Raw genomic sequence first — 57,671 nt, forward strand, 5'->3', positions numbered from 1 at the left:
CTCGGCGCTGTACGTGCCCGAGCAGGAACCCGCCCTCGGGCAGACCGTGCCGGTCTTCGTCCGGGTGCCCGAGGGCACCGACGTCCGGCAGGTGCACGTGCGGACCACCGGCGACGGTGAGCCGCGCTTCGTCGAGGCCACCGTCGACCGTCGGGACGGCCACGACGTGTGGTGGCGGGCCGACGTCGAGGTCCGCAACCCGGTCAGCAACTACCGGTTCATGCTCACCGGGACGACCGGCTACCGCTGGCTCAACGCCGCCGGCCCGGTCGACCACGACGTGCCCGACCACGGCGACTTCAAGCTGGTCAGCCACGCGCCGCCGCCGGCCTGGGCCCGGGACGCGCTGATCTACCAGATCTTCCCCGACCGGTTCGCCCGGTCCGCCGCCGCCGACGGGCGCACCCCGCCGGACTGGGCCATCCCGTGCGACTGGGACACCCCGGTCGTCGGGCACGGCCCGCAGACCCCACGCCAGTTCTACGGCGGCGACCTGGACGGCATCACCGAACGCCTCGACCACCTGGACCGGCTCGGCGTCAACACCGTCTACCTGACGCCGATCTTCCCGGCCCGCTCCAACCACCGGTACGACGCCGCCGGCTTCGACACCGTCGACCCGCTGCTCGGCGGGGACGCGGCACTGGTCCGGCTGGCCGCCGCCGTCCGGGCCCGGGGCTGGCGGCTGCTCGGCGACATCACCAGCAACCACACCGGCGACGCGCACGAGTGGTTCACCCGTGCCCTGTCCGACGTCGACGCCCCCGAGCGGGAGCTGTACTACTTCGACGTGCCCACCGGCGACGGGGAGCCGACGTACGAGTCGTGGAACGGGGTGCGGTCGCTGCCGAAGCTGAACTGGGGCAGCGCCGAGCTGCGCCGCCGCTTCGCCACCGCACCGGACTCGCTGCTGCGCCGCTGGCTGCGCCCGCCGTACGGGCTGGACGGGTGGCGGGTCGACGTGGCCAACATGACCGGCCGGCGGGGCGCGGACGCGTACACCCACGAGGTGGCGCGGCTGCTGCGCGAGGTGGTCACGCAGACCCGCGCCGACGGGCTGCTGCTCGCCGAGCACGGCCACGACCACACCGGTGACCTGGACCGCGACGGCTGGCACGGCACGATGAACTACGTCGGCTTCACCGACCCGGTCTGGTCCTGGCTGCGCGCCGGGCCCGGGGACGCCGGGGGCCACGCGCCGCTGCCGAACTTCCTCGGCACGCCGGGCGGGGTGCGGCGGCGGGACGCGCACGCGGTGCTCGCCACCATGAACAGCTTCCGGTCGCTGATCTCCTGGCGGTCGTACACCCACTCGTGGCAGCTGCTCGGCTCGCACGACTCGGCCCGTATCCGCACCGTGGTCGGGGACGCCGCCCGGCAGGAGGTGGCCGCCGGGCTGCTCGCCACCCTGCCCGGCACCCCGGTCGTGTTCGCCGGGGACGAGTGGGGCCTGACCGGCGGCAACGGCGAGGGCTCCCGCACCCCGATGCCGTGGCACCGGCCGGAGCGCCGGGACACCGGGACGTTCGCCGCGTACCGGGCCTTGCTGGCGCTGCGCCGGGACACCCCGGAGCTGCGGCACGGCGGCCTGCGCTGGGTGCACGCCGACGCCGACACGCTGGTCTTCCTGCGCGAGGCGACCACCGGCGCGGTGCTGGTGCTGGCCCGGCGGGCGGCCGGCCCGCCGGTCCTGCTGACCGGCCTGCCGATCACCGCAAGCACCGGCGCCGGCCCGGCGGGGGAGAACCTCCACGGCGGTGCCCCGGCCCTGCGGCCCGCCGCCGACGGCGGGGTCACCCTGCCCGGCGACGGCCCGACCTTCCAGGTCTGGCGGCTCTGACGGGCGGCCGGCGGCCCGGGACGCCGGCCGGCGGGAGCGGCGAGATCACGGATTGAACTCAGCCGGCGGGCCACCTACTACAAAGTGTCGTTGATGAGGGAGGATGGCCGGCGTGGAAGCTCTCCGACTGGTCCTTCTCTACGTCCATCTGATCGGGTTCGCGCTGCTGCTCGGCGGTGCCGTCGCCCAGTACGTCAGCGGCCGGCTGCGGATCAACGCGGCCATGCTCTGGGGCTCGGTGATCCAGTTGCTGACCGGTGTTGGCCTGTCCGCGCCGCTACGCGACGGGGACGAGCCGGCCCCCGCGAAGCTTGTTACCAAGTTGGTGCTGGCCCTGCTCATCTTCGTCATGGTCTTCTTCTCCCGGAAGCGGGCGCAGGTGGCCCGGGGCCACTTCCTGGCGATCATCGGGTTGACCCTGGTCACGGCCGCCGTGGCGGTGTTCTGGCGGTAGCCGGTGGAGGTCGCCGGAAACGGATGTTCGTGACACCGGACCGGTCAGCGCCGGCACGTTGAGTGATGTGCCCCACGCCAGGGTTACGCCGGGATAACGAGCGTTCAACAGTCGTGCACGATTGGCGGCCGGTGGGTGGACGCGGGGCTACGCTCCCGTCCGTAACGTGGGATGCCGGCGGCACAACGCCTGTCGGTTCAAGGGCTGCCACCGCACGAGGCGGTGAGCAATGGAAGGAGACGTCTTGCGCTCTGTGCGTGGGATGCGGATCGCCTCTGCCATCGCGGCGGGTGGGCTCGTGCTGGGTGCCGCCGCGTGTGGTGAGGCCCCGGACGACGACAACAACGCCGGTGGCAGCGGCGACAAGAAGTACAGCGCCTGCATGGTGACCGACGTCGGCGGCATCGACGACAAGTCGTTCAACACCTCCGCCTGGAAGGGCCTGGAGGAGGCCAAGAAGGCCAACGACAAGATCGACATCAAGTACGTCGCGTCGAAGGCCGAGGCGGACTACGAGGTCAACCTGACCGGGTACGTCAACCAGAAGTGCGACTTCATCCTGGCCGTCGGTGGCCTGATGTCCGACGCCACCAAGAAGATCGCCGCCGCGAACCCGAACCAGCAGTTCGGCATCGTGGACGCGAACCCGGCCACGGCGAACGTCTACCCGATGCAGTTCGACACCGCCCAGGCCGCCTTCCAGGCCGGTTACCTGGCCGCCGGGATGAGCAAGAGCGGCAAGGTCGGCACCTACGGTGGCCTGCCGATCCCGCCGGTGACCATCTTCATGGACGGCTTCGCCGACGGCGTGGCGTACTACAACAAGACCAAGAGCAAGAACGTCCAGGTGCTGGGCTGGGACAAGGCGACCCAGAAGGGTTCCTTCACCAACGACTTCGCCAAGCAGGACGAGGGCAAGAAGGTCTCCGACGCGCTGGTCGCCCAGGGCGCCGACATCGTCATGCCGGTCGCCGGTGGCGCGGGCCTCGGCACCACTTCCGCGGCGAAGGCGTCGGGCGGCAAGTACTCGGTCGTCTGGGTCGACGTCGACGGCTGCGAGAGCACCCCGGACTGCGCGGCGCTGCTGACCACCGTGGTCAAGAACATCCCGGACGCCGTCAAGGACGCCGTGCTCAAGGCCGCCGGTGGCGAGAAGCTCGCCGCCACCCCGGGCTTCGTCGGCAACCTCGCCAACAACGGCGTGTCGATCGCCCCGTACCACGACTTCGACAGCAAGGTCCCGGCGGACCTCAAGGCCGAGGTCGAGAAGATCAAGGCGGACATCGCCGCCGGCACCATCACGGTCACCTCGAAGGCCCAGCCGACCAAGTGACCGCCGCGCCGGCCGCCGCGATGGGATCATCGGCAGCGGCGGCCGGCGGGGACCAGGCATGACGACCGGCCGTCCCGGCGTACGTGGGCAACCTCACGGCGTCGGGGCGGCCGGTCCGCGCACCGGCCGGCCGGCACCCCGGTGGCCGGTCGACCGGCAGCTAGGCTGCACCATCGCTCGCACTCCAGGAGGTTGCGCTGAGACTCGAACTGCGCGGCATCACCAAGCGGTTCGGTGATCTGGTCGCCAACGATCACATCGACCTGACGGTGGAGCCTGGAGAGATCCACGCCCTGCTCGGCGAGAACGGTGCCGGCAAGTCGACCCTGATGAACGTGCTCTACGGGCTCTACCAGCCCGACGAGGGCGAGATCCTGGTCGACGGCCAGCCGCTGAAGCTGAAGGGCCCCTCGGACGCGATCCGGGCCGGGATCGGCATGGTGCACCAGCACTTCATGCTGGTGCCGGTCTTCACCGTGGCCGAGAACATCATGCTCGGCGCGGAGCAGGTCCGGGGCGGCATCGTCGGCTTCCTCGACCGGCGGCGCGCCCGCCGCGAGGTGGCCGAGGTCTCCGCGCGGTACAACCTGCGGGTCGACCCGGACGCGGTGATCGAGGACCTGCCGGTCGGCATCCAGCAGCGGGTCGAGATCGTCAAGGCGCTCACCCGCGACGTCGACCTGCTGATCCTCGACGAGCCGACCGCCGTGCTCACCCCGCAGGAGACCGAGGAACTGCTCACGGTCATGCGGTCGCTCAAGGCGGCCGGCAAGTCGATCGTCTTCATCACCCACAAGCTCGGCGAGGTCAAGGCCATCGCCGACCGGATCACCGTGATCCGGCGCGGCCGGACCGTCGGCACCGCCTCCCCGGAGGCGAGCCGGGACGAGTTGGCCGCGCTGATGGTCGGCCGCGACGTCCGGCTCACCGTCGACAAGCAGCCCGCCACCCCGGGCCGGCCGATCCTGGAGGTCGCCGGCCTGGTAGTCGACGACGACCGGCAGGTCCGCGCGGTGGACGGCGTCGACCTGACCGTACGCGCCGGTGAGGTGCTCGGCGTGGCCGGCGTGCAGGGCAACGGGCAGACCGAGCTGATCGAGGCGATCATGGGGCTGCGCCCGACGCTCGCCGGCACGGTGACCCTCGACGGCGAGTCGATCCACGGCTGGTCCACCAAGAAGGTGCTCCGCGCCGGGGTCGGCTACGTCCCCGAGGACCGCAGCGTCGACGGCCTGGTCAAGGAGTTCAGCGTCGCCGAGAACCTGGTCCTCGACATCTACGACCGGCCGCCGTTCGGCCGGGGCCTGGCGCTGCGGCCGGACGCGATCGCCGCCTCGGCGAAGGAGCGGATCGAGCAGTTCGACGTGCGTACCCCGTCGGCGGACGCGGCGGTCGGCACCCTGTCCGGCGGTAACCAGCAGAAGGTGATCGTGGCCCGGGAACTGTCCCGGCCGCTGAAGCTCTTCATCGCCGCCCAGCCCACCCGGGGGGTGGACGTCGGCTCGATCGAGTTCATCCACAGCCGGGTCGTCCGCGAGCGCGACGTCGGCACCGCCGTCATGGTCGTCTCCAGCGAGTTGGACGAGGTGATCGGCCTCGCCGACCGGATCGCGGTGATGTACCGGGGCCGGATCATCGGCATCGTCGGCCCGGACACCCCGCGCGAGGAGATCGGCCTGCTGATGGCCGGCATCACCCCCGACGGCCCCGCACCGGCCCCGACCGACGGCGTGGTCACCCCGGGCGGGGCGACCGGCGGTACGGCCGGCGGCGTGACGCCGGCCCCCGAACGCCCTGGTGACGAGGACGAGGCATGAGCAACCCCAACCCGGTGTCCGGCTCCCCGGACAAGGAACCGGCGACCGAGGCGGAGCTGGCGCTGACCGGCAAGGCCGACCGGGGCGCCACGATGACCTCACCCAAGCAGCCCGCGCCGGGGCCCCGGCCCACGCTGGGCCGGCTGTTCCTGGACAACCTGTGGGCCGCCAACACGGTCACCGTCACCGTGCTGGCCCTGGTGCTGGCGATGCTGGTCGGCGCGGTCCTGATCATCGTGTCGGACCCGGACGTGCTGGCCACCTACGGCTACATCACGGCCCGCCCCACCGACGCCCTCAACGCGAGCTGGACGGTGGTCAGCGAGGCGTACGCCAACCTGTTCAAGGGGGCGGTCTTCGACCCGGAGGCGTCCGGTTTCACCGCCGCGCTCAGCCCGATCTCGGAGACCCTCACCTACACCGCGCCGCTGGTGTTCACCGGCCTGTCGGTGGCGCTCGCCTTCCGGGGCGGCCTGTTCAACATCGGTGCCCAGGGCCAGGCGACGATCGGCGTGGTCCTGGCCGCGGTCGCCGGTTTCGCGCTGCCGCTGCCGCCGGTGGTGCACCTGGTCGTCGCGTTGATCGCCGGTGCGGTCGGCGGCGCGGTGTGGGGTTTCGTCCCCGGCATCCTCAAGGCCCGGACCGGTGCGCACGAGGTGATCAACACGATCATGCTCAACTACGTCGCCGTCTACTTCCTGTCCTGGATCATCGTGCAGAACGGCGTGCAGAACCCGGACCGGGCGGACGCGATCAGCCGCCCGGTCGACTCCTCGGCCGCGCTGCCCCGGCTGCTCGGCGACAACCTGCGGGTGCACGCCGGCATCCTGCTCGCGGTGCTCGCCACCTGGGCCATCGCCTGGCTGCTCAACCGGTCGACGCTCGGCTTCGAGCTGCGGGCCGTCGGGGCCAACCCGGACGCGGCACGGACCGCCGGCATCAGCGTCACCAAGACGTACGTGCTGGTGATGGTGATCGCCGGGATGCTCGCCGGCCTCGGCGGCAGCCAGATGGTGCTGGGTTCCACCGCGAACGCGCTGACCCCGCTGGTGATCGCGCAGATCGGCTTCGACGGCATCCTGGTGGCGCTGCTCGGCCGGGTGAAGCCGTGGGGTGTGCTGCTGGCCGCGCTGCTGTTCGGCGCGCTCCAGGCCGGCGGCAACCGGATGCAGTCGTACTCCGGGATCTCGCTGGAGCTGGTCACCGTGCTCCAGGCGTTGATCGTCATCTTCATCGCCGCGCCGGCCCTGGTGAAGGCGATCTTCCAGCTCCGGGCCGCCCGTGCCGCCCGGTTGCAGACGAGCCTCGCGAAGGGCTGGTGAGGCATGTCCACCACCGCTGTCCCCGACGTCGCCGTGGCCGCGGTCGACGAGGGCTTCTGGACCCGTCCCCGTAAGGTCGGCGCGGTCCTGCTGGCGCTGGGCGTGCTCGCCACCGTGCTGTTCGGGGCGCTGGCCACCGGCCAGCAGGCCCGGTTCACCCTCAGCGAGACCGAGGGCGGCGCGGCGCTGGAGATCCAGGGCACCCTCGGCGCGATCCTGTTCGGGGTCGTCGCCGCCGGGGCCGGCGGCGCGCTGCTGGCCGGGGTCCCGAAGCGCTGGTTCACCCTGGTCCTCGGGGTCGGGCTGGTCGCCTTCGTGCTGAGCTTCCTGTGCTGGCAGGTCTCCGCCGCCCCCGAGGGCCGCAACTTCATGCCGATGGTCAACATCGTCCGGGGCACCTTCGTCCTGGCCCTGCCGTTGATCTTCGGTGCGCTGGCCGGGGTGCTCTGCGAGCGGTCCGGCGTGGTCAACGTCGCCATCGAGGGGCAGTTGCTGATGGGCGCGTTCAGCGGCGCGCTCTTCGGCAGCCTCAGCGGCAGCGTCTGGGTGGGCCTGGTGGCGGCGGCGGTCGGTGGCGCGTTCATCTCGCTGCTGCTTGCCGTGTTCGCCATCCGCTACCTGGTCGACCAGGTCGTGATGGGGGTGGTGCTCAACCTGCTGGCGGTCGGCGTCACCGGCTTCCTCTACGAGCGGCTGATGCAGACCGACGCGGAGAAGTACAACAGCGCGCCGCGGTTCGGCAACTGGGAGATCCCGCTGCTGAAGGACATCCCGCTGCTCGGGCCGGCGCTGTTCCGCGGCAACATCTTCCTCTACCTCGGACTGCTGCTGGTGCTGGTCATCCACCTCGCGCTGTTCCGTACCCGGTGGGGCCTGCGGACCCGGTCGGTGGGGGAGCACCCGACCGCCGCCGACACCCTCGGGGTCAAGGTGCTGGGCCTGCGGTACCGCAACGTGCTGTTGGCCGGCGTGGTGGCCGGCATCGGCGGCGCGTCGTACACGCTGGCGCTCTACAGCTTCACCAAGAACATGATCGGCGGTAAGGGCTTCATCGCCCTGGCCGCGTTGATCTTCGGCCGGTGGAGCCCGATCGGCGCGCTGCTCGCCGCGCTGTTCTTCGGCTTCGCCGACCAGCTAGCCACCTATCTGGGGGCGATCGGCAGCAGCATCCCCAACCAGTTCCTGGCGATGCTGCCCTACCTGGCGACCATCCTGGCGGTGGCCGGGCTGGTCGGTCGGGTCCGGGCGCCCGCCGCCGACGGCAAGCCGTACGTCAAGGGCTGAACGACGCCCCCGGCGCGGGCCCGGCGGGGACCTCCCTGCCGGGCCCGCGCCGTTCCCGGCGGACACGACGGGCGGCTGACCGGCACCCTTCCCGCACCCGGGCGGGGTGACCTGGGCAGAATGAGGGGATGAGCGAGATCGACTGGGAGCGCCTGCGGGCCGCCGCGACCGAGGTGATGCGGCACGCCTACGTGCCGTACTCGAAGTTCCCGGTCGGCGCGGCGGCCCTGGTCGACGACGGCCGGGTGGTGGTCGGCTGCAACGTGGAGAACGCCGGCTACGGGGTGACCCTGTGCGCCGAGTGCGGGGTGGTCTCGGCGCTGCACGCCACCGGCGGCGGCCGGCTGGTCGCGATGTCCTGCGTGGACGCCACCGGGGAGCCGCTGATGCCGTGTGGCCGGTGCCGGCAGCTGCTCTGGGAGAACGGCGGCCCGGAGTGCCTGGTCGAGTCGAGGACCGGCCCGCTGCGGATGGCGGAGCTGCTGCCGCACGCCTTCGACGTGGCCGACATCGAGGCGGTCGTCGGCGAGAACCCGGTGCCGGTGGTGCCGGACCGGTTGGCCGCCTGGCGGGGGCGGGGCACCGTCTTCGTGCACCCGGACCTCTCCGCCGGGCAGCAGATCTGGACGGCGTACTGGGAGCGGTCGGCGGGCGACAGCGACGAGGCCGGGCCGGGGGTGCTGGAGGAGGGCCCGAGCTGGGGCGACCCGGCGGCGGCGATCACCTGGGGGCTGGCCCGGACGCCGAGGGTCGTGGTGGTGGACGCGGAGGGCACCATCTTCTGGGCCGGCGAGGGCGAGCCGCCGCTGGAGATCCCGGTCCGCTGGGCCGCGTCCTGACCCGTCCGGCGGTCACGCCGGTTACTGCAACGACTTCAGAGGGAACTCAACGGTGAGTGCTTTTACCGCGGTCGACGTCATCCGGGCCAAGCGGGACGGGGGTGTGCTCAGCGACGGCCAGATCGACTGGGTGGTCGACGCGTACACCCGGGGGCTGGTGGCCGACGAGCAGATGTCGGCGCTGGCCATGGCGATCCTGCTGCGTGGCATGTCGGTGCCGGAGATCGCCCGGTGGACCGCCGCGATGATCGCCAGCGGCGAGCGGCTGGACCTGTCCGCGGTGGACCGGCCGACGGTCGACAAGCACTCCACCGGCGGGGTCGGTGACAAGATCACCCTGCCGCTCACCCCGCTGGTCGCGGCCTGCGGCGGCGCGGTCCCGCAGCTCTCCGGCCGGGGCCTCGGGCACACCGGCGGCACCCTCGACAAGCTGGAGTCGATCCCCGGCTGGCGGGCGGCGCTGAGCAACGACGAGTTCCTCGCCCAGCTCCGCGACGTCGGCGCGGTGATCTGCGCGGCCGGCGCCGCGCTCGCCCCCGCCGACCGCAAGCTGTACGCGCTGCGCGACGTCACCGGCACCGTCGAGGCGATCCCGCTGATCGCCTCGTCGATCATGAGCAAGAAGATCGCCGAGGGCACCGGGGCGCTGGTCCTCGACGTCAAGGTCGGCTCCGGCGCGTTCATGAAGAACGTGGCCGACGCCCGCGAGCTGGCCCGGACGATGGTGGCCCTCGGCGACGCCCACGGGGTGCAGACGGTCGCCCTGCTCACCGACATGTCCACCCCGCTCGGCCTGACCGTCGGCAACGCGGTCGAGGTGACCGAGTCGGTCGAGGTGCTCGCCGGCGGCGGCCCCGCCGACGTGGTGGAGCTGACCCTGGCGCTGGCCCGGGAGATGCTCGACGCGGCCGGCCTGCCCGACGCCGACCCGGCCGCCGCGCTGCGCGACGGGCGGGCGATGGACGCCTGGCGCGCGATGATCCGCGCCCAGGGCGGCGACCCGGACGCCCCGCTGCCCACCGCCAACGAGGTCGAGGTGGTCCGCGCCGACACCGACGGCTTCGTCGAGTCCGTCGACGCGTACGCGATCGGGGTGGCCGCGTGGCGGCTCGGCGCGGGCCGGGCCCGCAAGGAGGACCCGGTCAGCGCCGCCGCCGGGGTGGTGCTGCACAAGCGGCCCGGCGACCCGGTGCGGGCCGGCGAACCGCTGTACGAGCTGCGCGCCGACGACACGGTACGGCTGCCGGCCGCACGCGCCGAGGCGGCCCTGGCGGTCCGGGTGTCGGCCACCGCGCCGTCGGCGTCGCCGCTGGTCATCGAGCGGATCGGCTGACGGTCGGCAGCACCGGCCTGCGGTCGGTCTACGGGGGTCGGCCGGCATGGTGCCGGTCGCAACGGAACGCTATCCTCCCTGGTCAGGGGGACCGGACGGCGGTGACGCCGCGTGAGCAGACAGGGAATCCGATCGTGCTGGTAGCCGCGCCCGATCCCCGCGAGGTCCGCGAGGCGAGCCTCGACGAGTTGTCCCGGCTGCGCCTGCCCCTGCCGCCGGCCCAGTTTCCCCTGGTCTGGGAGCCGGGCGACGAGATCGAACTGCGGCCCACCGGGGAGATCGAGGCGCGCATCGCGGTGCTGCACCTGATCCTGGCCCGGTGCTTCGGGATGCCGGCGCAGACCGCGATGAGCTGGCTGCTCGAATCCCACCTGGTCGACATGGTCACCCCGCCCGAGTGGCAGTTCGTGGTGGGCGGCAAGGGCGACCACCGCTCGTTCGTCCTGCACCACGACGCGCTGTTCTCGCTGTCCTGGGTGCTGGGCCTGAGCAAGCAGCTCGACCCGACCATCCCGGTGGACGAGCGGCTGGTGGAGCGGATGCCGTACCTGGCCGGTGGGGAGACCTTCGACCAGTGGCGGGCCCGCATCCTGGCCGCCCCGCAACACCCCGCGGACGCCGCCGCCCTGCTCGACCTGCACTACTGCCTGGACTGGGCGTACCTGGAGGTGGAGAAGTCGGGGCACCGGCTGCCCGGCCTGGTGGACGCGAACGCGATCGGCCAGCGCCGGTGGGCGTTGGAGTGGGCGGTGGTGCTGCGTGGCCCCTACCACGACGAGCCGCCCGGCTGGGAAGAGGTCGACCTCTCCACCTGACCGTTGGGTCAGCGGGGACGCCAGGTGGTCAGGCGTACCGACGCGGTCACGGCGACCGGCGTGGGCAGCGCGTCGATCGCGGCGGCGAGCCGCGCCGGGTCGGTGTGCCAGGCACTCGGCCCCATCCCGACCAGGGTGCCGACCTCGGCCCGGTCGAGGCTGAGCCGGGCGGTGTGCACGGCGGTGTGCTCCGGCGTGAACCGCCCGGCGAGGCTGTCGGCGACCCGGTCGGCCTTGGCCGGGTCGACCCGCAGCAGCCCGAGCACGTCGACCAGTTCGGCGAGGTGGGCGTCGGTGGGGGTGACCACCAGCAGCACCCCGGCCGGGTGCAGCACCCGGTGGAACTCGTCGCCGTTGCGCGGGGCGAAGACGTCGAGCAGCACGGCGACCGACCGGTCGGCCAGCGGCAACCGCTGCCAGGTGTCGGCGAGCGCGGCGGCGGCGCGCGGGTGGGCGCGGGCAGCACGGCGCAGCGCCGGCTTGGCGACGTCCAGGGCCAGGCCGACGGCGTCGGGCCATGCCGCCAGCACCGCCGCGAGGTGCCGGCCGGTGCCCGCCCCGGCCTCCACGACCAGCGGGTACGCCCCGAAGCCCGCCCGCTCCGCCCCGTCAGCGTTCCCGCTCGCCTCGGCGGGGCCGGTCGGTGTCGCCAGGGCGGACGCCGCCGCCTCGGCCAGCGCGGACGAGATCACGTCGTAGTGCCCGGCGGCCAGGAAGTCGGCCCGGGCGGCGACCATGTCGGCGGTGTCCCCGACGTGCGGGGCACGGCCGGCGAGCAGGGTGACGTACCCCTGGCGGGCCAGGTCGAAGCTGTGCCGGCGGGGGCAGCGCAGGGCGCGGGTGTCGGTGGCGGCGGCCAGCGGCCGGGCGCAGACCGGGCAGCGCAGCCGGGCGACGATCTGCGGGTGCGTCGCGTCGACGGGCTGCTCGAACGGGTGCGGCGCGGTCACCCGCAGCAGCCTACGGCGCGCGGCCTGGGCGGGCCGGCGCTGTGTCCCCAGACTCCATGATCAACTCAAAGGTGCCGATGTAGCGGTATCCCCTCGCCCCTGATGCCGCTACATCGGCACCGTTGCGAGCCCGACACCGGCGCGTCGCCGGGCCGCGCGAGCCTGATCGCGGGCGGTCGGGGGGCGTGACTAGGGTCGGGGGATGGTCGCAATCCGATACGAGGACATCGTCAAGGTCCCGAAGGCGCTGCTGCACGATCACCTCGACGGCGGCCTGCGGCCGGCGACGGTCGTCGAGCTGGCCGCCGAGGTGGGGCACGAGCTGCCGAGCACCGATCCCGACACGCTCGGCCGGTGGTTCGCGGAGGCGGCGCACTCCGGTTCGCTGGAGCGCTACCTGGAGACGTTCGCGCACACCGTCGCGGTCATGCAGACCGTCCCGGCGCTGCGCCGGGTGGCCCGGGAGTGCGCGCTCGACCTGGCCGCCGACGGCGTGGTGTACGCCGAGGTCCGGTTCGCCCCCGAGCAGCACCTGGAGCAGAACCTCACCCTGGACGAGGTGGTCGAGGCGGTCGTCGCCGGTTTCGTGGAGGGCAGCGCGGAGGCCGCCGCGTCGGGCACCCCGATCCGGGTCGGCACCCTGCTCACCGCGATGCGGCACGCCGCCCGGTCGCAGGAGATCGCCGAGCTGGCCGTCCGGCACCGCGACGCCGGGGTGGTGGGCTTCGACATCGCCGGCGCCGAGGCCGGTTTCCCGCCCACCCGCCACCTGGACGCGTTCGAGTACCTCCAGCGGGAGAACTTCCACTTCACCATCCACGCCGGCGAGGCGTTCGGGCTGCCGTCGATCTGGCAGGCGATCCAGTGGTGCGGGGCGGACCGGCTCGGCCACGGGGTGCGGATCGTGGACGACATCACCCCGGGCCCGGTGCCGACGCTCGGCCGGCTGGCCGCGTACGTGCGGGACAAGCGCATCCCGCTGGAGCTGTGCCCGTCGTCGAACGTGCAGACCGGCGCGGTGGCGTCGATCGCCGACCACCCGATCGGGCTGCTGCGGGAGCTGCGGTTCCGGGTGACGGTGAACACCGACAACCGGCTGATGAGCGGCACCTCGATGTCGCGCGAGATGGCGCTGCTGGTGGAGAACTTCGGCTACGGCTGGAAGGAACTCCAGTGGTTCACGGTCAACGCGATGAAGAGCGCCTTCATCCCGTTCGACGAGCGGCTGGCGATCATCGACGAGGTGATCAAGCCGGCGTACGCGAAGCTGATCGGCTGACTCAGCGGTGCGGGTGGCCGGCGACCAGGTCGGCCACCCGGCGCAGGAACTCCCGGGCGTGGGCCGCCTCGGCACCGAGGCCGGTCTGCCGCCGCAGCACCGCCGGTTCGGCGCGCAGCAGCGCCAGCCCGCGCCGGACCAGCACCTTCGGCGCCTTGCGCTGTTCGGACAGGTCCCGGGCCAGCCGCCGGACGAAGGTCGCCCCGCGCGGCCGGCGCAGCGCGTACGCCCCCGCGAGCAGTCCCCGGCGGCGGCATTCCTCGACGATCTCGGCGGCGAAAATCCCTTCGGCGATGAAGAGTGGCGATCCGGTCACCTCGAATGGCCGGGTGGCCACCCGTCGATCCGCACCGATCGCATAGACCGGCACGTCGGCCCGGCCCTGCTGGGCCAGTCGGGCAATTGTCTCCACCGCCGTTCCCGCGTCCCACGACTCGGGCGCGTCCCAGTCGACCAGTCCGTTCTGTCGCGGCAACGTAGGGTCATCACCGTTCTTGTAGAAGTCGTCCAGGCAGAGCACGGGAAGCCTGGTTCGTTGCGCTATGTACGACTTTCCAGACCCGGAGGGGCCGGCGAGGAGGACGACGCGGTGGCGATATTCCATTACTTTGGGTAACTCCGGAAAGACGGATTGCGATCAAATTGCATCAACATCTCATCACACCTCCGGCGACCGACAACCTGGGCTTTCTCTTTCAGGGGAGGCGTGATGGAATCTCGGAGGTCCGACCCGCCGGGTCGGCTGCTGGGCGTTGCCCGTGGCAACGCGGAGACGCTGTAATCGCGAGGGCGGTGACGTGAGCAAACGGCCAACGACGGCGAACTCCTTCCTGTCGCGTCTGCGTCGGCCGGCCGGCCGGCTCCGCGACATGCCGATCTGGTCCAAGCTCGGGCTGATCATGATCGTGCCGACCATCGCCACGGTCGTCGTGGGCACCAGCGGACTGGTGGACCACCTGCAGACGCTCAACAACGCCAACCGGGCCGGTGACCTGGCCAACCTGGTGGGTTACTCGGGTGACCTCGTCAACACCCTCCAGGACGAGCGCACCAACGCCGTCCTCCTGCTCGGCTCGCCCAAGGGGCAGGCCCGCGCCCAATACCAGGAGGCGTACAACCGGGTCAACCAGCGGGTCGACCAGTCCAAGGCGCCGTACTCGCAGCAGCGTGCCGAGATCGAGGGACTGCCGGCCACCCTGGAGACACAGCTCGACCGGATCGACAGCGACCTGACCGAGATGCCCGGCATCCGCAGCCAGGTCTACAACGGCAAGCTGCGGCTCAGCGAGGCGGTCAGCCGGTACACGGGCCTGATCAACAATCTGATCACCATCCGTGACTCGGCCACCCAGCTCGCCGGCGACAACGACCTCAGCGACCAGATGCGCGCCGCCGCCGCGATGGCCCGCGCCAAGGAGTACGCCTCCGTCCGCCGGATCGCGGTGCACCAGGTGCTGCTCCAGAAGGCGTACACCCCGGCCCTGCGCGAGCTGTACATCTCCAGCAACACCGGTGAGCAGCAGGCCCTGCAGAGCTTCCAGGCCGTGGCGAGCCGCGCCGAGCGCGAGTTCCAGGACCAGACCGTCTCCGGCTCCGACCGGCGGCAGGCCGACATCTACGCCGGCCAGGTCAGCGCGCTCAACAGCGACAAGCTCGACGGCCTCACCTTCAGCACCGACCAGTGGGACGCGGCCATGGTCGCGTACGCCCAGCTCAACCGGGCCGTCGAGGTGCGCCTCGACAGCGACGTGGTGGCCAAGGCCGACGAGCTGCGCTCCGACGTGCAGCGTCAGGTCTTCCTGGAGACCGGCCTGCTGCTGAGCATGCTGCTGCTGGCGATCCTCTTCGCCTATTTGGTCGCCCGGTCGATGGCCCGCTCCCTGCGTGACCTGCGCCAGGGTGCCCTGTCCATCGCCCAGTTCGGCCTCCCGCAGGCGGTGGCCCGGCTACGGGACCCGCAGTTCACCGGCCAGCAGTCGCCGGCCCAGCTGGCCAACCAGATCGCCGAGCCGCTGCCGGTCCGCAGCCGCGACGAGTTCGGCCAGGTGACCGAGGCGTTCAACGCCGTCCACCTGGAGGCCGTCCGGACGGCCGCCGAGCAGGCCGCGCTCCGTTCCTCGGTCGCGACGATGTTCGTCAACCTCGCCCGCCGCTCGCAGATCCTGGTCGACCGGCTGATCGGCCACCTCGACCGGCTGGAGCGCGGCGAGGAGGACCCGGACCGCCTGGCCGAGCTGTTCCAGCTCGACCACCTGGCCACCCGGATGCGCCGCAACGACGAGAACCTGCTGGTCCTCGCCGGTGCCGACTCGACCCGCGTGCAGCGCGAACCGGCCGCCCTGATCGACGTGCTGCGCGCCGCCCAGTCCGAGGTCGAGCACTACACCCGGATCGAGTTCGGGGTCATCGACCGGGACATCGAGGTCTCCGCGCACGCGGTCAACGACCTGGTGCACCTGGTCGCCGAGCTGTTCGACAACGCGACCGCGTTCTCCCCGCCGGACTCCCAGGTGATGGTCGAGGCCCGCCGGGTCGGCGACCGCGCGTCGCTCTACGTCGAGGACCGGGGCATCGGCATCAGCGCCGAGCAGCTGACCGACCTCAACGAGCGGCTCGCCACGCCACCCCAGGTGGACGTGGCCGTCTCCCGGATGATGGGCCTGGTCGTGGTCGCCCGGCTGGCGTCCCGGCACGGCGTCAAGGTCGAGCTGCGTCCCGGCACCGACCGGGGCACCGTGGCCGAGGTCGTCCTGCCCACGTCGGTGCTGGTGCCCCGGGCGCTCAGCGGCCGGGCCCCCGGCACGCCGGGGCTGCCGGCCGCCGGCCCGCAGTTCGGCGGCGGGGCCGCCCCGGCCTTCGGTGGCTCCGGTGCCGCGCCGGCCTTCGGCGGTGCCGGCACCCCGTCGACGTTCGGCGCGCTTCCCGCCCTCGGCAACGGCCAGCCGCCGGCCCCCCGGGCGGGTGAGTCCGGCAACCAGGTCACCCTCGGCGGGCGGCCCTTCGACCCGGCACCGCGCAACGGCTCCCCCGCCCCCGCCAACGGCGGGCGCGGGATGCCCGCCTGGTCCGACCTCACCGGCGCCAGCGGGATCAACGGTGGCGACGGCTTCAACCCGCGTGCCACCAACGGGCAGGCGATCGACCCGCTGCCGCAGCGGCGGAGCACCGACGACCCGGACAGCACTGGCCAGCAGCCGGTCATCCCGCGTCAGCTGCCGAGCAGCCCCGAGGCCCGGCCGTACAGCTCCCCGCCGGTACCGCCGGTGTCGGCCCCGCCGCTGCCACCCGCGTACCCGGTCGCCCCGGTGTCCGGTCAGCCCGTCTCGGGCCAGCCGGTCTCCGGTTACCCGGTGTCCGGTCAGCCGACCTACGGCTACCCGGTGTCGGGTCAGCCCGCACCGGGCTACCCGGTGTCGGCGTCCCCGTACGCCGGTCAGCCGGGCCCGGCCGCGCCGGTCTCCGGGCCGCCCATCGGTCCGCTGCCGTCCCGGCCCACCTCGGGCGGGGCCGCGCCGGGTGCCGCCGCCCCGCCGGCCTGGCCGCCGGTGGCGAACCCCGACCGGGACACGGCCACCCCGCCGGTCCCCGAGCGGCTCGCCGCCGCGCTGGACATGACCACCGAGCTGCCCCGGGTGCCGCGCGCCGAGCCGGCAGCGCCGGTCACCCGGCAGCCCGCGCCGCCGGTGCGGGCCGCCCAGGCGACGCCGGCCAACCGGCCGTCGGCACCGCAGCAGGTTCCCCAGCAGCGGTACGCGGACGAGACGATGGAGCTGCCGATCTTCCGGGAGCTGGAGTCGGCCTGGTTCCGTACCCGTAAGCCCGGCCCCGAGGACGCGGCCGGCGCCAAGCAGGCGGCCAACGGCACGACGGCCACCCATGCGGCCGTCGACACCGCCGGTCACCCGGCCCAGTACACCGCACCAGGGACGACAGGTAGCGCACCGATGGCAGACACTGCGCCGGCCGGGGGCGTGCCGCGTGACAACGGGTCGACAGTGAACGGCGGCGGGTTCCCCGGTCGCGGCGACGGCCCGGCGAACCGACGTCCCACCGCGCCGCCCGCCGGCTGGCAGACCGCCGCCGACGAAGGCTGGCGGGCGGCGGTGGCCGCGACCGAGGCACCGGTGGCCGGCACCACCCAGACCGGCCTGCCGAAGCGGACGCCGATGGCGCAGCTCGTGCCGGGGGCGATCGAGAAGCCGACCACGTCGGTGCAGCGGCGGACGCCGGAAGCGGTCAGGGGTCTGCTCTCGGCCTACCATCGAGGTGTGCAACGCGGCCGGACCACCTCGGACAACCCCACCAACCCGGACGCGACTCCGGGCGGGCAGCAATCCTCGTCGTCTGGCTCCGGCCCGGCGGGCGGGAGCGGGCAGAAGGAGCAAGAAGGATGACAACTACGCAGGATCTGGGTTGGCTGCTGGCCAACTTCGCCGACCGGGTGCCGGGTGTCGCGCACGCGGTCGCGGTCTCCGCCGACGGCCTGCTCCTCGCTTCGTCGCGTGACCTGCCCCGGGACCGGGCCGACCAGCTGGCCGCGATCGCGTCCGGCCTGGTCAGCCTGACCCAGGGGGCGGCCCGCTGCTTCGAGGGCGGCGCGGTGTTGCAGACCGTCGTCGAGATGGACAACGGTTTCCTGTTCCTGATGTCCATCTCGGACGGGTCGTCGTTCGCCGTCCTGGCCGCGCGCAGTTGCGACGTCGGTCAGGTCGGGTACGAGATGGCGCTGCTGGTCGACCGGGTCGGCGACGCGCTCACGCCGCAGGCCCGTACGGCTGTCGGGATGATGGGCTGACCGGGCTGACCGCCTGGTCGGCACGGGACGACAAGAACGACGGGTTCCACCGGGTGAGAGCCGGTGCCGGGGACGAAGGAGGTGAGCGGCGACATGGTCGATCGTGACGAACCGACAGGTGCGTTGGTCCGGCCGTACGCCGTGACCCGCGGTCGTACCCGTCCCCGGCTCGACATCGCCCTGGAGGCGCTCGTCGAGACGACGGTGCGCGGTCGTGCTGCTGCCGGTGGCAACGGCGGTCAGGGCCGGGAGCACCAGTACATCGCCGCGCTGTGTGACGGACGTGTGCAGTCGCTCGCCGAGATCGCGGCGCGGATGCAGCTTCCGCTCGGCGTGGCCCGGGTGCTCATCGCCGACATGGCGACGGACGGCCTGGTCGCGGTCCACGAGCCGACCATCTTGGACGACTCGGACGACGCGGTGGGCACTGAACTGCTGGAGAGGGTGCTGAGTGGACTTCGCAGGCTCTGACATGTCGCAGCGGCCGCCTGCCCCGAACGGGCGCGTGACGTCGGCGAAGATCGTTATCGCCGGTGGGTTCGGCGTCGGCAAGACGACGCTGGTCGGCTCGGTCTCGGAGATCACGCCGCTGACCACCGAGGCCATCATGACCTCGGCCGGTGTGGGCGTCGACGACACCCGGCAGGTGCCGGGCAAGACGACGACCACCGTGGCGATGGACTTCGGCCGTATCTCGATCGACCGGGATCTGATCCTGTACCTGTTCGGTACGCCCGGTCAGACGCGGTTCTGGTTCATGTGGGACGAACTGGTCCGGGGCGCCATCGGTGCCGTGGTGCTCGTCGACACCCGCCGGTTGGCCGACTGCTTCGCGGCGATCGACTTCTTCGAGCACCGGCGGCTGCCGTACCTGGTGGCGATCAACTGCTTCGACGGGATGCAGTACCACGACCCGCAGGACGTCCGGGACGCGCTGGCGATCTCGACCGACGTGCCGGTGGTCGCCTGCGACGCCCGTAACCGGGAGTCGACCAAGCACGTGCTGATCTCGTTGGTCGAGTACGTGCTGACGATGCGTCGTTCGCGCGCGGTCGCGCCGGCCTGACCGACTCCGTACGCGCCCGGTGGCGGCTCCGGCCGCAACCGGGCGCGTCCGCGTTTCCCGACCCGGTACGCCGGAAGCCCGTCGGCGGCCCTCCGCCCCGGCCCTCCGCCCCCTGCCCCTGATCCCGCGAAGCTGGCATGTCCGGGTGGCTGGGGATGCCTGGGGCCGTGCCCGGATGGCGTGGGCCTACCCGGGTGGGGGAAGGTCTGCGGCGGTCGTGTCCGCGCGCCGCCCTGCGGGCCGCTGGCGGGTCAACGACCTGAGGCGGTGCCCGAGGTAGGGCAGGTGCGTTCCGGTCCGCACAACGGCGCTGGCCCGACCGGATGAACCGGTCGGGCCAGCGGTGAGCTGTCAGAGGGTCAGGAGCGGTAGCCGGCGGAGCGGAACTCGTACTCCCGGTCGTCGTCCCGCTCGGTCGGGTCCCGGCTGAAGTCCCAGCCGCCGGCCGCCTCCCGGCCGGGCCGGCCGCCGACGGCGAAACCGCCGATCTCCTGGCCGCGACGCCAACCCCGGAAGTAGCCTGTGGTGTTCTCGGCGAGGCTCGCCGCGTCCCGGACGATCCGCAGCGGACGCTCCTCGCGCAGCGGCGAACCGGGCACCAGGTTGGCCTGCGGGACCCGCTTGGGCAGCCCGGCGGAGGTTTCCGCGCCGACGGCCGGCTGCGCCACCTTCTCGGCGGCCTGCCAACCGGTGTCCGCGGTGGACGACCACTCCAGGTCGCTCTCGTCGCCGTGCCCGACGAACCATGCCGACTTCGCCTGGGCGAAGATCAGCAGGTCGCCGTCGCCCTCGTCGGAGACCGGCGGCGGGCGGTGCTCCATCGGCGCGGGACGGCGCTCGACCGGTTCCGGTCGCCGCTCCAGGGCCGGCCGGTCGCCGCGTGCCGGCCGCTCGACCCGGTCGAGCCGCTCCGCCCGGTCCAGACGTTCCGGGCGGTCAGTGCGGTCCAGCCGGTCGGGGCGGTCAACGGGACGGTCCAGCCGACCCGGCCGCTCGGCCCGGGTGGGGCGGTCCAGTTGCTCCGCCCGGTGGGGTCGCCCGGCCCGGCCGGCCTCGTCCCGGTCCACCAGCCGCAGCGGCGGGGTGTCCAGGTGCGGGTCGGCGGGGGAGTCCAGCCCGTCCCGCAGGGCCCGGTCGGCCAGCGGCGGCGGCTCCACCAGCCGCAGCATCGGCGGCTCCTGCGGCAGGTCGTCGGCGAGCCACGGCGGGGTGATCCGGCGGCCGGCACCCGCGTCGGTGGGGGCGTCGGCCGACCGGCCGGCCCGCTCGCCGTACGCCGGCACCACCGGGTTGTTGGCGGAGCTGTCGGACGGGTCCTCCGGGTTGTTGACCAGCGGCCAGTTCGCCCGCGACCCGGGCGGGGCGGTGGGCTGCTCCGGCTCGGGCCGGCTGACCGGCACCGGGACGTTCAGGTCGGTGGCGCTGAATCCGCCGGTGGGGGTGGAGAGCGCGCCGGTGGTCTTCGGCCGGGGCGGGATCACGGTGCGCTGCCGCTCGGCGCGGGCGTTGTTGATCGCGGCGGTGGTCAGCGTCGGCCGGAACGGCTCACCCGCCTCGGCGGGTGGCACGGTGCCGCGCTGCGCCGGAGCGATCGGGGTGATCCCCGGCGGAGGCGGCGGCGGGGCCGAGACCGGCCGGTTCGTCGGCGCGTCCACCCCGCGACGGATCGGCGGCATCATGGCGGTCGGCGCGTCCGACCCGCGACGGACCACGGGCATCCCCGGGTCGGTACGCGCGGGCGGCGCCGAGGTCGGCAGGCCGGCCGCGGCGGCCGGGGTGACCGGTGCCGGGGCCACCGGCGGTGGGGTGATCGGGGCGGGCGCCACCGGCGGCGGGCCGAGCGGTCGGGGTGCGGCCGGCATGCCGCTGCCGGGGACCGGCTCGGGGCGGCTACGACGACCGGTCGGCACCGGCGGTGCCGGCTCGGCGGGCCGGACCGGACGCAGCCCGGGGCCGGTGCCGCTGATCCCGGTCAGTTCGGCCACCTGCTCGCCCCGCCGGGCGGCGGCGCGGCGACCGGGCAACGGGCTCGGGGCGCTGACCCGGGTGGCGAGCGCGCCCACCAGGGCCTCGCAGCCGGCGTCGCAGGCGCGTACCGCGGCGACCGACTGCCGGACGGTCTCGGCGACGGCGGAGGTGAGCGCCCGGTTGACGGCGGCCCGGCGCGGGGTCTCGGAGATGGCCACCCGCAGCGCGGTGACGGCCGCCTCGATCTCCCCGGCCTCGGCGACCCCGTCGGCGGTGAGCCGTGCGGTGACCGCCTCGGCGGCCACCGACATGTCCCGGCCCCGGGCCGACGTGCCGGTGAGCATGTTCGGCTCGGGCAACGCGTCGAGGACGGCGAGCGCCACCGGCTCGGCCGGGTCCGGGTAGGCCCGCAGGGCCGCCGGGTAGAGCTCGCGGAGCACCTCGCGCAGGGCCACGGCGGCGGAGTGCCGGCCGCTGGACAGGGCGGCGTGGGCGGCGAGGACCTGCTTGAAACCGGCCAGGTCCCGGGGGGTCGGCAGGGTGACCGCGGAGAGCGCGCCGGCCTGGAGGGCGCGGGCCAGGCCCACCGCCCGCCGCTCGGCCGGCGCGGACTGCATCTCCTCCAGGGAGTCGTCGTCGGCGAACCGCTCGGCGAAGTCGTCGACCGAGTCGTCGTCGGCGATCGCGAGTGGACGGCCGGCCGCGCTCAGCAGTGAGGTGACCGCGTGGTCGTCGCTGTCGGCGGCGATCGCCACGCCACTCGGCCCGCCCGACCGCTCCACGAACAGCGTGACGAGCCGGGCGTAGCCGGCGGCGTCGTCGCTGATCTCGTAGACATGCAGCAGACGGCCTGCGTCGTCGACCACGGCGGACGTCAGCGTCGATCCGGCCGAGGCCGGTCGGTCAGCCGGATCTGCCGAGGCCAGACCGCAGTACACGCGCACGAGCGCCAAGGCGTCGTCCTCCTCCCGGGACACCGGTCTATTCACTGCCAGCCACTGATGCTCCCCGCTCGGGGTCAGTCGCGCCAGTCCACGACGGCAGAGATCTTGCCGACAATGGTGCGCCATCCCAAGCTTGCGGTCTGGGCCCCGATTTTTTTCAGCCGCCTACGGCCGAGAAAACCACCGACTCCGCCGTTGACAGAAGCGCGCAGCGCCTCGTCGAGGTCGTCCAGGCTGGAACCGGCCGAGAGCATGTCCAGCACGGCGGGCAGCCGCAGCGCGTACGACAGGTCGCGGGCGACCTCGCCGGCCTCGATGAGCAGGGTGGGGTCCCACGTGTCGTGCCCGCCGCGCAGGTTCTCCACGACCAGGTCGAGCTCGTAGGTGTCCTCGTCGCGCGGGGCGATGTCGGCGGGCTCCACCCGTTCGGACAGTTCATTCCAACCGTCCAGTTGAGACATGTCGTTGGGTGCGCCGGAGCGGACGAAGCTGACCAGCGACTCGGGGGTCTTGAACAGCAGCAGCCGGCCCTTGTGGCTCAGGAAGACCGGCACCTCCTCGTCGCCCTCGTCGTCGCCGTCGGTGTCCGTGTCCGCGTCGTCGTCCGTGGCGTCGGCCTCGGCGTCCGGGTCGGCGGTGTCGGTGTCCGGGTCGGCGGTGTCGCGCTTGCGGTCGGTCCGCTTGCCGTCGCCCTCGGCCTTGGCGTCCGCTCCGTCGTCCTCCGCCGTGAGGGCGGCGAACTCCTCGTCGAGGATGATCACCTCGTCGTCGTCCTCGGCCTCGACGACCTGACGCCGGGCCAGGAAGGGGTCGTCCTCGTCGCGCTCGACGACGTCCGTCGGGGTCAGCTCGCGTGCCGGCCGGTACGCCCGGAGCGTGAAGCCGGTGCCGGCGGGCAGGGCGATCTCGACCGGATCGATGTTCAGCTCGTCCCAGAGCGAACGGTCGACCGGGCCGGGTTCCACGTCGGGCCCGGCCGGCCCATCGGTGTCGTCGAGCTCGGGTTCGTCGGCGTCGGGCCGTTGGGGCGACTGGCGGGCCACGCTGACCTCCGTGTGCGTCGGGTTTGCCCACCCGGCGGCCTCGCGGTCGCCGAGTGACTCTGGGCACATACCCTAATGGGCGTCCCTGCGTCGGCGGACCCCGCACCCCGGGGCCGCCGCGAACCCGCACCTCGACGGCACTGCGAACCCGCACCTCGACGGCGTCCGGGGCCCGTGTCCCGCTGGCGGTCCGGCGGGTTGACAAGTAGCGTAACTACACATGAAGGCTCAGGCGCTGCACGGCCACCTCGACGCCCTGCTCCTGGCCGTGCTGGAGCAGGGGGAACTGCACGGCTACGCCGTCATCGAGGCCCTGCGCGCCCGCAGCGACGGGCAGCTCGACCTGCCGACCGGCACCATCTACCCGGCGCTGCGTCGGCTGGAACGGGCCGGTCACGTGGCCAGCTCGTGGAGCACCGTCAACGGTCGGGAGCGGCGCACCTACCGGCTCACCGACTCCGGCCGGGCGGCACTGGCCGGCGAACGGGCCGGCTGGCGCGCGTTCAGCGCGACCGTCGGCCGGTTCCTCGACCCCGCCGCCCCACCCCCCGCCCCGGCCTGACCCCGCCCGGTCCGCCTCCGCCGGCCCGACCCGGTGCCGGCCGGGTGGTCCGTCGCCGGGCGCGGCGTCAACGGGCGACCACCAGCCACAGCCGGGTGGCCCGTTCCCGGGACGGCGGGGTCAGCGGGCGGCCACCAGCCACAGCCGGGTGGCCCGGAAGAGCGTGAAGTAGGCGGCGCCGGCCAGCACCGATCCGACGATCATCGGCGGCCAGGTCAGGGCCGCGTCCCACAGCCCGACCGACCAGGCGAACAGCGCCACCCCGGCGACCGCGCCGACGACCAGCGTGCCGGCCAGCCCGAGCCCGAGCAGCCGCTCGACCGGCACGGTGGCCCGGCCCCGCCGGGCCGCCCACCGCCCGCCCAGCAGGGCCGCCAACGCCAACCCGGCCACGACCAGCCAGATCCCGTCCATCGAGGCGGCGAGCACCTGGTAGCCCGGCGGCGGGGGCGGCCCGCCGCTCCAGCTCGACCCCCGCCAGGTCAGGTCGCCGCCGAGGGTCAGCACCACGGCGATCAGCAGCGCCCGCCGGGACAGCCCACGCAACGCCCCGGCGGCCAGTTCCGCCTGGTACGCCGGGGCCAGGTCGGCCGGCGTCCCGAAGTCGGCCACGGCCCGCCGTTCGGCCTCCCGCGCCGGCAGCCCCCGTTCCCGGTACGCCCCGGCGGCGTCGTCCAGCGCGTCCCGTACCTCGCGGAGCAGCTCGGTCCGCAGCCGCGCCGGACCCCGCAGCCGGGACCCCAGATCCCGTAGCCGCTCGTCGATCCCCATCCCGTCGCAGGCACGCATGGCACCACCCTGTCACGCGCCGGTGCGCCCGCGCGTCGGGGAGATCCCCGGACCCGCGCTCCGGGGCCGGCCCCCGGATGCCGCGCCGGATCAGGGCGTCAGGGCCAGGTAGCCGCGCTCGGCGGCCGCCTGGAGCAGCCACTGGTCCCGGTACCAGCCGGGGGTGGCGACCAGGTCGGTGTGCCGTCCCCGCTGGACGATCCGCCCGGCGTCGAGCACCACGATCTCGTCCAGCCCGGCCAGGCCGTTGAGCCGGTGACTGATCACCAGCACCGAACGTCCGGCGGGGGTGGCCGCCAGCGTCCCGGCCAGCACCGCGTCGGCGGCGACCGGGTCGAGCCCCTCGGTCGGCTCGTCCAGCACCAGGACGCCGGGCGCGGCGAGCAGGGCGCGGGCCAGCGCGAGCCGCTGCCGCTGACCACCGGAGAGCTGACCGCCCTCCTCGCCGACCACGGTGTCCCAGCCGTCCGGCTGCTCCCGCACCCAGTCCAGCAGGCCGGCGGCGCGGGTCGCCCCGACCAGTTCCGCCTCGTCCGCGTCCGGCCGGCCGAGCAGCAGGTTCTCGCGGACCGAGGCGTGGAACACGTACGCCTCGGCGAGCAGGCCACCGACCGCCCGGGGCAACTCCCCGGGCGGGTACGCCGAGACGTCCCGGCCGGCGAGGGTGACCCGGCCGGCGTCGGGCCGTACCGCCCCGGTCAGCACGGCGGCCAGGGTGCTCTTGCCCGCCCCGCTCGGCCCGACCACCGCGATCCGGCGTCCGGCGGGCAGGTCGAGGTCGAACCCCGCCAGCGCGGGCGCGGCCCCCTCCCGGTACCGGACGACGACCCCGTCGAACCGCACGTCGAGCCCCGTCGTGGTCGCGTCCACCGGGCCACCGTCCGCCGCATCGGTGCCGGGTCCCGCCGTCGACCGCTGCCGACCGAACCCGGCCCCGGGGTCACCGTCGGTGTCGACGCCGGGGGCGTCGTCGAGCAGGGCGGCCACCCGGGCCAGGCCGGCGCGGAGCTGGGTGTGCTGACGTGCCGCACCGACCAGCGCCAACGCGATCTCCACCGCGGCGAGGGTGCCGACGGCGAGCACGCCCACCAGCACCCCGGGCACGTCGGCGCGGAGCGCGGCGAGCACCACCCCGGCGGCGGTCAGCCCGGCCACCAGCACCCCGGCCGCGTCCACCGCGAACCCGGTCACGGCGAGCCGGCGCTCCAGCCGGGCCAACCGGTCGGCGCGCCGGGTCGCGGCCCGCAGCGCCTGGTCGGTGGCCCCGAAGGCGGCCAGGTCGGCGGCACCGTGGGTGAGGTCGACGGCGTCGGTGGCGAGCGCGCCGCGCAGCGGCGCGACCTCGTCGGCGGCCCGGCGGGTCAGCGCGGTGGCCAGCACCGGCAACGCCACCCCGGCGACCAGCAACCCGACCGCGAGCACCCTGGCGGCGGGCAGCGAGACCAGCGCGGCCCCGCCGACGGCCAGCACCCCGACCAGGGCGGCCGCCGCCCCGGGCACGAGCACCCGCAGCAGCAGGTCCTGGACCGCCTCGACGTCGGAGACCAGCCGGCTCAGGGCGTCCCCGCTGCGCTGGCCGGCCGGCCCCCGACGGGCGGCGAGGCTGGCGAAGACCCGGGCCCGGACGTCGGTGATCATGCGGAGCACGGCGTCGTGACCGGCGAGCCGTTCGGTGTAGCGCAGCACCCCCCGACTGATCGCCAGCGCCCGGACGGCGACGATGGCGACGGTGAGCCGGTCCAGCGGTGGCTGGCCGGCGGCGCTCATCAGCAGCCAGGTGGCGGTGGCCATCAGGGCCAGGCCGGCGAGTTCGGTGGCCGACGCGAGCAGCCCGGCCCCGACCAGCCGGCCCAGGTACGGCCGGGCCAGCCGCAGCACCACCCGTTCGGGGCGCGTGACAGGGTCGGGTCGGGTGTTCGTCGGCCGGCCTGCCGCGCCGGGGGGAGGGGTGGTCGGGCGGGCGCTCACCGGCCGGCCTCCGCGGTCGGGGTCAGCTCGGTGACCCGGCCGGCGGCGACGTGCAGCACCCGGTCGGCGTCGGCCAGCAGGGCCGGCCGGTGCGCCACCAGCAGGGCGGTACGCCCGGCGACCAGCCGCCGGGTGGCGTCCAGGACGATCGTCTCGCTCGCCGTGTCGAGCCGGGCCGTCGGCTCGTCGAGCAGCACCAGCGGGGCGTCCCGGAGGAAGGCGCGGGCCAGGGCCACCCGCTGCCGCTGGCCGCTGGACAGCCCGTGGCCGCGCTCACCGAGCAGGGTGCCCAGCCCGTCGGGCAGGGCGGTCACGACCTCGTCCAGCGCCGCGTCGGTGACCGCGCGGGCCAGGTCGTTGTCGGGGGTGTCGGGCGCGCCGAGCCGGATGTTGTCGGCCAGTGAGGCGGCGAACAGGTGGGCCCGCTGCGGCACCCAGGCGATCTGCCGCCGCCACTGCTCGGGGTCGACGTCGGCCAGGTCGGTGCCGTCGACGGTGATCCGGCCGGCGGTCGGGGTGACGAAGCCGAGCAGCAGGCCGAGCAGCGTGCTCTTGCCGGCGCCGCTCGGCCCGACGACGGCGATCCGTTCGCCGGGCCGGATGGTGAGCGTGACGTCCCGCAGGGCGGTGGTCCGCTCGTAGGCGACGGTGACGCCGGAGAGGACGATCTCGCCGTCGCCGGACGGCGTCCGGGCGCGGCCGGTGGCCGCCGGGCCGCCACCGACCGGGCCGGCGGGTACGGCGGAGACGGTCAGTGCCTCGTCCAGCGCCGTGAGCCCCTCCATGCTGGCGTGGAAACGGCTGCCGGCCGCCCGCAACGGCAGGTACGCCTCCGGGGTGAGCAGCAGCACCAGCAGCGCGGTGGCCAGGGTGATCCCGCCGTCGAGCAGCCGGATGCCGACCGGCACCGCGACCAGCGCCACCGACAGGGTGGCGACCAGCTCCAGCACCAGCGCGGAGAGGAAGGCGATCCGCAGCGTCTTCATGGTGGCGACCCGGTGCCCGTCGGCCATCCGGCGGACCACCCCGGTCTGCGCCCGCGCCCGGCCGAACGCGCGCAGGGTGGGCAGCCCGGCGACCATGTCGAGGAAGTGCCCGCCGAGCATCGACAGCCGCCGCCACTGCCGTTCGGTGGCGGCCTGGGCCTGCCAGCCGAGCAGCGCGCCGAAGACCGGGATCAGCGGGATGGTCAGCACGATGATCAGGGCCGAACTCCAGTCGGCGAAGACCAGCCGGGCCAGCACGGCGGCGGGCACGGTGACGCTGAGCACGAGCTGGGGGAGGTAGCCGGTGAAGTAGGCGTCCAGGGCGTCGAGGCCGCGCCCGGTGAGGGTGGCGAGTTGACCGGCCCGCTGGCCGGCGACCCAGCCGGGCCCGTGCCGGCCGACGGCGGCGAGCAGGTCGGCGCGGAGCGTCGCCTTGACGGTGGCGGCGGCCCGCGCGGCGACGGTGCCCTGCCCCCAGGTGACCAGGGCCCGGCCGCCGACGGCGGCGACGAAGCCGGCCAGCGCGCCGGTGTCCAGCCGGCCGCCGATGCCGGCGGCGAGCACCGTGGCCAGGGCGGTGGCCTGCCCGACGACCAGCAGCGCGGTGAGCCCGCCGAGGGCCGCGAGCACGGCGAGGTCGCGCCGGGCCGCAGGGACCCGGCGCAGCAGACGCGGGTCGAAGGGACGGCGGTTCACCAGTACACCGGTGCCCTGCCGTCGGTCCGTCCCCGGAACACCCACCAGCTCATCGCCTGGAAGCCTAGTAGGGCCGGCAGGAGGGGCAGCAGCAGCCAGCCCAGCAGCTGCGACGTCGGCCCGCTGGCCGCCGCGTCGGTGACGGTCACGGTGGCCGCCGGGTCGACCGTGGAGACCAGCACGGCCGGCCAGCGGGCCGCACCGACGAGGGCCACCGGGAGCGCGAGGGCCGCGCCGGTGGCGGCCAGGGCCACCCCGGGCCGACCCCGGCGCAGCGCCGCGCGGGCCGCCAGCAGCGCCCCGACCAGCACCACCACCAGGAGTACGGCGGGCAGCGGCTGGCGGGTCGCCGCGCGTACCCGGTCGGAGAGCAGGCCCAGCGCGGTGGCCGTGGCGACCGCGGCGAGCGCCCCGCCGAGCAGCCGGCGGGCCAGCCGGGCGGTCGCCGGGGTGTCGGCGGCCGGCAGGCGCAGGGTGAGGAACGTCGCACCGTGCGCGGCGGCCAGGGTGAGCAGGGCGAGCCCGGTGGCGGCGACGAACGGGGTGGCCAGGTGGGTCTGGCCGGCGACGTGGCCGGTGGCGTCGATCGGCAGGCCCTGGAGCAGCCCGGCGAGCAGGGCACCCCAGCCGAAGGCGGCCAGCGCGCTGCCGGCGACGATCACCCGGTCCCAGCCACGGCGGGCGGCCGGGCCGGTCGGCCGGCTGCGGAGCTGCACCCCGGTGGTGACCAGGATCACCCCGACCAGTGCCCCGGCCACGGCGGGGTAGTGGCCGGAGAGGAGTTCACCCTCCAGGGTGGGGAACGCGCCGAAGAGGATGCCGGCGGCGGCCACCAGCCACACCTCGTTGCCGAGGAAGAACGGGCCGAGCGCGGTGAGCCCGGCGCGGTGGGCGGCCGGGGTGTCGCGCCGGGCGAGCAGCAGCCCCACCCCGTAGTCGGAGCCGGCGAGGACGAGGTAGCCGGCGAAGAAGAGGCCGAGCAGGGCGTACCAGAGCAGGGGCATCGGGGGTCCTCTCAGGCGAAGGCGGGGGTGGGCCGACGCTCGTCGTCGGGGGTGCCGGGCGGGCGGCCGAGCGCCGGGTCGACGGCACCCCGGGCGGCGTGCCGGGCGAGCAGCGTCCAGTTGGTGACGGCGAGCGCGCCGAGCAGCAGGCTGAAGCCGATCAGCGAGGCGAGCATCAGGCCCGGGTCGACGCGGGAGGCGGCCTGGTCGGTGGGGAGCAGCCCGTACGCGGCCCAGGGCTGTCGGCCGACCTCGCGGGCGAGCCAGCCGAGGAGCACCGCGACGAACGGCAGCGGCAGGGCGAGCAGGACGAGCCAGAGCGGGAAGCGCAGCCGGATCAGCCGGTCCCGCCAGAGCAGCGGCAGCAGCAGCCAGACGCAGCCCAGGGTGAACCCGATCAGGATCATGAAGCCGAGCCCGACGTTGGACAGCACCGGCGGGGTGTAGTCACCGGGGCCGAACCGGGTGGTCCACTCGGCGATCCGGGCGTCGGCGGTCGGGCCGGCGTCGAACTTGGTGGGTTGCAGCTCGCCGACCGGCCCGAACTGGGCGAAGCCGAACCCCTGTACCAGGCTGACCGACAGGGCGGCGGTGACCAGCCCGATCCGCAGGGCGGTGCGGTGCAGGGCGAAGTCGGTGGTCCGCCGGATCAGGTGCCAGGCGCTGACCGAGGCCATCAGCATGCCGCCGGTGAGCAGGCTGGCGGCGATCACGTGGCCCAGCGCCATGCCGAGGGTGGGGTTGGTGAGTAGCGCTCCGAAGTCGGTCAGGTGGGCGACCCCGTCGCGCACCCGGTAGCCGACCGGGTGCTGGAGCCAGGCGTTCGCCACCATGATCCAGAACGCCGAGGCGTACGCGGTGAGCGCGACCCCCCAGAGCAGCGCCAGGTGTACGCCGCGCCGCAACCGGTGCCAGCCGAAGATCCACATTCCGAGGAACGTCGACTCCAGGAAGAACGCCACGAGCGTCTCGATCGCCAGCGGGGCCCCGAAGACGTTGCCGACGTAGCGCGACAGCCCGCTCCAGTTCAGCCCGAACTGGAACTCCAGCACGATGCCGCTGGCGATGCCGAGCACGTAGTTGATCACGTAGAGCTGGCCCCAGAACCGGGTCAGCCGTTCCCACTTCGGGTCCCCGGTGAGCGCCCAGGTGGTCTGGAGCCCGACCAGCAGGGTGACCAGGCCGAGGGTGACCGCCACGAAGAGGAAGTGGATCGAGGTGGTGGTGGCGAACTGGAGGCGCGCGAGGAGCAGCGTGTCCATGAACCTCTCCAGAGGTAGTCCCGCTTGTCGTAGCGATGCTACACGTAGCTTGCCTACCTATAGGTGCGTGCGGAACCGCCGGCCGACGCGGGCGGTGTCAGCTCAGGAACAGCGAGATCGGCAGGGCGGCCAGGGTGGTCGTCACCGCCAGCGCGACGGCACCGAGCAGCCGGGGCGGCCGGTCGGCGACCAACAGCCGCTGCACCCGGACGTCGAGGTCCCGGTCACCGAGACCCAGCGTGCCGGCCGGGGCGATCCGGTGCCCGGCGGCGGCGAACCGGCGCAGCGCGCCCGCCAGCGGAGCCTCGGCATGCAGCGCACGGGCCTTGTCGTCGGCGCGCATCTCGACCAGCAGGGCCACCCGCTCGTGGGCGGCACCGACCCAGCGGAACCACGGCAGCGCCCGGCGCAACGCGGTGAACGGCAACAGCACCAGATCGTGCCGCTCCTGGGCGTGCGCCCGCTCGTGGGCGAGCACCGCCGCCAACTCGGCCCGGTCCAGCAGGCTGAGGGTGCCGGCACTGACCACCACCCGGGGCCGTACCCCGGGCAGGCAGTACGCGGCGGCGCCGGGATGGTCGAGCACCAGCGCGCCGGGGATCGCCGGGTCCCGGCGGGCGACCAGGGTGAGCAGGTCCCGGTGCCGACGCTGGGCCCGCACCGTGGAGTGCACGCTGCGGACGGTGGTGCCGAGCAGCACCGCGCCGATGCCGAAACCGACCCCCACCAGGCCCAGGTGGACGGCGGTCACCCCGGCCGGCAGCGTGCCGTGGGCCAGGTCGTCGGCGAGGGCCAGCAGCGCCCCGCCGGTCGGCCGGTCGTACGCGGTCAGCCCCAGCGCCATCGGCAGGCCCATCGCGGACAGGCCGAGGGCCAGCCCGACCGCCTGCCAGCAGACGATCGCGACCCGGGGGGCCCGCCACGTCCAGGTGGCGCGGGCCAGCACCTGGGCGGTCAGCCAGCAGGCCAGGACCGCCCCGGCGAAGTGCACGGCGTACGCCACGGCGGTCGCCCTACCGGTCCGTGGCCTCGTCGACGGCCCTGGGTCGGCCGGCGCGCGGGTCCCCGACCCGGTCGGTCAGCCCGGCCCCGGTCGACCCGGCGTCGGGTCCGGCCGGTGCGGGTCCGGCCAGCCCCGCCTCCGCACCGAGCGCCGCCCGCAGCACCTCGGCCTCGGTGCCGGTCACCGAGCGGGCGAAACGCACCAGCGCGGCGTCCCGGCTGCCACCGAGGTCGAGGGCGTCGAGCATGAGCTGGGCGATGTGCGCCTCCCGGCTGGCGGCGGCCCGGTAACGCCAGGCCCGCCCCTCGCGTTCGCGCTGCACCATGCCCTTGCCGGCGAGCCGGTCCAGCACGGTCATCACCGTCGTGTACGCCAACTCGCGCCCGTCCAGCGCCTCGGCGACCTCGCGTACGGTCACCCCGTCCGACGTGCCCGGGACCACGTCCCAGAGCACGTCCATCACCGCCCGCTCAAGATCGCCCAGCCGAGTCACCAGGTAATCCTACCCCCCGTAGTAGAACCCCTTCCACGGCAGGACACCCGTGATCACACCCCCTTGGGGTGCCAGACCGTCTTCGTCTCCAGCAGCGCGGTCATCCGGCGCAGGCCCGGGTCGCCCGTCCAGTCGTGGTCGGCCGGGGCCGGCCGGAGCACCCGCTTGAGGTTCTCCGCCGCCCTGGCCTCCAGGTCGGTCGCCAACTCCCGGTCGGCCACCCCGGCCAGGTCGATCGCGTTGACGTCGAGGTGCGCGGCCAGCGTCGGCGCGGTCTCGGTGATCCGGCCGGTGAGCAGGTTGACCACCCCGCCGGGCAGGTCGGAGGTGGCCAGCACCTCGGCCAGGGTCACCGCCGGAAGCGGCGCCGCCGGGGAGGCCGCCACCACCACCGTGTTACCGGTGACGATGGCCGGGGCGATCACGCTGACCAGGCCGAGCAGCGCCGGGGACTCGGGGGCCACCACGGCCACCACCCCGGTCGGCTCGGGCGCAGACAGGTTGAAGTAGGGCCCGGCGACAGGGTTGGCGCCGCCGTACACCTGGGGGAGCTTGTCGGCCCAGCCGGCGTACCAGACCCAGCGGTCGACCGCCGCGTCCACCTCGTCGCCGGGGACGCCGAGCGCCACGAACTGCTCGCGTCGGCCCTCCAGCATCTCGGCCACCCGGTAGAGGATCTGACCCCGGTTGTACGCGGTCGCGCCGGCCCACCCCTTGACGGCGGCGCGGGCGGCGACGACGGCGTCCCGCGCGTCCTTGCGGGAGGCCAGTGACACGTTCGAGTCCTGCACGAGATACGACCGTCCCGACTCGCTGCGCGGGAACTTCCCGCCGATGAAGAGCTTGTACGTCTTGCGTACCGCGACCCGCTCAGACATTGAGGTACGCCTCCAGCCCGTGCCGGCCACCCTCGCGGCCGTAGCCCGACTCCTTGTAGCCGCCGAACGGCGAGGTCGGGTCGAACTTGTTGAACGTGTTGGCCCACACCACCCCGGCGCGCAGCCGGTCGGCGGTCCACAGGATGCGGGAGCCCTTGTCGGTCCAGATCCCGGCCGACAGCCCGTACGGCGTGTTGTTGGCCTTCTCCACGGCCTCGGCCGGGGTGCGGAAGGTCAGCACGGACAGCACCGGGCCGAAGATCTCCTCGCGGGCCACCCGGTGCGCCTGGGTGACCCCGGTGAAGATCGTCGGTGCGAACCAGAACCCCCGGTCGGGCAGCTCGCACGGCGGCGACCAGCGCTGCGCGCCCTCGGCGGCCCCGGCGTCGGAGAGTTCCCGGATGCGGGCCAGTTGGGCGGCCGAGTTGATCGCCCCGACGTCGGTGTTCTTGTCCAGCGGGTCGCCGACCCGCAGCAGCGCCATCCGCCGCTTGAGCGCGTCGAGCACCTGCTCGGCGACGTTCTCCTGGACCAGCAGCCGGGAACCGGCGCAGCAGACGTGGCCCTGGTTGAAGAAGATGCCGTTGACGATCCCCTCGACGGCCTGGTCGACCGGCGCGTCGTCGTAGACGATGTTGGCGGCCTTGCCGCCCAGTTCCAGGGTGACCTTCTTGCCGGTGCCGGCCACCGACCGGGCGATGGCCTTGCCGACCTCGGTGGAGCCGGTGAACGCGACCTTGTCCACGCCCGGGTGCTCCACCAGCGCCCGGCCGGTGTCGCCCGCGCCGGTGACGATGTTGACCACGCCGGCCGGCAGGTCGGCCTGCTGGCAGATCTCGGCGAACAGCAGCGCCGTCAGCGGGGTGGTCTCGGCCGGCTTGAGCACCACCGTGTTGCCGGCGGCGAGCGCCGGGGCGACCTTCCAGGCCAGCATGAGCAGCGGGAAGTTCCACGGGATGACCTGCGCGGCCACCCCGAGCGGCTGCGGGTCCGCGCCGAAGCCGGCGTACGGCAGCTTGTCGGCCCAGCCGGCGTAGTAGAAGAAGTGCGCGGCGACCAGCGGCAGGTCGACGTCCCGGGACTCCCGGATCGGCTTGCCGTTGTCCAGCGACTCCAGCACCGCCAGCTCGCGGGAGCGTTCCTGGATGAGCCGGGCGATCCGGTACAGGTACTTGGCCCGGTCCCGGCCCGGCATCGGCCCCCACACCTTGTCGTACGCCTTGCGGGCGGCGCGGACCGCGCGGTCGACGTCCTGGGTGCCGGCCCAGGTGACCTCGGCGAGCACCTCCTCGGTGGCCGGGTTGACCGTCTTGTCGAGCTGCTCGCCGTCGACGAACTCGCCGTCGATGAACAGCCCGTAGGACGACCTGATGTCGACGATCGCGCGCGACTCGGGCGCAGGGGCGTATTCGAACATCATGCTCAGTCCAGGGTGAAGTAGTCGGGACCGGAGTAGGTGCCGGTCGTCAGCTTGGTGCGCTGCATGAGCAGGTCGTTGAGCAGGCTGGACGCGCCGAACCGGAACCAGTCCGGGTCGAGCCAGTCGCTGCCGACGGTCTCGTTGACCATCACCAGGTACTTGATGGCGTCCTTGGTGTTCTTGATCCCGCCGGCCGGCTTGACGCCGACCTGCCGCCCGGTGGCGGCCCGGAAGTCGCGGACCGCCTCCAGCATCACCAGGGTCACCGGCAGGGTGGCGGCGACCGGGACCTTGCCGGTGGAGGTCTTGATGAAGTCGCCGCCGGCCAGCATCGCCAGCCAGGAGGCCCGCCGGACGTTGTCGTAGGTGGCCAGCTCGCCGGTCTCCAGGATCACCTTCAGGTGGGCTGCCGGTCGCCCCTGGCGACCGCCATCAGCAGCGCCGCAGGCCTCCTTGACCGCCTTGATCTCGTCGTAGACCTCGGCGTAGCGGCCGGCCAGGAACGCGCCCCGGTTGATCACCATGTCGATCTCGTCGGCCCCGGCGGCGACGGCCGCCCGGGTGTCGGCGAGCTTGACGTCAAGCGGCGCCTGCCCGGACGGGAACGCGGTCGCCACGCTGGCCAGGTGCACGGCGCTGCCGCGCAGCACCTCGGCCACGTACGGGACCATCGCCGGGTAGACGCAGACCGCGCCGACGTGCGGGCAGGTCGGGTCGGCCGGGTCGGGGCGCAGCGCCTTGGCGGCCAGGGCGCGGACCTTGCCCGGGGTGTCGGCCCCCTCCAGGGTGGTCAGGTCGACCATCCGGATGGCCAGGTCGATCGCCTGCGCCTTGGCGGTGGTCTTGATCGAGCGGGTGCCGAGCTGTGCCGCCCGCTGCTCCGCGCCGACCTGGTCCACCCCGGGCAGGCCGTGCAGGAAGGTCCGCAAAGCGGTCTCGGATCGCCCCAGCTCGGACAGGTCCGACCGGGCCGACGTCGTTGTCGCCGTCATGCCCCGAATACTACGCAGCCGCGAGTCGGGTGATCCTGGTCACAGTGCCTCGGGGCGACCGGCCCGCCCGCCGGGCCGGAGGTGAGCGACGTCGCCGCCCGCCGCGCACCCGTACTGCCGGCCGACCGGGACCGGTAGGTTGAGCGATCGTGGACGTACACGTCATTGACCACCCGCTCGCCCAGTCGCGGCTGACCGCCATGCGGGACGCCCGGACCGACTCGTCGTCGTTCCGGGCCGCGCTGCACGAACTCACCACCATGCTGGTGTACGAGGCCGCGCGCACCTTCCCGGTCGAGAAGTACCCGGTGCAGACCCCGGTCACCGGGGCCGAGGGCACCCGGTTGGCGAACCCGCCGCTGCTGGTGCCGGTGCTGCGGGCCGGCCTCGGGATGGCCGACGCCGCCCTCGGGCTGCTGCCCGAGTCGTCGATGGGTTTCGTCGGCCTGGCCCGCGACGAGGAGACGTACGAGCCGCGCGCCTACATGGAGTCGCTGCCCCGGGACCTGACCGGGCTGCCGGTGCTGGTGCTCGACCCGATGCTGGCCACCGGCGGTTCGCTGGAGCACTGCTGCCGGCTGCTCGCCGACCGGGGCTGCACCGACATCACCGTGCTCTGCGTGCTCGCCGCGCCGGTCGGCATCGCCCGGCTGGAACGGTCGGGCCTGCCGCTGCGGCTGGTCACCGCCTCGATCGACGAGGGGTTGAACGACAACATGTTCATCGTTCCCGGCCTCGGTGACGCCGGTGACCGCCAGTTCGGCGGAATGCCCCGCTTCTGACCTGCCCGCCGCTGGTGCGCCCGGCGTCAGCAGGCGGGTGGCGGGCGGGTCGCGGGGAAGCGGTCGACCGGCCGTGGGGGGTTGCCTTCCCACGGAGAGCGAGTCGGGGAGCGCGGGGTGCGTTCAGGCGCTACCGTCTCGGGCCATGACTGGTGTTGCGCTGGCCGAGGAGTTGTTGCTCCTCGCGTATGACGATGAGACCGGCAAGGCGACCATGCCCCGGATCAGCCTCGACCTGGGGATGGCCGCCGCCGTCCTGGTCGAGCTGGCCCTCGCCGGCCGGATCGCGTACGTCGATGGGAACCTGGCGGTGACCGACCCGACGCCGGTCGGCGAGCCGATCCTGGACGGGGTGCTGGGCCGGCTGGCCGCCGACACCCCGCACAGCCCGTCCTCCTGGGTGCAGCGTCTGCGGCACGGCCTGCGCGACCGCATCCTCGGCGACCTGGTCGAGCGGGGTGTGGTGCGCGACGTCGAAGAGACCGAGCTGGACTTCATCGTGGTGCACCGCTACCCGACCACCGACCCGTCGGTGGAGCAGGACAGCCGGCGGCGGCTGGCCGAGGCGCTGGCCGGCGAGCAGCTCCCCGACGAGCGGACGGCGGCGCTGGCCACGCTGGTGGCGGTGCTGCGGATGGAGCCGGCGCTCGGCCTGGACGGCAGCGCCGCGCAGGACGCCCGGCGTCGGCTGGAGGAGATCGCGGGCGGGGCCGGCTTCTCCGGCACGATCAGCCTGGAGGAGTCGGTGGTCCGCCCCTCGGTGGCCCTGGTGGTCACCGCCCTCGGGCAGGCCGTCGACCAGGCGCTCGGCAAGCGCACCGTGGGCTGAGCCGGCCGCCCCGGCGGGTGGGGCCGCCGCAGCGGACGAGCGGGGGCCGGCCGTCAGCGGGTGAGCCGGTGAGCCTTGACGTCGGTGACGAAGGCGGACCAGGCGGTGGGTGGGACGGTGAGGGCCGGGCCGGTCGGGTCTTTGCTGTCCCGGATGCCGATGATGCCGGGGAGGTTGTCGGCCACCTCGACACAGTCGCCGCCGTTGGTGCCGCTGCGGGTGCTGGTGCGCCAGCGGGCGTCGGTCAGGTCAGGCATGGCATTCTCCCCGGATCGCGTCGATCAGCTCGGTCGATTGTCCCGCGTCGAGGGCGAGGGAATCCAGCCCCTTCCAGACCCGCTCGTAGGCGGCGATCTCCGCCGGCTGGTCGAGGTAGAGCGCGCCGGTGAGCCCTTCGACGTAGACGGTCGGCGGCTCGCTCGGGCTGCCGAGCGCCGAGGGTGGGAAGTCGAGCAGCACGAAGGTGCCGGCGTCGGCGGCCAGCGGTGGCCCGGCGGCCAGCGGTAGCACCCGGATCGTGATGTTGTGCCGCTCGCCGACGGCCACCAGGTGCCGGAGTTGGTCGGCCATCACCGACCGGCCCGGCACCGGGCGGCGCAGCACCGCCTCGCTGAGGATCACCGTCAGCGTGGGGGCCGGTGGGAGCCGCCGGGCCAGCAGCCCCTGCCGCTGGACGCGGAAGCTCACCGCCCTCTTCTGCTCCTCCTCGCCCAGTTCGGGCCGGTTGTGCTGGAAGAGCGCGGTGGCGTAGCCGGGAGTCTGCAACAGCCCCGGCACCAGCTCGGCGTTGTAATGACGAATGCTGCTGGCGACGTTCTCCAGGCCGACGTAGAGCGAGAACCAGGCCGGCACGGCGCTTCCGTGGGCGTGCCACCACCCCTCGGCCCGGCTCACCTCGGCCAGCCCCAGCAGCACGCTCGTCTGGTCGGGGGTGGCCTGGTAAAGCTCGCAGAGCACCCGGACGTCCGGCATCTTGGCCGACGTGAGGCCCCGCTCGATGCGCCAGAGCTTCTGTCGTGAGCAGTCCAGCTCCCCGGCCGCTGCCTCGATGCTCAGCCGGGCGTCCTCCCGCAATTGAGTGAGCAGCCTGCCGAGCTGCCGTCGCGGCACGGTCGAACTGTTTGTTTCACGCACCGTGCAACACCTTTCCGTCTGGAATGAAACAACGGTTCGCCGCCGATGCAACATCAGAGAGAACGCATACCGGTGACGTCAGGAAAATGGCGAGATCGATGCGCTGATGCTAATCACGCAAGCGGTTGGTGTGCAAGAGGTGACATCCGGTGATATCGGTGTTGGTCCCAGGTCGCCGGTCCCGACCGCGACCCGTCCCGCCGCCCTCGGCAGGCTGCCCAACCAGCCCGAGGTGGGATCGCACGTGCGCCTTGAGGTGTTCCCGGGAGCGGTCGGCGCTGCCGCCGAGGACCTGCACGCCCGCCACGGAGCGCTGCTGGTTCCCGGTCGACGGGCCGGCCCGAGTCGCCCCCATTCGACAACCCACTCGGGTCGTGCGCGGAATTCGGGGGAGAGTTGCGCCGTGTCACCGATATAGCGGCATCCCCAGGCGCGGATACCGCTATATCGACCACATCGAGTTGATCGTGCGGCAGGCTGCGCCGCGTCCCGGCCGAGAACGCCCTATCCCGGTCGGCCCGATTCGGCCAATTCGGCGGGTGACGCCGCACGCTGTCGCCGATATAGCGGTATCCACCCCGTTCGGATACCGCTATATCGGCCACGTTGAGTTGATCATGCGCTGGCCGCGCGGCGAACCGTGCGGCAGGAGACGCGGCAGGGGCGGGGTCAGATGCCGAGAGCGGTGGCGACCTCGGCGCGCAGCGTGGCGAGCGCCGCCGCCGCCCGGGTCCGGGCCGCCGGCACGTCCCCCTCCGCGACCGGCTCCACCACTTCCAGGTACGCCTTGAGCTTCGGCTCGGTGCCCGAGGGACGGATCACCACCCGGGCGGCGGCGGTACGCAGGATCACCACGTCGGCGGCGGGCAGCAGATCCCGCGCTTCGGTGACCGGCGCACCGAGCAGCGTGGTCGGGGTGGCCGCCCGGACCCGGGCCATCGCGTCGGCGATGATCCGCAGGTCGTCCACCCGGACCGACAACTGGTCGGTGTGGTGCACGCCGAACTCGGCGGCCAGCTCGTCCAGCCGGTCGGTCAGGGTGCGCCCCTGCGCCTTCAGCCCGGCGGCCAGCTCGGCGACGGTCAGCGCGGCGGTGATGCCGTCCTTGTCGCGTACGTGGTCGGGGGCCACGCAGTAGCCGAGCGCCTCCTCGTAGCCGTACGCCAGCGGCGGCGTCCCACCCCCGGCCCGGACGATCCACTTGAACCCGGTCAACGTCTCGTCGTACGCCCGGCCCCGGGCCGTACACATCGCCCGGAGCAGGGACGACGACACGATCGTGGTCGCGTACAGGCCGTCGACGCCGCGCCGCATCAGGTGGTCGGCGAGCAGCACCCCCACCTCGTCCCCGCGCAGCATCCGCCACCCCGTCCCGGTGCCGGCCGGCTCGCGGACCACCACCGCGCAGCGGTCGGCGTCCGGGTCGTTGGCGATCGCCAGGTCGGCGTCGGTGGCGTCGGCGAGGGCGACCAACCGGTCCACCGCGCCGGGCTCCTCCGGGTTGGGGAAGCTGACGGTGGGGAAGGCCGGGTCCGGCTCCGCCTGATCAGGCACCACCCCCGGGGTCGGGAAACCCGCCCGGGCGAAGGCCGCCGTCAGCACCGCCGCCCCCACCCCGTGCAGCGGGGTGTACGCGACCCGGAGGTCACGCGGCCCACCCGGGGCGATCACCGCGACGGCCCGCTCCACGTACGCGGCGACCAGGTCGTCGCCGAGCACCTGGCCGGGCGGGCCCAGCGGCACCTGGGCCAGCGGGCCGACCGCCCGGATGGCCGCCTCGATGCCGGCGTCGGCCGGCGGCACGATCTGCGCCCCCGCGCCGAGCGCCCCACCGAGCTGGGCACCCAGGTAGACCTTGTAGCCGTTGTCCTGCGGCGGGTTGTGGCTGGCCGTGACCATCACCCCGGCCACCCCGCCCAGCTTGCGCACCGCGAAGGCCAGCACGGGGGTGGGCAGCGGCCGGGGCAGCAGCAGCGCCGGCCGGCCCGCGCCGGTGGCGACCCGGGCGGTGCGCTCGGCGAACTCCCGGGAACCGTGCCGGGCGTCGTACCCGATGACCAGCGGACCGTCGCCGCCCTCGGCGGCGAGCCAGCCGACCAGCCCGGCCGCCGCCCGGGTGACCACCGCGAGGTTCATGCCGTTCGGCCCGGCGCGCAGCGGGCCGCGCAGCCCGGCCGTGCCGAAGGTCAACGGGCCGGCGAACCGGTCGGCCAGCTCCGGCGCGCTGGCCGGCAGCCGGTCGAGCACGGCCCGCAGCTCGTCCCGGCTGGCCGGGTCGGGGTCGTCGTCGAGCCAGCGTCGGGCCTGGTCGCGCATCCGGTCGAGGTCAGTGCTTTCCGCCGCCATGCCCCTTGATAGCACGGCGGCGGATCACCACGTCCGGTCGACCCGGATCACCCCGCCGGGCGGGCCGGACCGGCCCGCCGCGCGAGCCGGCTCAGCTCGCCCCGGTGAGCTGGAACGACTTGACCATCTCGTCAAAGATCGGCTTGCTCTCGGCGAACTTGGCGTCGTTGGCGGTGAGATAGAACGAGTAGACCTTCCCCTCGTGCACCACCCCACGCCACACCCCGTGCCGCTTGTCGCCGCCCTCGCCGCAGGTGTACTCGAACTCGGCGGCCGACTTGCCCGCCAGGTCCTTCTCGCCCATCGCCAACTGCTCGTAGGGCTTGGCGCAGGAACTCGTCCGCTTGCGGAGTCCGTCCGCCGCCACCTCGACCCAGCGGCTCGATGAGCCGCCGAACTTCTCGGTGAGGATGCGTACCTTGCGGCCCTTGTCCTGAGGGTCGACGTAGTCGATGTAGACCCCGCCGGTCGCCCGCTGCCAGCCCTTCGGCACGTTCACCCGGATGCCCCGGGCGCTGTGCTCCTGCATCGGCGGCAGCGCACCGCCATCGGCGGCGGGGGCGCTCGGGCCGGCCTGCGGGGGCGGGGTCGGCTCCGGATCGCCGCCGCTGAACAGCGCCACCGCGCCGATCAGCAGCACCACGGCCACGCCGCCGGCCGCCGCGAGCTGGAGCTTGCGCGGCCAGCCCTTCACCGTGCCGACCAGACGACCGCCGGCACCCTTCGCCCGGCCGAGCGGGCCACCGTCGGCCCCGCCCGGCGGCGGGGGCGGCGACGTCCACGACTGGCCGGTGCCGGGGATGGACCACTGCCCGCCGTACACCGCCTGGGTCGGCTCGGCGTTGCCGCCGTAGATGGCCTGGGTCGGCTCCGCCGTCCCGTAACCGGACCGGCCTGCGTCCGCCCCGATGCGCTGGGTGGCGTCCGGGTGGCCGCCGATGCGCTGGGTGGCGTCGGCGGTGCCGCCACCGATGCGCTGGGTGGCCTCCGGGGTGCCCGGGGTGATCCGTTGGGTGGCGTCCGGGGTGATCCGCTGGGTGGCCTCGGTCCGGCCGTACGTCCCGGCGGTCGGGCCGGTCGGCAGCGTGCCGGCCGTGGGCCCGGTCGGTGCCGGCATCGCGCCGGTCGGGGTGTGCAGCGGGCCGGCGAGCGCGTCGGCGCTGGTGTCGTCGAGGGCGGCGGCGGAGGTCACCGCCGGCTTGGGCCGTTCGCCCCGGCGCAGCTTGGCCAGCCGGTCGGTCAGCGACTCACCGGCGGCCAGCATCGCCCGGCCGCCGATCTGCCCGCTCGGCTTCGGCTCGGCCGGCGGCGCGGCGATGGCCGGCGGCCCCGACGGGCGCTGCACCGGCACCACCGAGTACGGGTCGGTGATCGAGTTGACCGCCGTCGCGGTGCTGGTCAGCGGGCCGGCGAGCAGTTCACGCAGCATCGCCCGCGCGGTGTGCACGTCGAGCCGGCGGGCCGGGTCCTTCTCCAGCAGGCCCATCAGCACCCGGGTCAGCGGGCCGCTGCGCTGCGGGGTGGCCGGCGGGTCCTCGACGACCGCGTGCATGGTCTCGATCGGGTCGCCCTTGTCGAACGGGGGACGCCCCTCGACCGCGGTGTAGAGGGTCACGCCGAGCGAGAACAGGTCGCTGGGCGGGCCGAAATCCTGCCCCATGGCGCGCTCGGGGGAGATGAAGTGCGGCGAGCCCAGCACCATCCCGGGGGTGGTGAGCTGGACGTCGGTGGGCATCCGGGCCACCCCGAAGTCGGTGAGCACGCAGCGGCCGTCGGTGCAGATCAGCACGTTCGCCGGCTTGACGTCGCGGTGCAGCACCCCGTTGGCGTGCGCCACCTCCAGCGCGCCGAGCAGCGCGATGCCGATCTTGGCGACCGCGCGGCCGGCCACCGGGCCGTCCTCGATCACCATGTCGGCGAGGCTGCGGGCGTCCAGCAGCTCCATCACGATCCACGGCCGGCCACCCTCGGTGACCACGTCGTACACCTGGACCACGGCCGGGTGCTGGATCGCGGCGGCGGCGCGCGCCTCGCGCAGCGTGCGTTCGTACATCGCGTCCCGGTCGCTGGGGGCCAGCCCCGGCGGCAGGACGACCTCCTTGACCGCCACGTCACGTCGCAGCAGGGTGTCTGTCGCGCGCCAGACCGTGCCCATGCCGCCGTTGCCCACCGAGGAGCGCAACTCGTACCGGCCGCCGATGGTGGTGCCGGGTGCTGCGCGTCCGTTGGGAGGACTCACTGGTCCGCCGCTCCACGTCGGGATCTGAGTCACAGGAAAAGCCACCGGGAAAGTCGAGGGGGCTGGGACACAACGTCTCTATCTTGCTGGTTCCGACGCCCGATGCGAAACCCGACGCGGCGGACCTTTGTGCTATCCGACCGTACCCACCGCCGGGCCGAACGGTGTGTACCTGGCCGTTCACCTCCCGTCGACCGATGCCGAACCGAGATGTGCGCCATCCCTCACCCACCGACGGCCCCGCGCGTCCTACCATCCCTGGATGAGTGAAGCGCGGGCGAGTGAGTCGGGGTTCCCCATCAAGGGTGTGTACACGGCCGCGGACCTCCCCCCGGAGCTGGACTCCCGCCTGGGCGAGCCGGGTCGTTACCCGTACGCCCGGGGGGTCTACCCGACGATGTACACCTCCCGGCCGTGGACCATGCGGCAGTACGCCGGCTTCGGCACCGCCACCGAGTCCAACGCGCGCTACCACCAGCTGCTGAAGGCCGGCACGATGGGCCTGTCGGTCGCCTTCGACCTGCCCACCCAGATGGGGTACGACTCCGACGACGCCATCGCGCACGGCGAGGTGGGCAAGGTCGGGGTGGCGATCGACTCCATCGAGGACATGCGGCTGCTCTTCGACGGCATCCCGCTGGACAAGGTCTCCACCTCGATGACCATCAACGCGCCCGGCTCGGTGCTGCTGCTGCTCTACCAGCTCGTCGCCGAGGAGAACGGCCTGTCCGGCTCGGCGCTCAACGGGACCATCCAGAACGACATCCTCAAGGAGTACATCGCCCGGGGGACGTACATCTTCCCGCCGAAGCCGTCGCTGCGGCTGGTCGCCGACACCTTCGCGTACTGCCGCAAGGAGGTGCCGAAGTGGAACACCATCTCCATCTCCGGCTACCACATGGCGGAGGCCGGTGCGACGCCCGCGCAGGAGATCGCGTTCACCCTGGCCAACGGGGTGGAGTACGTCCGGGCCGCGCTGGCCGCCGGGCTGGCGGTGGACGACTTCGCCCCCCGGCTGTCGTTCTTCTTCGTGGCCCGCACGACCCTGCTGGAGGAGGTCGCGAAGTTCCGGGCCGCCCGGCGGATCTGGGCCCGGCTGCTGCGCGACGACTTCGGCGCGAAGGACCCGAAGTCGATGATGCTGCGGTTCCACACCCAGACGGCGGGGGTGCAGCTCACCGCCCAGCAGCCCGAGGTGAACCTGGTCCGGGTGGCGGTCCAGGGGCTCGCCGCGGTGCTCGGCGGCACCCAGTCGCTGCACACCAACAGCTTCGACGAGGCGATCGCGCTGCCCACCGAGAAGGCCGCCCGGCTGGCGCTGCGTACCCAGCAGGTGCTGGCCTACGAGACGGACCTGACCGCCACCGTCGACCCGTTCGCCGGGTCGTACGTGGTGGAGGCGATGACCGCCGAGATCGAGACGGCGGTCAACGACCTGATGGACCGGGTCTTCGACCACGGTTCGGCGGTGGACGCGATCGAGGCCGGGTTCCAGAAGCGGGAGATCGAGCAGTCGGCGTACCGGTTCGCCCAGCAGATCGACGCGGGGGAGCGGGTGGTGGTGGGGCTGAACCGCTTCCAGATCGACACCGAGGAGCCGTACGAGCCGCTGCGGGTGGACCCGACGATCGAGGCGACCCAGGCGGAGCGGCTGGCCCGGCTGCGGGCCGAGCGGGACGGCGCGGCGGTCGAACGGGCCCTGGCCGAGCTGCGGGCCGCCGCCGAGGGCGACGAGAACGTGCTCTACCCGATGAAGGAGGCGCTGCGGGCCCGCGCCACGGTGGGTGAGGTCTGCGGCACGCTGCGCCAGGTCTGGGGGACGTACCGCCCGAGCGACCGCTTCTGATCTTCGGGCCGACCGCTGCGGTCCCGGTCGGCGCACCGCCCGCGACCCGGCGGGCGGGCCGACCCGCGACGCTGACCCTCACGGCGACCCTCCGTCGCTGATCCGCACGGCGACCTCCGCCGGCAGTCCGTTGCCGGCAGGGGTCGCCGTCGTCGTCCGGTCGGGGCCGCTAGGGGTCGCCAGGCGACGTATGCGGGGCTACCGTCGGTGACAGCCTGGCGGTGGTGTGCCGGTCGGGTCGCCCGGGTGGTGGGCGGCCCGCGTGGCCGGGGCGTGCGGTGCGGGGTTCGTGGGTAAACCCGAGCGGGTGAACGGGACGGACAGCATGTCCGGGCGGGCCCGGAGACGCCGTGTCACCGTCGGAAACCGGTTGATCACCCGGCGGCGTCGGCTAATTGTCGGACCGGCGGCCAACCGGGGCGACCAATGCGACAATTCGGATACGACGGCCCCGGATCGACGCCGATTTCGCGACCGCCCAATCGGTTACGCGTTGTAGGAGGTGGGGGGCAGATGACGGCGTTCGACCGCGATCTACCTGCTGTCCCGCAGATATTCGAGCCCTCCCACCAGGGCTTACGTGACGCTGTGCGCTCTGATCGCTACCGTAACGAGGTTGCGCAGCGTCACCATCGGAGGTCTAGGCTGTCTGCTGTCCTCCCCGAAGATCCATCCATTTCTAGTGATCGAGAATTCGACGTGACGAGTGCGTTGACGCTGCCGAACGGCAGCCAGCTGGCGTCGTCCTGGCCGGAGGCGCCGTCCGGGTCCCAGCCCCTGCCCCACGATCTGGATCACCTGCTCGCGCTGCGGGTACCCGGTCTGATCGCCACCCGCCGCCACCTCCACTCCCACCCGGAACTGTCCGGGGAGGAGTTCGAGACGGCGGCGCTGATCGCCCGGGAACTCACCCTCGCCGGGTTGCACCCCCGACTGCTGCCCAAGGGCAACGGGGTGATCTGCGACATCGACGGGCGGCCGGACGGCCCGGTCGTCGCGCTCCGCGCCGACATCGACGCGTTGCCGCTGACCGACCCCAAGGAGGTCCCCTACCGGTCCACCGTGGAGGGGGTCTGCCACGCCTGCGGCCACGACGTGCACACCGCGGTGCTGCTCGGCGTCGGCATGCTGCTGGCCCAGCTCGCCGACGCCGGCCAGCTCGACGGCCGGGTCCGGCTCATCTTCCAGCCGGCCGAGGAGATCCTGCCCTGCGGCTCGCTGGAGGTCATCGAGGCCGGTGGCCTGGAGGACGTCGTCCAGATCTTCGCCCTGCACTGCGACCCCAACCAGCCGGTGGGGAAGGTGGGGCTGCGGGTCGGTCCGATCACCGCGGCGGCGGACAACGTCACCGTGAAGCTCACCGGGCCCGGCGGGCACACCGCCCGCCCGCACCTGACCGTCGACCTGGTCGACGCGCTCGGCCGCCTGGTCACCGAGGTTCCGGCCCTGGTCAACCGCCGGGTGCCGGCCAACAGCGGGCTGCTGCTGGTGTTCGGCCACGCCTCGGCCGGCACCCGGTACAACGTCATCCCGTCCGAGGCGCGCGCGGCCGGCACCCTGCGGGTGATGGACCGCGACACCTGGGAGCGGGCCCCCCAGATCGTCGCTCAGGTCGTCCGGGACGTCATCGCGCCCACCGGCGCCACCGTCGACCTGGAATACCTGCGGGGCCGGCCGCCGGTCAGCAACGACGCCCGCGCCATCGGCATCCTCACCGCCGCCACCGCCGCCGCGCTCGGCCCGGAGGGGATCGCGGAGACCCCGCAGAGCATGGGCGGCGAGGACTTCTCCTGGTACCTCGAACACGTTCCCGGCGCGCTGGCCCGGCTCGGCGTCGGCCGGGTCGGCGGCCCCACCGTCGACCTGCACCGCGCGTCGTTCGACGTCGACGAGCGGGCCATCCCGGTCGGGGTACGGCTCATGGTGCAGACCGCGTTGCGGGCACTGGCGGCGGTCCGCTAGGCACCGGCGGGTGGCCCCCGCCGCCCGGTCCCACCGGCGGCGCGGGCCGCCGCTGGCGGCGTCGCCGACGCAACAGCACCACGGCCGCCGTCACGGGCACCCCGATGAGCAGCAGCCAGGGCAGCAACGCCCCGAGCACGGTGAGCAGCACGCCCATCGAGGCGAGGAAGACGGTCCAGCCGCCGCGCAGGCCCACCATGAAGCCGGTCCGGTCCTCCTCCTGCCCGTCGTCGGCCGTCGAGGCGTCCCGGCCGACGAAGGTCACCGTGATCGTGGAGAGCGCGGTCAGGTCGGCCAGCCGACGCTTCTTCGCCTCCAGCGAGGCCAGATCCGCCTCCCGGCGGCTCACCTCGTTCTCCAGCGAGACCAGCTCGGGCACCGTGTCGGCCCGCGCCAGCAGCCGGCGGGCGCTGTCCACCCGGGCCCGCTGGGTGGTGATCCGGGCGTCCAGGTCGACGGTCTCCTCGGTGACGTCCTGGGTACGGATCTCGCGGCGCTGCTGCCGCCCGTAGGTGGCCAACTCGTCGACGAGCGCGGTGAACTTCGCCGCCGGCACCCGCAGCTCCAGTTCCGCCTGCGCGGACGCCGAGACGCTGCGCCGCTGGTCCCCACCGACGAACCCGCCGGTGGCGGTGACCGCCTCCACCGCCCGCCGGGCCGCCGCCTCCACGTCGTCGACCTGCACCCGCATCGTTCCGGTGTAGATGATCGCCCGCTGGTCGACGCGCAGGTCCGGGGCACCCGTACCGGCCTGTCCCGCCGCCGCGTCCCGGTCCGGTGCCGCGCCGCCCGGCGCCCCCTGCACCGGTGCCTTCTCGGCCGGCGCGGAGCCGGCCGAATCGCTGCCCCGGTCATTCGCCCCGCACCCGGCCAGCAGCAGCGCCGCCAGCCCCATCGCCGCCAGGGCCCGCGCCCCGGTTCTCGCCGTCCTCAGTGTCATCCCCGCTCCCGTCGTCGTCCGTCCCCCGGTTCCGGGGCGATAGCTCGGACGCGGCGCGCAGCCGCCCCGGTTCCGGCAGACTGCGCTGAGGACATCACGATTCGATATTCGAGGAGTCACGATGCGGCTCACCAAGTACACGCACTCCTGCCTCCGCATCGAACGCGACGGGGCGGTGCTGGTCGTCGACCCCGGCGTGTTCAGCGAGGCGGCGGCGCTGGACGGGGCGGACGCGGTGCTGGTCACCCACGAACATCCCGACCACCTCGACGTGGCCGCGCTCACCCGGCGACTGGACCGGCAACCACTCCCGGTGTACGGGCCGGCCGCGCTCGGCGCGGTGCTCGGCGACGCGGCGCAGGCGCTCACCCCGGTCGCCCCGGGCGACACGTTCACCGCCGCCGGCATCCCGGTCCGCGCCGTCGGCGGCCGGCACGCCGTCATCCACCCCGACATCCCGGTGGTGGAGAACGTCGGCTACCTGTTCGACGACACGGTCTACCACCCCGGCGACGCGCTGCACGTCCCCACCGACGTCGAGGTGCAGACGCTCTTCGCCCCGATCCACGCGCCCTGGTCGAAGTTCTCCGAGGTGGTCGACTTCATCCGGGCGGTCGCCCCACGCCGGGCGTACGCCCTGCACGACGCGCTGCTCAACGGCAACGGCTACGGCGTGCTCGACCGGCAGTACACGGCGCTGTCCCGCACCGACTACCAGCGGCTGGAGCCGGGCAGCCGGATCGACGCCTGAACCGTGGCCGTCGACGAGTCCGAGCTGGCCCGGCAGCTCTACCGCACCCCGCCCGACCGGTTCGTCGCCGCCCGGGACGCCGCCGTCGCCGACGCCCGCCGGGCCGGTGACCCGGCCACCGCCCGGCGGATCGCCGGCTGGAAACGGCCCACGGTGGCGGCCTGGCTGGTGAACCTGCTCACCCTGGACCGTCCCGAGCTGGTCGCCGACCTGGGGCCGCTGGCCGAGGCGCTGCGCACCGCCCAGCGCGACCTCAAGGGCCCCCGGCTGCGGGAACTCTCCGCCCAACGGCGGGAACTGGTCGCCGCCCTGGTCACCGAGGTACGCCGGATCGCCGCCGACCTTCCCGACGCGCCGCCGGCCGCCCGGCTGCCGCTGGCCGAGGTCGAGGCCACCCTGCACGCGGCCCTCGCCGACACCGCGGTCGCCGAGCAGGTCCGCACCGGACGGCTGCTGAAGGCGGTGCACCACTCCGGCTTCGGCGAGGTGCCCCGCCCGCAGCTCCGACTGGTCACCGGCGGTGCGGCGGAGCCCGCCGGTGGCGGGGCGGCGGACGTCGTACCGCAGCGGGAGGCCGACCGGGGCGGAGCGCGCCGGGCCCGGGACGCGCAGGCGGCGGCGCGGGCCGAACGGGCGAAGCGCCGCCGGACCCTGGACCGGGAGCTGGCGGCGGCGCGGGCCGCCCAGCGGCAGGCCGAACGGGAGCTGGACGGCACGACCACGGCCGAGCGGGACAGCGTCGCGGCGCTCGACCGGATCGAGGGTGAACTGGCCGAACTGGAGCGTCGTCGGGCCGTCGCCGAACAGGAGCTGAGCCGGGCCAAACTGGCCCGCCGGGCGGCCGAGCGGACGCTCACCGCGGCCCGCCGCCGCACCGGCGAGGTCGAGGGCGCGATCGAGGCGGTGGACGCCGAGGAGGCGGACCCCACGGCGGGCGGTGAGGAGGCAGACTGAACGCGATGAATGCGTGTTGCGGGCGTGCGGGATGACGCCGGAGCAGGTGGCCGCCGGGAGCAAACCCGCCGTGCTGGAGCTGGGGGAGTTGTTCAGTCGCTGCCCGGGGACCCTGCGTCGGGCCAGGACGATGGGCATCCCGAGCTGGGCTTTCTACGTCACCGGGCGGGCCGGCGCGCTGGGCGACATCCGGGCCGAGACGGTGGCGGCGGCGCTCGGCTTCCTCGCCCCGGAGGCGGTCGCCGACGGATGGGACACCGCCGTCCGGCTGGTCCGGCCGCTGGAGGTGGCCACCGCCCACCTGACCGAGTGCTGCCGGTGGGGTGCCCAGCATCTCGACGACCTGCCCGGCACACCCCGGCTGACCGCCCTGCTGGAACGGGTGGTGGCCGCCGCCGACGCGACGGGCATGCCGCTGTTCGCCGCCTGGCGGGCGATGCCGCTGCCCGCGCACGCCGAGGGCGCCCGGGCCGCCGTGGCGCTCCTGCTGCTGCGGGAACACTTCACCGGGGCCTACCTGCTCGCCGTGCGGGCCGCCGGGATGACCCCGCTGGAGGCGGTGCTGGCCGGGCCGGAGGGGGAGGCCGGGGCGGCGGCGTGCGGGTGGTCCCCGCCGTATCCGCCGGTCGGGCCGCTGGTGCGGCGTCGGCTCTGGGCCGAGGCGGTGACCGACCGGTTGGCCTCGGCCGGGTTCCGGGCGCTGCGTCCGGCCGAGGGCCGGGAACTGATCGAGTTGCTCACCGACGTGCGGGCCCGGCTCCGCGCCGACGCGGACGGCTGACCCGCCGACCGGGCCCGGTCTGACGCGGCCCCGCCTGTGCGATCAGCCGGCGGCCGGTCCCGGACCGGCGTGACCGGCCGGCGGCCCGGAAAATCGGCGGCGGGGCGGCGGGCGGGCTGCCAGGATCTGCGGCGTGACGCTCCCCGCCGGCTGGACCGCCCGCCGCCCCACCCTCGACGACGTGCCCGCGCTGCTCGCCGTGGTGCACGCCGCCGACACGTTCGCCGTCGGCCACCCCGACTTCGACGCCGACGACGTCCGGGCCGCGCTGACCGCGCCGTTCTTCGACCCGCAGCACGACTCCTGGGTGCTGACCGATCCTGATCAGCGGGTGGTCGGCTGGAGCATGGTCGACAACCCGACCGGGGTGGGCCGCGAGTACGTCGACGTCTTCGTCGACCCGGACCGGGCGACGGCGCTGCGCGCCGTGCTGCTCGACCGGATGCTGCACCGGATCGCCGAGCGCGCCACCGAGCGGGGACGGCCCGCGCTGACCGCCCGCGCCGCCGTCTGCGCGCCGGAGACCCGCTGGGCCGGCGAGCTGACCGCCGCCGGGTTCACCCGGGCCAAACGGTACGTGCGGATGAGCCGGTCGCTGGCCGACCTGCCCGCCGAGCCGCCGCCCCCGCCCGGGGTGACCGTCCGGCCGCTGCGGGCCGGTGACGAGGCCGACCTGCGGCTGTTCCACCACATCCACGACACCGCCTTCCGGGACACCCCGGACTACGAGCCGGCCGGGTTCGAGGGCTGGCGGGACCGGCTCACCGACGGCGGGCGGGTCTGGGACGAGTGGTTCCTCGCCGAGGTCGACGGTGAGCCGGCCGGCGCGCTCAACTCGTCGGACCAGGCGCTGGAGCAGGATTCGGGCTGGGTGCGCACGCTGTCGGTGCTGCCCGCGTACCGGCGGCGCGGGGTGGGGGCGGCGCTGCTGCGGCGGGCGTTCACGGTCTACGCGGCCAAGGGCCGGGGCCACGCCGGGCTCGGCTTCGACCTGGCCAACCCGACCACCCCGGTCACCCTCTACCGCGCGGTCGGGCTGCACGAGACCCGCTGGATCGACCTGTACGAGCGGAGCGTGCCCGCCGCCTGAGCGTGCCCGCCGCCTGAGCGGGCCGGCCCCGGTGCGGGCCCGCTGCCGCCGGCCGGCCCGGTGTGGGCCGGGTGACGCCCGGCGGGGTCGCCGTCGGTTGGCCCCGCTGCCGGGAGCACACTGGACGGGTGCGATACGCGTTACGCCGAGGCGGTGCCGGTGGGGCGGGACCGCAGCTCGGAGACGTAGTCGTCGGGCGCGCCCGCCTTCTCGGCGGCGTTGGCGATCTCCGACAGGTACCAGGCGGTCGGCAGGCCACCCTCGTAGCCGTCGAAGACGTACACCCAGGCGGTCACGTCCCCGTCCAGCGTCGAGATCCGCACGGTGAGCTTGCGGTACGTGCCGGCGGTGACGCCCTCCAACTCGTCGAGCTGGGCGGCGTCGTACGGGTCGATGTCGTACAGCGCCACGAAGACCCGGTCGCCCGGGGACTCGACCACGGTGCTGACGGAACCCTCCCAGCCGATCACGTCCTCACCGGCGAAGGTCAGCCGCCACCCCTCCAGCCAGCCGACGCCCACCATGGGCGAATGCGGGCAGTAGGCCCGCATCCGGGCGGGGTCCAGGTTTGAGCCGTAGGCCGCGTAGTGACGCACGGCGATGACGATAGCCCGGCGGACGGGTGGGGGAGAATACGACAGTGCGTGTCGGACGGGTTCGGGAGAAGAAAGTCACTGTGAGCACCGAGGAAGGGCGAGGGCTGTGAGCCACATCGTGATCATCGGCGGGGGGCCGGCCGGCTACGAGGCGGCCCTGGTCGCCGCCCAGCTGGACGCCGACGTCACCGTGGTGGAGGCCGAGGGCGCCGGAGGCGCCTGCGTGCTCTCCGACTGCGTCCCGTCGAAGACCTTCATCGCCAGCTCGGAGGTGGTGACCGGCTACCGGGACACCGAGGAGTTCGGCATCCACTCCGACGGTCTGGAGGCGGTCACGGTCGACGCGCGGGCCGTGCACGAGCGGGTGAAGCGGCTCGCCCTGGCCCAGTCCGCCGACATCCACACCAAGCTGATCAAGGCCGGCGTGACCTTCGTCGCGGGCACCGCCCGGATCGGTGAGGATACTCTCGGTCACACCCACCGGGTCGTGGTCACCCCCGCCGACGGTGGCGGGGAGTACACGATCGACGCCTCCACCGTGCTGATCGCCACCGGCGCCACCCCACGCCAGCTTCCCACCGCGCTGCCCGACGGGGAGCGCATCCTCACCTGGCGGCAGGTGTACGACCTGCCCGAGCTGCCCGCCCACCTGATCGTGGTGGGCTCCGGCGTCACCGGGGCCGAGTTCGCCAGCGCCTACCTGGCGATGGGGGTCGAGGTGACCCTGGTGTCCAGCCGGGACCGGGTGATGCCGCACGAGGACGCCGACGCGGCGATGGCCATCGAGCACGTCTTCCGCAGCCGGGGCATGAGCATCCTCAACAACTCCCGGGCTGATGCGGTCCGACGCGTCGGCGACGGCGTCGAGGTGGTCCTCTCCGACGGTCGGGTGGTGACCGGTTCGCACGCCCTGATCGCCGTCGGCTCGATCCCGAACACCGCCGACCTCGGCCTCGCCGAGTACGGCGTCGAGCTGGCCAAGGGCGGTTACGTCACCGTCGACCGGGTGTCCCGTACCAACGTCCCCGGCATCTACGCCGCCGGCGACTGCACCGGGGTCCTGCCGCTGGCCAGCGTCGCCGCCATGCAGGGCCGGATCGCGATGTGGCACGCCCTCGGCGAGGCGGTCCGGCCGTTGCGGCTGCGTACCGTCGCCGCGAACGTGTTCACCGACCCGGAACTGGCCACCGTCGGCGTCTCCCAGGACGAGGCGGACGCCGGCCGGACCCTGGCCCGGCAGGTGATGCTGCCGCTGACCGGCAACGCCCGCGCCAAGATGGACGACCTGGCCGACGGGTTCGTCAAGCTGTTCTGCCGCCCGTCCACCGGGCAGGTGGTCGGCGGGGTGGTGGTGGCGCCCAAGGCCAGTGAGCTGATCCTGCCGATCACGATGGCGATCGAGAACAACCTCACCGTCAACGAACTGGCCCAGACCATCACCATCTATCCGAGCCTGTCCGGTTCGATCACCGAGGCCGCCCGCCAGCTCATGCTCCACGAACTCGAATGACCCCCTGACCCGGGTCGGGCGCCGGTCGTGGCGCACGTGGGCCGATGTAGCGGTATCGGAATGGCGGGATGCCGCTACATCGGTGACCACGGCCACCGTCGGTGACCGCGTGGCTGCGCGTACCAGGAGTGGTGTGCCGCCTGCCGCACGGCGGGTGCCGCCCAGCGCGGCCGGCGGTAGGGGGTCGGCGAAGCGGAGGGCGTCGGCGTACCGTTGAGTACGCGGCCCCCACACCGTCAGGTCCCCCGTTCCTGACGAGCGGGCCGCCGAGGGTCGCCGGCAGGTCCCGTGCCGGCGACCCTCCCCCTTTTCCGGCACCGCCACCCGCGACGGGTACCACGCGTCACTGCCGGTGCGACGCACCCGAGCCGAAATCGGGGGAGGGATGATCGCCGTTCGGGCACAGCGGTTGTCGGCACGCGGACATCAGGCTTAGCCCACGGGTGCCGCTCGGATAGCGTCCCGGGCCCAACCGACTTTCTTTCGGAGGCTCGCAGATGCTTTCCACGCTGGTGCGGGGCGCGCTCGTCGTGACCCTGGCGCTCGGCAGCACGCTCGTCGTCGTGACCGGCCCGGCCGAGGCGGGGGCGACGAGGTACAAGAACTGCACCGCGCTGAACAAGAAGTACAAGCATGGGGTGGGTAGGAAGGGCGCGAAGGACAAGGTCCGGGGCAGCACCAAGCCCGTCACGAACTTCACCGTGTCCGACGCGGTCTACGCGAAGAACACCCACCTGGACCGGGACAAGGACAAGGTCGCCTGCGAGAAGCGCTGAAAAATGCGGTCGCCCAGGGCGTCGCGGAGGTCGTACGGTGACGACATGCGCAGTGCCGTGGTGACCACGACGCCGGGAGATCCCGGCGTGCCGCACTGACGTCTTCCGTCGACGAGGCCCCGGGCGATCCGCCCGGGGCCTCGTGGCGTTGCGGGCACGGTCGCCTCCGGGTCGTACCCGATCAAGGAGCGCGACATGATCGACCACCGTAGGCTCGGCCGCGAACTGGACCTGTTCGTCTCCGACCCGCTGGCGGGCGCCGGCCTGCCGATCTGGCTGCCGGCCGGCGCGGCGGCCCGGCACGCCGTCGAGGAGTACGTCCGCGAGCTGGAGCGCCGGGCCGGCTACCAGCACGTGTACTCCCCACCGCTGGGCAGGCGCGAGTTGTTCGCGCTGTCCGGGCACCTCGGCCACTTCGCCGACGAGATGTTCCCACCGATGCGGCTGGGCGGCGACGAGTTGATGCTCCGGCCGGCGCTCTGCCCGCACCACGCCCTGGTCTACCGGGCCCGGGGCCGCTCCTACCGGGAGTTGCCGCTACGGGTCGGCGAGCTGGGCGGAATGTACCGGGCGGAGCGGTCCGGGGTGCTCGGCGGGCTGGCCCGGGTACGGGCGATCTCGCTCAACGACGCGCACAACTTCTGCACCCTCGACCAGGTCGGCGACGAGGTCCGGGAGATCCTACGGCTGATCCGCCAGGCGCACGCGGCGCTCGGCGTCCGCCCGGCGGGGTTCCGGTTGTCGCTGCGCGGGCCGGGCGCGAGGTACGTCGGGGACGACGCGTCCTGGGCGCGCGCCGAGGAGCTGCTCCGGGCCGCGCTCGACGGGGTGGACCACGAGGAGGCACCCGGCGAGGGGGCCTTCTACGGTCCGAAGATCGACATCCAGGTGGTCGACCCGGCCGGCCGGGAGTCGACCATCTCCACCGTGCAGCTCGACTTCGACAAACCGGAGAAGTTCGACCTGTCGTACACCGATGCGGCAGGTGCCCGGCAACGGCCGGTGCTGGTGCACCGCAGCCTGGTCGGGAGCATGGAACGGCTGTTCGCCTACCTGATCGAGGCGCACGAGGGTGCCTTCCCGCCCTGGTACGCCCCGGTGCAGCTGCTGCTCCTGCCGGTCGACGCCGGGCAGGCCGACGCGGTGGCCCGGGTGGCCCGGCGGGCGGTCGACGCCGGGCTCCGGGTCGAGGTGGACTCCGCCAGCTCGCTGGGTGCCCGGGTGCGTGACGCGGCCCGCCGCCGGGTGCCGTACGTCGGGGTGGTCGGGGCCCGGGAGGCCGCCGACGACGCGGTGGCCCTGCGGCTGCGCGACGGCCGCAGCCTCGACCCGATGCCGGCGGCGGACGCGGTGCGGCTGATCGGCGCGGTGGTGGCGGCCCGCTCGGCGGAGCTGCTCCCGGCCGGCTGACGGCTCGCACCGGGGGCCGGGGCGTCGTGCCCCGGCCCCCGGTGCGCCGCTCAGCCCCCGACCGGTGCCGGCGCGGCCCCGTCGTCGACCACCGCCGCGGCGAACTGCGCCTGGTAGAGCCGGTGGTACGCGCCCCGCGCGGCGAGCAGTTGCTGGTGGGTGCCCTGCTCGACGATCCGCCCGTTCTCCATCATCAGGATCAGGTGGGCGTCGCGGATCGTGGACAGCCGGTGGGCGATGACGAAGCTGGTCCGGTCCGACCGCAGCGCCGCCATCGCCCGTTGCAGCAGCACCTCGGTACGGGTGTCCACCGAACTGGTCGCCTCGTCCAGGATCAGCAGCGACGGCTCCGCCAGGAACGCCCGCGCGATGGTGATGAGCTGCTTCTCACCGGCGCTGACGTTGCTGCCCTCCTCGTCGATGACGGTGTCGTACCCGTCGGGGAGGCTACGGACGAACCGGTCCACGAAGGTGGCCCGCGCGGCGGCGAGGATCTCCTCCTCGGTGGCGTCCGGCCGGCCGTAGGCGATGTTGTCCCGGATGGTGCCGCCGAACAGCCAGGTGTCCTGGAGCACCATGCCGATCCGGCCGCGCAGGTCGTCGCGGCGCAGCGTGGTGATGTCCACCCCGTCGAGGGTGATCCGCCCGGAGTCCAGCTCGTAGAAGCGCATCACCAGGTTGACCAGGGTGGTCTTGCCGGCGCCGGTCGGGCCGACGATGGCCACGGTGTGACCGGGTTCGGCGACCAGGGACAGGTCGTCGATCAGCGGGGTCTCCGGGTCGTACCGGAAGGAGATGTGCTCGAACTCGACCCGGCCGTGCGGTTCGAGGACCCGGGCCGGGGCGGCCGGGTCGGGGCTCTGCTCGTCGGCGTCGAGCACGGCGAAGACCCGTTCGGCGGAGGCCACCCCGGACTGGAGCAGGTTCGCCATCGAGGCGACCTGGGTCAGCGGCTGGGTGAACTGCCGCGAGTACTGGATGAACGCCTGCACGTCACCGAGGCTCATCGCCCCGGAGGCCACCCGCAGCCCACCGACCACGGCGATCGCCACGTAGCTGAGGTTCCCGACGAACATCATCGCCGGCATGATGATCCCGGAGATGAACTGGGCACCGAAGCTGGCCCGGAACAGTTCCTCGTTCTTGGCGTGGAAGGTGGCCTCCACCTCCGGCGAGCGGCCGAAGACCTTGACCAGCTCGTGACCGGTGAACGCCTCCTCGATCTGGCCGTTCAGCTCACCGGTGTGGGTCCACTGGGCGATGAACTTCTGCTGCGACCGCTTGGCGATCTGCTGCGTCACGATCACCGACAGCGGCACCGCGACCAGCGCGACCAGCGCCAGCAGCGGCGAGATCCAGAACATCATCGCCAGCACGCCGACCACGGTCAGCAGCGAGGTGAGCAGTTGGCTCAGCGTCTGCGACAGGGTCTGCGAGATGTTGTCGATGTCGTTGGTGACCCGGCTGAGCAGCTCACCCCGGGGTTGCTTGTCGAAGTAGGGCAGCGGCAGCCGGTTGAGTTTCTCCTCCACCTCGGCGCGCAGCCGCAGCACGGTGGCCTGCACGACCCCGTTGAGCAGCCAGCCCTGCCACCACATCAGCAGGCTGGCGGCCACGTACAGGCCGAGTGCGAACAGCAGGGTCCGGCCGAGGGCGTCGAAGTCGATGCCCGCCCCGGGGACCACGTCCATCCGGGCGACCATGTCGGCGAGGTTGTCGTTGCCGGCGGCCCGCATCCCGGACACCGCCTGGTCGACGGTGGCGCCGGGGGGAAGCTGCCGGCCGATCACCCCGGCGAAGATGATGTCGGTGGCGTGGCCGAGGATCTTCGGCCCGATCACGCTGAACCCGACACTGGTCACCGCCAGGGCGATGATGCCGCTCAGCGTCACCCGGTGCGGTCGTAGCCGACCGAGCAGCCGGCGGGCCGACGGCCCGAAGTTCATCGACTTCTCCGCCGGCATGCCGGCGTTCATCCAGGGCGGCCCGCCGCTGCGCCGGCCGGCCGCCGGCAGCCGCTTCGGCGTGGTCGTCTCCGGGGCCTTCTTCTGCTCGGGTACGGCGGTCATGCCGGCACCCCCGCCGTCTGCTGCGACGCCACGATCTCGGCGTACGTCGGGCAGGTGTCGAGCAGTTCGTCGTGTCGGCCCATCCCGACCACGCCTCCGTCCTCCAACACGATGATCTGGTCGGCGTCGATGATGGTGGAGACCCGCTGGGCCACGATCACCACGGCCGCGTCGGCGGTGACCGGGCGCAACGCGGCCCGCAACCGGGCGTCGGTGCCCAGGTCGAGCGCCGAGAACGAGTCGTCGAACAGGTAGATCTCCGGCTTACGGACGAGCGCCCGCGCGATGGCGAGGCGTTGCCGCTGCCCGCCGGAGACGTTCGTGCCGCCCTGCGCGATCGCCGCGTCCAGGCCGCCGGGCATCTGGGCCACGAAGTCGCGGGCCTGGGCGACCTCCAACGCCGTCCACAGTTCCTCGTCGGTGGCGTCGGGGTTGCCGTAGCGCAGGTTGCTCGCCACCGTGCCGGTGAACAGGTACGGCTTCTGCGGTACCAGACCGATCCGCCGCCACAGTTCCTCCGG

Annotated in this window: 48 protein-coding genes (2 of these 48 only partly in view); 26 read left to right on the forward strand and 22 right to left on the reverse strand. The window is 73.7% G+C overall.

Annotated elements, in window-relative coordinates; all coding sequences use genetic code 11:
• The 9 genes from FJK98_RS04180 to FJK98_RS04220 all read left to right on the forward strand — a co-directional run.
• Positions 1-1,840, forward strand: the 3' portion of a protein-coding gene (locus FJK98_RS04180) for a glycoside hydrolase family 13 protein (RefSeq protein ID WP_145917840.1). 26 nt of this gene lie to the left of the window's left edge; the window shows 1,840 of its 1,866 coding nt (coding positions 27-1,866); its start codon lies beyond the left edge, outside the window; it ends in the stop codon at positions 1,838-1,840.
• A 112-nt stretch (positions 1,841-1,952) separates the two neighbouring features.
• Entirely contained in the window at positions 1,953-2,294 is a 342-nt protein-coding gene (locus FJK98_RS04185) for a hypothetical protein (RefSeq protein ID WP_145917841.1), read from the forward strand.
• A 262-nt stretch (positions 2,295-2,556) separates the two neighbouring features.
• Entirely contained in the window at positions 2,557-3,627 is a 1,071-nt protein-coding gene (locus tag FJK98_RS04190; protein ID WP_194822879.1) for a BMP family protein, read from the forward strand.
• 269 nt (positions 3,628-3,896) lie between these two features.
• Positions 3,897-5,444, forward strand: a complete 1,548-nt coding sequence (locus tag FJK98_RS04195) for an ABC transporter ATP-binding protein (protein ID WP_370516996.1) — start codon at positions 3,897-3,899, stop codon at positions 5,442-5,444.
• Positions 5,441-6,766: an ABC transporter permease gene (locus tag FJK98_RS04200; protein ID WP_145917844.1), complete on the forward strand. Its 1,326-nt coding sequence runs from the start codon at positions 5,441-5,443 to the stop codon at positions 6,764-6,766. The genes FJK98_RS04195 and FJK98_RS04200 overlap by 4 nt, the downstream gene beginning before the upstream one ends.
• A 3-nt stretch (positions 6,767-6,769) precedes the next feature.
• Positions 6,770-8,050: an ABC transporter permease gene (locus FJK98_RS04205; protein WP_145917845.1), complete on the forward strand. Its 1,281-nt coding sequence runs from the start codon at positions 6,770-6,772 to the stop codon at positions 8,048-8,050.
• Between the two features lie 128 nt (positions 8,051-8,178).
• Positions 8,179-8,889: a cytidine deaminase gene (locus tag FJK98_RS04210; protein WP_145917846.1), complete on the forward strand. Its 711-nt coding sequence runs from the start codon at positions 8,179-8,181 to the stop codon at positions 8,887-8,889.
• Between the two features lie 52 nt (positions 8,890-8,941).
• Positions 8,942-10,222, forward strand: a complete 1,281-nt coding sequence (locus FJK98_RS04215; RefSeq protein ID WP_145917847.1) for a thymidine phosphorylase — start codon at positions 8,942-8,944, stop codon at positions 10,220-10,222.
• A 134-nt stretch (positions 10,223-10,356) separates the two neighbouring features.
• Positions 10,357-11,037 (forward strand): DUF4272 domain-containing protein, encoded by a 681-nt coding sequence (locus FJK98_RS04220; RefSeq protein WP_145917848.1) that lies wholly within the window; start codon positions 10,357-10,359, stop codon positions 11,035-11,037.
• Positions 11,038-11,045: 8 nt separating this feature from the next.
• Here the strand turns inward: FJK98_RS04220 and FJK98_RS04225 are convergent, their stop codons facing one another.
• Complete coding sequence (locus FJK98_RS04225) at positions 11,046-11,936, reverse strand: putative RNA methyltransferase (RefSeq protein ID WP_370517063.1); 891 nt, start codon at positions 11,934-11,936, stop codon at positions 11,046-11,048.
• A gap of 253 nt (positions 11,937-12,189) precedes the next feature.
• On the opposite strand from FJK98_RS04225, the gene FJK98_RS04230 reads away from it, so the two are divergent.
• Positions 12,190-13,266: an adenosine deaminase gene (locus tag FJK98_RS04230; RefSeq protein WP_145917850.1), complete on the forward strand. Its 1,077-nt coding sequence runs from the start codon at positions 12,190-12,192 to the stop codon at positions 13,264-13,266.
• A 1-nt stretch (position 13,267) separates the two neighbouring features.
• Here the strand turns inward: FJK98_RS04230 and FJK98_RS04235 are convergent, their stop codons facing one another.
• Positions 13,268-13,741, reverse strand: coding sequence for an ATP-binding protein (locus FJK98_RS04235; protein WP_228544072.1), 474 nt, complete (start codon positions 13,739-13,741; stop codon positions 13,268-13,270).
• Positions 13,742-14,063: 322 nt separating this feature from the next.
• Between FJK98_RS04235 and FJK98_RS04240 the strand changes: the two genes are divergently transcribed.
• From FJK98_RS04240 to FJK98_RS04255, 4 genes are all read left to right on the forward strand, one after another.
• A complete protein-coding gene (locus FJK98_RS04240) occupies positions 14,064-17,660 on the forward strand; it encodes a nitrate- and nitrite sensing domain-containing protein (RefSeq protein WP_145917852.1) in 3,597 nt (1,198 codons plus the stop codon).
• Positions 17,657-18,061, forward strand: coding sequence for a roadblock/LC7 domain-containing protein (locus FJK98_RS04245; RefSeq protein ID WP_067304724.1), 405 nt, complete (start codon positions 17,657-17,659; stop codon positions 18,059-18,061). The genes FJK98_RS04240 and FJK98_RS04245 overlap by 4 nt, the downstream gene beginning before the upstream one ends.
• A gap of 93 nt (positions 18,062-18,154) precedes the next feature.
• Entirely contained in the window at positions 18,155-18,532 is a 378-nt protein-coding gene (locus FJK98_RS04250; protein WP_088643989.1) for a DUF742 domain-containing protein, read from the forward strand.
• Position 18,533: 1 nt separating this feature from the next.
• A complete protein-coding gene (locus tag FJK98_RS04255) occupies positions 18,534-19,127 on the forward strand; it encodes an ATP/GTP-binding protein (protein ID WP_088643912.1) in 594 nt (197 codons plus the stop codon).
• A gap of 359 nt (positions 19,128-19,486) precedes the next feature.
• Here the strand turns inward: FJK98_RS04255 and FJK98_RS04260 are convergent, their stop codons facing one another.
• Positions 19,487-22,072 carry a transposase gene (locus FJK98_RS04260; RefSeq protein ID WP_145917853.1) on the reverse strand — a complete coding sequence of 862 codons (2,586 nt, stop codon included), beginning with the start codon at positions 22,070-22,072 and terminating at the stop codon, positions 19,487-19,489.
• A 41-nt stretch (positions 22,073-22,113) separates the two neighbouring features.
• Positions 22,114-23,151: a DNA primase gene (locus tag FJK98_RS04265; RefSeq protein ID WP_145917854.1), complete on the reverse strand. Its 1,038-nt coding sequence runs from the start codon at positions 23,149-23,151 to the stop codon at positions 22,114-22,116.
• A 151-nt stretch (positions 23,152-23,302) separates the two neighbouring features.
• On the opposite strand from FJK98_RS04265, the gene FJK98_RS04270 reads away from it, so the two are divergent.
• Positions 23,303-23,644 (forward strand): PadR family transcriptional regulator, encoded by a 342-nt coding sequence (locus FJK98_RS04270; protein ID WP_145917855.1) that lies wholly within the window; start codon positions 23,303-23,305, stop codon positions 23,642-23,644.
• 120 nt (positions 23,645-23,764) lie between these two features.
• On the opposite strand, the gene FJK98_RS04275 is transcribed toward FJK98_RS04270, so the two are convergent.
• From FJK98_RS04275 to deoC, 10 genes are all read right to left on the reverse strand, one after another.
• The gene (locus FJK98_RS04275; protein WP_145917856.1) at positions 23,765-24,433 is read right to left on the reverse strand and encodes a permease prefix domain 1-containing protein; all 669 of its coding nucleotides are present in this window, start codon (positions 24,431-24,433) and stop codon (positions 23,765-23,767) included.
• Between the two features lie 90 nt (positions 24,434-24,523).
• The gene (cydC, locus tag FJK98_RS04280) at positions 24,524-26,401 is read right to left on the reverse strand and encodes a thiol reductant ABC exporter subunit CydC (RefSeq protein ID WP_145917857.1); all 1,878 of its coding nucleotides are present in this window, start codon (positions 26,399-26,401) and stop codon (positions 24,524-24,526) included.
• The gene (cydD, locus tag FJK98_RS04285; RefSeq protein ID WP_145917858.1) at positions 26,398-28,083 is read right to left on the reverse strand and encodes a thiol reductant ABC exporter subunit CydD; all 1,686 of its coding nucleotides are present in this window, start codon (positions 28,081-28,083) and stop codon (positions 26,398-26,400) included. Before cydD ends, cydC begins: the two co-directional genes overlap by 4 nt.
• Positions 28,080-29,087 (reverse strand): cytochrome d ubiquinol oxidase subunit II, encoded by a 1,008-nt coding sequence (locus FJK98_RS04290; protein ID WP_145917859.1) that lies wholly within the window; start codon positions 29,085-29,087, stop codon positions 28,080-28,082. The genes cydD and FJK98_RS04290 overlap by 4 nt, the downstream gene beginning before the upstream one ends.
• An 11-nt stretch (positions 29,088-29,098) precedes the next feature.
• Positions 29,099-30,349 (reverse strand): cytochrome ubiquinol oxidase subunit I, encoded by a 1,251-nt coding sequence (locus FJK98_RS04295; RefSeq protein ID WP_145917860.1) that lies wholly within the window; start codon positions 30,347-30,349, stop codon positions 29,099-29,101.
• Between the two features lie 97 nt (positions 30,350-30,446).
• Complete coding sequence (locus FJK98_RS04300) at positions 30,447-31,352, reverse strand: M56 family metallopeptidase (protein WP_145917861.1); 906 nt, start codon at positions 31,350-31,352, stop codon at positions 30,447-30,449.
• Between the two features lie 10 nt (positions 31,353-31,362).
• The gene (locus FJK98_RS04305) at positions 31,363-31,845 is read right to left on the reverse strand and encodes a BlaI/MecI/CopY family transcriptional regulator (RefSeq protein ID WP_145917862.1); all 483 of its coding nucleotides are present in this window, start codon (positions 31,843-31,845) and stop codon (positions 31,363-31,365) included.
• Between the two features lie 53 nt (positions 31,846-31,898).
• Positions 31,899-32,723 (reverse strand): aldehyde dehydrogenase family protein, encoded by an 825-nt coding sequence (locus tag FJK98_RS04310; RefSeq protein WP_145917863.1) that lies wholly within the window; start codon positions 32,721-32,723, stop codon positions 31,899-31,901.
• Entirely contained in the window at positions 32,716-34,140 is a 1,425-nt protein-coding gene (locus tag FJK98_RS04315; RefSeq protein WP_145922563.1) for an aldehyde dehydrogenase family protein, read from the reverse strand. Before FJK98_RS04315 ends, FJK98_RS04310 begins: the two co-directional genes overlap by 8 nt.
• A gap of 5 nt (positions 34,141-34,145) precedes the next feature.
• Positions 34,146-35,135, reverse strand: a complete 990-nt coding sequence (gene deoC / locus FJK98_RS04320; protein ID WP_145917864.1) for a deoxyribose-phosphate aldolase — start codon at positions 35,133-35,135, stop codon at positions 34,146-34,148.
• Between the two features lie 149 nt (positions 35,136-35,284).
• Between deoC and upp the strand changes: the two genes are divergently transcribed.
• Together upp and FJK98_RS04330 are read left to right on the forward strand one after the other, a co-directional pair.
• Entirely contained in the window at positions 35,285-35,917 is a 633-nt protein-coding gene (upp, locus tag FJK98_RS04325; RefSeq protein ID WP_145917865.1) for a uracil phosphoribosyltransferase, read from the forward strand.
• Between the two features lie 145 nt (positions 35,918-36,062).
• Positions 36,063-36,746: a GPP34 family phosphoprotein gene (locus FJK98_RS04330; protein ID WP_145917866.1), complete on the forward strand. Its 684-nt coding sequence runs from the start codon at positions 36,063-36,065 to the stop codon at positions 36,744-36,746.
• A 53-nt stretch (positions 36,747-36,799) separates the two neighbouring features.
• Here the strand turns inward: FJK98_RS04330 and FJK98_RS04335 are convergent, their stop codons facing one another.
• The 4 genes from FJK98_RS04335 to FJK98_RS04350 all read right to left on the reverse strand — a co-directional run bounded on the left by FJK98_RS04335 (position 36,800) and on the right by FJK98_RS04350 (position 42,498).
• Complete coding sequence (locus FJK98_RS04335; protein ID WP_145917867.1) at positions 36,800-37,003, reverse strand: DUF397 domain-containing protein; 204 nt, start codon at positions 37,001-37,003, stop codon at positions 36,800-36,802.
• On the reverse strand, positions 36,996-37,856 hold the full coding sequence (locus FJK98_RS04340; RefSeq protein WP_370516999.1) for a helix-turn-helix domain-containing protein: 861 nt from the start codon (positions 37,854-37,856) through the stop codon (positions 36,996-36,998). The genes FJK98_RS04335 and FJK98_RS04340 overlap by 8 nt, the downstream gene beginning before the upstream one ends.
• Before the next feature lie 693 nt (positions 37,857-38,549).
• Positions 38,550-40,226, reverse strand: coding sequence for a phospho-sugar mutase (locus FJK98_RS04345; RefSeq protein ID WP_145917869.1), 1,677 nt, complete (start codon positions 40,224-40,226; stop codon positions 38,550-38,552).
• A gap of 91 nt (positions 40,227-40,317) precedes the next feature.
• A complete protein-coding gene (locus FJK98_RS04350) occupies positions 40,318-42,498 on the reverse strand; it encodes a serine/threonine-protein kinase (protein ID WP_168222609.1) in 2,181 nt (726 codons plus the stop codon).
• Positions 42,499-42,727: 229 nt separating this feature from the next.
• Here FJK98_RS04350 and FJK98_RS04355 point away from each other — a divergent pair, with 229 nt between their 5' ends.
• Both FJK98_RS04355 and FJK98_RS04360 read left to right on the forward strand, forming a co-directional pair.
• The gene (locus tag FJK98_RS04355) at positions 42,728-44,311 is read left to right on the forward strand and encodes a methylmalonyl-CoA mutase (protein ID WP_145917871.1); all 1,584 of its coding nucleotides are present in this window, start codon (positions 42,728-42,730) and stop codon (positions 44,309-44,311) included.
• 699 nt (positions 44,312-45,010) lie between these two features.
• On the forward strand, positions 45,011-46,273 hold the full coding sequence (locus FJK98_RS04360; RefSeq protein WP_145917872.1) for an amidohydrolase: 1,263 nt from the start codon (positions 45,011-45,013) through the stop codon (positions 46,271-46,273).
• Here the strand turns inward: FJK98_RS04360 and FJK98_RS04365 are convergent.
• Positions 46,230-47,213, reverse strand: a complete 984-nt coding sequence (locus FJK98_RS04365) for a DUF4349 domain-containing protein (protein ID WP_168222382.1) — start codon at positions 47,211-47,213, stop codon at positions 46,230-46,232. The genes FJK98_RS04360 and FJK98_RS04365 overlap by 44 nt on opposite strands.
• Positions 47,214-47,334: 121 nt before the next feature.
• Here FJK98_RS04365 and FJK98_RS04370 point away from each other — a divergent pair, with 121 nt between their 5' ends.
• The 4 genes from FJK98_RS04370 to FJK98_RS04385 all read left to right on the forward strand — a co-directional run bounded on the left by FJK98_RS04370 (position 47,335) and on the right by FJK98_RS04385 (position 50,789).
• Positions 47,335-47,964 carry an MBL fold metallo-hydrolase gene (locus FJK98_RS04370; protein ID WP_145917873.1) on the forward strand — a complete coding sequence of 210 codons (630 nt, stop codon included), beginning with the start codon at positions 47,335-47,337 and terminating at the stop codon, positions 47,962-47,964.
• A 3-nt stretch (positions 47,965-47,967) separates the two neighbouring features.
• Positions 47,968-48,918 (forward strand): hypothetical protein, encoded by a 951-nt coding sequence (locus FJK98_RS04375; RefSeq protein WP_145917874.1) that lies wholly within the window; start codon positions 47,968-47,970, stop codon positions 48,916-48,918.
• Between the two features lie 31 nt (positions 48,919-48,949).
• Complete coding sequence (locus FJK98_RS04380) at positions 48,950-49,699, forward strand: hypothetical protein (protein ID WP_145917875.1); 750 nt, start codon at positions 48,950-48,952, stop codon at positions 49,697-49,699.
• Positions 49,700-49,832: 133 nt separating this feature from the next.
• The gene (locus tag FJK98_RS04385) at positions 49,833-50,789 is read left to right on the forward strand and encodes a GNAT family N-acetyltransferase (protein ID WP_145917876.1); all 957 of its coding nucleotides are present in this window, start codon (positions 49,833-49,835) and stop codon (positions 50,787-50,789) included.
• A 140-nt stretch (positions 50,790-50,929) separates the two neighbouring features.
• Here the strand turns inward: FJK98_RS04385 and FJK98_RS04390 are convergent, their stop codons facing one another.
• Positions 50,930-51,385 (reverse strand): gamma-glutamylcyclotransferase, encoded by a 456-nt coding sequence (locus FJK98_RS04390; RefSeq protein ID WP_145917877.1) that lies wholly within the window; start codon positions 51,383-51,385, stop codon positions 50,930-50,932.
• 106 nt (positions 51,386-51,491) lie between these two features.
• On the opposite strand from FJK98_RS04390, the gene FJK98_RS04395 reads away from it, so the two are divergent.
• The 3 genes from FJK98_RS04395 to thrS all read left to right on the forward strand — a co-directional run bounded on the left by FJK98_RS04395 (position 51,492) and on the right by thrS (position 55,081).
• Positions 51,492-52,895 (forward strand): NAD(P)H-quinone dehydrogenase, encoded by a 1,404-nt coding sequence (locus FJK98_RS04395; RefSeq protein WP_145917878.1) that lies wholly within the window; start codon positions 51,492-51,494, stop codon positions 52,893-52,895.
• Positions 52,896-53,392: 497 nt separating this feature from the next.
• Positions 53,393-53,671 (forward strand): excalibur calcium-binding domain-containing protein, encoded by a 279-nt coding sequence (locus FJK98_RS04400; RefSeq protein WP_145917879.1) that lies wholly within the window; start codon positions 53,393-53,395, stop codon positions 53,669-53,671.
• A gap of 195 nt (positions 53,672-53,866) precedes the next feature.
• A complete protein-coding gene (gene thrS / locus FJK98_RS04405) occupies positions 53,867-55,081 on the forward strand; it encodes a threonine--tRNA ligase (RefSeq protein ID WP_145917880.1) in 1,215 nt (404 codons plus the stop codon).
• A gap of 50 nt (positions 55,082-55,131) precedes the next feature.
• On the opposite strand, the gene FJK98_RS04410 is transcribed toward thrS, so the two are convergent.
• The gene (locus tag FJK98_RS04410) at positions 55,132-57,150 is read right to left on the reverse strand and encodes an ABC transporter ATP-binding protein (RefSeq protein WP_145917881.1); all 2,019 of its coding nucleotides are present in this window, start codon (positions 57,148-57,150) and stop codon (positions 55,132-55,134) included.
• Positions 57,147-57,671, reverse strand: partial view of an ABC transporter ATP-binding protein gene (locus FJK98_RS04415; RefSeq protein ID WP_145917882.1) — the 3' end only. It continues 1,209 nt past the right edge of the window; 525 of the gene's 1,734 nt are visible here — the last part of the coding sequence; its start codon lies off the right edge, out of view; its stop codon occupies positions 57,147-57,149. The genes FJK98_RS04410 and FJK98_RS04415 overlap by 4 nt, the downstream gene beginning before the upstream one ends.

This window comes from Micromonospora sp. HM134 (assembly GCF_007833915.1).
In the GTDB taxonomy this organism is placed as follows: Bacteria; Actinomycetota; Actinomycetes; order Mycobacteriales; family Micromonosporaceae; genus Micromonospora; species Micromonospora wenchangensis.

Bases quoted from the DNA above. Each gene is read 5' to 3' on its own strand.
- FJK98_RS04190 (WP_194822879.1), top strand. From the start codon at position 2,557: ATGCGGATCGCCTCTGCCATCGCGGCGGGTGGGCTCGTGCTGGGTGCC.
- FJK98_RS04200 (WP_145917844.1), top strand. From the start codon at position 5,441: ATGAGCAACCCCAACCCGGTGTCCGGCTCCCCGGACAAGGAACCGGCG.
- FJK98_RS04205 (WP_145917845.1), top strand. From the start codon at position 6,770: ATGTCCACCACCGCTGTCCCCGACGTCGCCGTGGCCGCGGTCGACGAG.
- FJK98_RS04210 (WP_145917846.1), top strand. From the start codon at position 8,179: ATGAGCGAGATCGACTGGGAGCGCCTGCGGGCCGCCGCGACCGAGGTG.
- FJK98_RS04230 (WP_145917850.1), top strand. From the start codon at position 12,190: ATGGTCGCAATCCGATACGAGGACATCGTCAAGGTCCCGAAGGCGCTG.
- FJK98_RS04245 (WP_067304724.1), top strand. From the start codon at position 17,657: ATGACAACTACGCAGGATCTGGGTTGGCTGCTGGCCAACTTCGCCGAC.
- FJK98_RS04250 (WP_088643989.1), top strand. From the start codon at position 18,155: ATGGTCGATCGTGACGAACCGACAGGTGCGTTGGTCCGGCCGTACGCC.
- FJK98_RS04255 (WP_088643912.1), top strand. From the start codon at position 18,534: ATGTCGCAGCGGCCGCCTGCCCCGAACGGGCGCGTGACGTCGGCGAAG.
- FJK98_RS04265 (WP_145917854.1), bottom strand. From the start codon at position 23,151: ATGTGCCCAGAGTCACTCGGCGACCGCGAGGCCGCCGGGTGGGCAAAC.
- FJK98_RS04270 (WP_145917855.1), top strand. From the start codon at position 23,303: ATGAAGGCTCAGGCGCTGCACGGCCACCTCGACGCCCTGCTCCTGGCC.
- FJK98_RS04275 (WP_145917856.1), bottom strand. From the start codon at position 24,433: ATGCGTGCCTGCGACGGGATGGGGATCGACGAGCGGCTACGGGATCTG.
- FJK98_RS04290 (WP_145917859.1), bottom strand. From the start codon at position 29,087: ATGCCCCTGCTCTGGTACGCCCTGCTCGGCCTCTTCTTCGCCGGCTAC.
- FJK98_RS04295 (WP_145917860.1), bottom strand. From the start codon at position 30,349: ATGGACACGCTGCTCCTCGCGCGCCTCCAGTTCGCCACCACCACCTCG.
- FJK98_RS04310 (WP_145917863.1), bottom strand. From the start codon at position 32,723: ATGTCTGAGCGGGTCGCGGTACGCAAGACGTACAAGCTCTTCATCGGC.
- FJK98_RS04315 (WP_145922563.1), bottom strand. From the start codon at position 34,140: ATGTTCGAATACGCCCCTGCGCCCGAGTCGCGCGCGATCGTCGACATC.
- deoC (WP_145917864.1), bottom strand. From the start codon at position 35,135: ATGACGGCGACAACGACGTCGGCCCGGTCGGACCTGTCCGAGCTGGGG.
- FJK98_RS04330 (WP_145917866.1), top strand. From the start codon at position 36,063: ATGACTGGTGTTGCGCTGGCCGAGGAGTTGTTGCTCCTCGCGTATGAC.
- FJK98_RS04335 (WP_145917867.1), bottom strand. From the start codon at position 37,003: ATGCCTGACCTGACCGACGCCCGCTGGCGCACCAGCACCCGCAGCGGC.
- FJK98_RS04345 (WP_145917869.1), bottom strand. From the start codon at position 40,226: ATGGCGGCGGAAAGCACTGACCTCGACCGGATGCGCGACCAGGCCCGA.
- FJK98_RS04355 (WP_145917871.1), top strand. From the start codon at position 42,728: ATGAGTGAAGCGCGGGCGAGTGAGTCGGGGTTCCCCATCAAGGGTGTG.
- FJK98_RS04365 (WP_168222382.1), bottom strand. From the start codon at position 47,213: ATGACACTGAGGACGGCGAGAACCGGGGCGCGGGCCCTGGCGGCGATG.
- FJK98_RS04370 (WP_145917873.1), top strand. From the start codon at position 47,335: ATGCGGCTCACCAAGTACACGCACTCCTGCCTCCGCATCGAACGCGAC.
- FJK98_RS04380 (WP_145917875.1), top strand. From the start codon at position 48,950: ATGACGCCGGAGCAGGTGGCCGCCGGGAGCAAACCCGCCGTGCTGGAG.
- FJK98_RS04400 (WP_145917879.1), top strand. From the start codon at position 53,393: ATGCTTTCCACGCTGGTGCGGGGCGCGCTCGTCGTGACCCTGGCGCTC.
- thrS (WP_145917880.1), top strand. From the start codon at position 53,867: ATGATCGACCACCGTAGGCTCGGCCGCGAACTGGACCTGTTCGTCTCC.
- FJK98_RS04410 (WP_145917881.1), bottom strand. From the start codon at position 57,150: ATGACCGCCGTACCCGAGCAGAAGAAGGCCCCGGAGACGACCACGCCG.